Raw genomic sequence first — 52,352 nt, forward strand, 5'->3', positions numbered from 1 at the left:
AGGTGCTGCTCGTAGTCGTGGGTCTTGGTGAATCCGGTCGCCGGGCTGGCGGCGTCCGCTCGCCCGATGTAGCCGATCTTCACCGGCCCGCTGGCGCGCGAAGATGCCACGTCATGCAGGCGGGGGAACATGAAATACCACGCGCCAGCGTTGCGCGGCTCCTCCTGCACCCAGAAGAGCTCGGTCAGCTTCGGCATGCTCTGCACCAGGCTGGCCAGCGTGTCGTAGGGGAACGGGTAGAGCTGCTCCACGCGGACGATGGAGATGTTCCACGCCTTCTGCTCGTCCCGGGCCTTGACGAGATCGTAGTAGACCTTGCCCGAGCACAAGAGCAGCCGCGTCACGCCCGCGGGCTCCACTTCCTTCCGGTCGTGGATGATCTCCTGGAAGCGGCCCGCGGCCAGCTCGTCCAGCTTGCTGAACGCCTCGGGGCGGCGCAGCAGGCTCTTGGGCGACATGATGACCAGCGGCTTGCGGTAGGGGCGCACCGCCTGGCGGCGCAGCAGGTGGAAGATCTGCGCGGGCGTGGTGGGGTAGCACACCTGCATGTTGTCCTCGGCCGACAGGCTGAGGAAGCGCTCGAGGCGGGCGCTGGAGTGCTCCGGGCCCTGGCCCTCGTAGCCGTGCGGCAGCAGCAGGGTGAGGCCGGACAGCCGCTTCCACTTGCTCTCACCGGCGGCGATGAACTGGTCGATGATGATCTGCCCGCCGTTGGCGAAGTCGCCGAACTGGGCCTCCCAGATGGTGAGGCCGTCCGGCACGTCCAGGCTGTAGCCGTACTCGAAGCCCAGCACGCCCATCTCGGACAGGGGGCTGTTGAAGACCTGGTAGGTGGCCTTGCTGGTGGAGAACTGCTTGAGCGGCACGAACCTCTCGCCCGTCTTCACGTCGTGCAGCACCGAGTGGCGGTGGCTGAAGGTGCCGCGCTCGCTGTCCTGGCCGGACAGGCGCACCCCGTAGCCCTCGCTGATCAGCGTGGCGTAGGCCAGCGCCTCGCCCTCGGACCAGAGCAGCTCCTCGCTCTCCAGCATGGACTGGCGCTTCTTGAGCACCGTGCGCTCCACCACCGGGTGCACGTTGAAGCCCGCGGGCACCTCGGCCAGCTTCTTCAGGGCCTCGCGCAGCCGGCCCTTGTCCACCGCGGTGGGCACCTCGGGCGCGTTCTTCTGCGAGCCGCCTTTATAAGGCTTCCACAGGCCCTCCAGGGCGCTGGGCTCCTTGAACTGGCGCTCGGCCTTGATGCGGGTGAGCGCCTCGTCGAACTCCTTGAGGCAGCGCTGCTTGACGGCCTCGGACTCGTCGGCGGAGATGGTGCCCTGCTCGGCCAGCTTCTGCGCGTACAGCGTCCGCACCGTGGGCTGCTTGCGGATCAGCTCGTACATGGCCGGCTGGGTGAAGGAGGGATCGTCCCCCTCGTTATGGCCGTAGCGCCGGTAGCAGATGAGATCGATGACCACGTCGCTCTTGAAGGTCTGCCGGAACTCGGCGGCCAGGCGCGCCACGTGGACGCAGGCCTCCGGATCATCCCCGTTCACGTGGAACACGGGCACGTCCAGCATCTGCGCGATGGCGGTGGCGTAGATGGAGGAGCGCGAGTCGTTGGGATCCGTGGTGAAGCCCACCTGGTTGTTGATGACCAGGTGCAGCGTGCCGCCCGTCTCGTAGCCCTTGAGCCGCGAGAGGTTGAGCGTCTCGGCCACCACGCCCTGGCCCATGAAGGCCGCGTCCCCGTGGATGAGCAGGGGCATGACGCGGGTGCGCTCGGTGTCGCTGCTGCGGTCCTGCTTGGCGCGCACGCGGCCCTCCACCACCGGGTTCACCGCCTCCAGGTGGCTGGGGTTGAAGGCCAGCGACAGGTGGATCTTCGCCCCGCCGCGCGTGGTGTGATCCGACGAGAAGCCCATGTGGTACTTCACGTCGCCGCGGCCGATATAGGCCTTGGGGTCCGCCGGGCCCTCGAACTCGCTGAAGATCTGATCCGGGCTCTTGTGGAGGATGTTCGTCAGCACGTTGAGGCGGCCGCGGTGGGCCATGCCGATGACGACCTCCTTGAGGTTCATGCCGCCGCCCACCTCGAGGATGGCGTCCAGCATGGGGATCAGGCTCTCACCGCCGTCCAGGCTGAAGCGCTTCACGCCCACGTACTTGGTGTGCAGGAAGTTCTCGAACCCTTCCGCGTAGGAGAGCTTGGTGAGCAGGTGGCGCTGCTCCTCCACCGGGAACGGCAGGCGGTTCTCGGCGTGCTCCATGCGCCGCATGAGCCAGCGCCGGCGCTCGCTGTCGAGCATGTGCATGAACTCGACGCCGATGGAGCCGGCATACGTGCGGCGCAGCCGGGCCAGCAGGTCCGCCAGCTTCACCCGGGGCTCGGGGAAGACGCTGCCCGTCTCGACGATCTGCTCGCGCTCGGCGGAGGAGAAGTGCTTCTCGTCCACCATGGGCAGGTCCGCCACGTGCTCCAGGGGCGGGCGCGGGCGGCCGAGCGGATCCAGCGTGGCGCGCAGGTGGCCGCGCAGCCGGAAGGCGGTGATGGTCTGGTCCACGCGGGCCTGCAGCTTCACGTCCTGCGCGGGAGCCGCGGCAGCGGGGGCCAGCGCCTGCACGACGGCTCCGGCCGCCTTGCCGTTGCCACCCTTGGCCGGGGCGGCGGCCGGGGCGGGGGCCTCCAGCAGCGTCTTGTTGAAGATGGGGCGCCCAGCGCCATTGTTCCGCTCGAAGATCTCCCGCCAGCTCGGATCCACGCTGGAGGGATCCTGGAGGTAGCGGGCGTACAGCCCTTCGATGAAGTCGATGTTGGCGCCAGAGAGATACGAGTCCTGAAAATTCGCCATGGCGGGAGTCTTTTACTGGATGGGGAACCCGTTGGGGGGTTTTCGCCACAAATTGTTGGGGTCTTTCGGGACTTCTAGCGGCGCCGGAGGGGGGGAGCCAACAGCAAGAGTCATGCGCTATGTGAGCGGAACTTCAGGGCCCGGCGGCAGCCCGCGGAAGGCAGGTGCCGGGATTACGCACCGCGGCGTTGCGTAGTTTCACCCCCCACCTGCGGCCACAGGAGTGCTAAACCGCCCGATCTCCCCGTCTTCTTCTCTCGAAAGGGCCCCCATGTTGTTGCAGGGCAAGAAGATCCTCATCACCGGAGTGCTCACGCCCCAGTCGCTGGCCTTCGGCATCGCCGAGCACGCGCTGGCCCAGGGGGCGGAGATCATCCTCACGGGCTTTGGCCGGGCCCGCTCCCTCACCGAGCGCAGCGCCAAGCGCCTCAAGCCCGGCACCGAGGTGCTGGAGCTGGACGTCACCCAGCCGGCGCACTTCACCGCGCTCACCGAGGCGCTGCGCCAGAAGTGGGGACGGGTGGACGGAGCGCTGCACTCGGTGGCCTACGCTCCGGAGGACGCGCTGGGCGGTAACTTCCTCAACACCCCGTGGGAGAGTGTGCAGACGGCGTTCCGCATCTCCACGTTCTCCTTGAAGGAGCTGGCCGTGGCGGTGGCTCCTCTGATGACGGGCGGCGGATCCATCGTCACGCTGGACTTCGACAACCGGATCGCCTGGCCCATCTATGACTGGATGGGGGTATGCAAAGCGGCGCTCGAGGCGACGGTGCGCTACCTGGCACGGGATCTCGGCCCCAAGGGCATCCGCGTCAATTCGCTGGCCGCTGGCCCCCTGGCCACGGTGGCGGCCAAGGGAATCCCTGGCTTCAAGGCCCTGGAGCAGGGGTGGGGCAAGCAGGCGCCGCTAGGCTGGAGCGCCAAGGACAGCCACGACAGTGTAGCCCGGACAGCATGTGCCCTGCTGTCCGACTGGTTGCCCTCGACCACGGGGGAGCAAGTCCACGTGGACGGGGGCTACCATGCCATTGGCGCCCCTCCGGTAGACCTGGGCGCCGAGAAGCCAGCGGGAGAAGCCCCGCCCGCTGGGGAGTAGTCCATGAGAGCGCGAGCCTGCCCGCCAACCGCCCGAACGCGGAAGAACGAACCGGCCCCGCTTTCTCCAGAGGAATCAGACACGCTAAAGTCTAAGCGTTTGCGGCGGGGGCCATGACAGGCCCCTGCGTGAGGAGCCGTGGGTGTGAGCGACAACATCCTGGTGGTGGATGACAGCCCGACAGTACGCAACATCATCAAGATCTACTTGATGAATCTCCGGCTCAGCATCCTGGAGGCGGAGGATGCGACGCGGGCCTTGCAGCTCTTGCGGTTGGTGCCCGTGAGTGTGGTCATCGCGGACATCAACATGCCGGGCATGGACGGCATCACCTTCGTCAAGGAGCTCCGGGCCAGCAAGGAGACCCATTTGCGGGGGATCCCCGTCATCCTTCTCACGGCTGAGAAGGGTGGGGACTTGCGGCAGCGGGGCGCGGAGGCGGGAGCCAACGCCTTCATTCAAAAACCCGTGTCCCATGCTGACCTGACCGAGACCGTTCGGCAGTTCCTGCCCCTCGCCGCCCCGTGAGCCTCCCGTCCCTCCTCCTCGTCGACGACAGCGACGCCATCCTTGCGCTCGAGAAGGCGATCCTCTCGGGCCATTACTCGCTGCACACCGCGAGCAATGGCCGTGAGGCGCTCGAGCGTCTGGCGAAGCTGCAGCCAGCGGCCGTGCTGCTGGATCTGTCGATGCCGGAGATGGACGGGGACGAGGTGCTCCAGCGGATGAAGGCCAACCCGGCCACCAGCGACATCCCCGTCATCATCATCTCCTCGGAGAAGTCCCGCGCCGAGGCGTGTCTGGGGATGGGGGCCGAGGCCTTCCTGGCCAAGCCCTTCCGGGCCGAGGATCTGCTGTCCAAGGTGGCCAGCGCGCTGGAGAACGCCCGGAAGCGGGCGCGCGCCGGGGCGATGCTGGTGCTGCGGATGAGCGTGGGGGAGCAGGAGTTCGCCCTGCCGCTGGAGTCGGTGCGCGAGGTGCTGCTGCAGCCCGCGCTCCGGCCGTTGCCCGGCGGGCCCGCCTACCTGGCGGAGTACGTGGAGCTGCGCGGCGCGGCGATCTGCGTGCTGGATGTGGCACGCCGGTTGGGCCAGGAGCACCACGTCTCGCTGCGCGAGCGGATGCTGGTCATCATCCACGTGGAGGGCATGCCGCTGGCGCTCTGCGTGGACCGCGTGCAGGACCCCGAGGAGTTCTCCTCCACGGAGATTGACCGGAACGTGGGCGGGGCCGAGCACGGGCTTCTCCAGGAGGGGCTCGTCGGCATGGTGCGTATCTTCGGTGGCAGTGCCTTACCCCTGCTCGATCCCAAGGTCTTCATCTCCCGAGGGCTTCTGCGCGAGCTGCCTGAGCTGTTGAAGCAGGGGGGGGTGAGGCTGGGCGCATGACGGGGGGAGTCGATCCGCTGCTGTACGCCCGCGCGCGGCAGCTGATCTCCGAGCGCACGGGCTTCCGCGATGACGCCATCGCTCCAGAGTCCCTGGAGCGCGTGGTGCGCTCGGAGCTTGCGCGAGGCCGCAACCCGGACGAGCTGCGCTCGGAGCTGGATCGCCCCGACAGCGAGTTCTCCCTGGTGATGGTGCGCGCGGCGCTGGTGGGCGAGACGTACTTCTTCCGCCACCCGGAGCACTTCCGCTTCATCGCTCGCGAGGGGGCGCCGCGCGTGCTGAGCCACGGCGTGACGATCCTGCGAGGCTGGAGCGCCGGGTGTGCCACCGGAGAGGAGGCCTACTCGCTGGCGGCCTGTCTGCTGGCCTGCGTGAATCCAGGGGTCTCCGTCGAGGTGGTGGGGACGGATCTGAACGAGGGCAGCCTGGTGACGGCACGGCGCGCCACCTACGGCGCCTGGTCCCGGCGGGAGTCCGGGCCGCACCTGTTTCCCCTCTACCGCCCGCTCGAGGATCGGCAGGTGTCCATCTTCGAGAGCGTGCGCCACGCCACCCGCTTCATGGTGGCCAACCTGCTGTCGCCCGTGGACGCGCTGCTGGGCCAGTTCCACTTCATCCTCTGCCGCAACGTGCTCACGTACTTCACCGCGCAGTCGCGGGAGCAGGCGATCGCCAACATCCTGCGCGCGCTCGCGCCGGGCGGCTACCTGTTCCTGGGCACGGTGGAGGTGGACGGGCCTCCCGCGGGGCTGGTGCGCGTGGGGCCGCCCGAGCTGCAGGCCTTCCATCGCCCGCTGGTCCCCGAGAGCCCGGCCGCTGGTGCCTCGAGGCCTGCTTCCCGCACGGGCCTGCCTGCCATCACGCCCATTCCCATGCCGTCGGCGGCGGGCTCACCCCCGAGGCCGGCCTCGCGGACAGGGCTGCCCGCGATCACTCCCATTCCCATGCCGCCTGGAGCCCTGGCGTCGCAGAGGCCACCCTCGTCCTCTGGGATGCCCACCGTGGCCCCCGCCGCGCTCCGGCCTCCCGCGGCCCGCCCGCGCTCCGCTTCGGAGCTTCACCTCGAGGCCCTGGAGCGCATCGAGAAGGGAGACGTGAGCCGCGCCACCTCCATGCTGGAGGCCCTGGTGAGGCAGTTCCCGGACTACCTCCCGGGCCTGCTGGAGCTGGCCCTGCTGCGCGAGCGCAACGGCTCTCGCGCGGCGGCCTATCCGCTGATGCGGGCCGTTCACGCCCGGGCCGCGGAGCTGCCGCCGGATCAGATCGTCGAAGGGCCCGAGGCCCTGCCGGCCCGCTTCTACAAGGCGTCCGCGGACGCCTACCTCAACCTGGGAGCTTCTGAATGAAACTCACGCCTAGGATCCCCGACCTGGGGCAAGAGGAAGAGATCCGCGATCTGCTGGAGGAGCGCGCCAAGCGGCTGCGCGATCTCGAGCAGAACGAATCCAAGAACGAAGAGGCGGTGCACCTGGTGGCGGAGTTCCCCCTGGGCGAGGAGCGCTATGCGCTGCCGCTCGAGGCGCTGCGGGCCGCGCTCCCGCTGCGCATGGTGACGCCGGTGCCCCTCTCCGCGCCCCATGTCATTGGCGTGCTGCGCTTCCAGGGGCAGGTGCTGGCGGCGCTCAGCCTCGCCTCGCTGCTGGGCGGCCACGGCTGGCGGCAGGATCCCGCCGTGCTGCTGGTGCTGGATCGCGGCGACAAGGAGCTGTGCGCGGTGGACTGCGAGGCCATTCCCCGTCCCATCGGCCTGCCGGTAGGCGCCGTGGAGGCAGCGCGCGCTCGCGCCGAGGGCCCCATCATCGAGGTGCTCTTCAGCCCTGTACCGGGACAGCAACAGCTCGTCCACCTCATTGATCCGCCGCGGCTCTTCGCTCGGGCTGGGACGGGAGTGCGCAATGGCCGTTGATCCGCTCCTGCAAGGGCTCGTCACCGGCTTTGCCGCCGAGGCCCAGGAGGTCTGCCAGAAGGTCACCATCGACCTGCTCGACCTGGAGCGGGGGGTCCTGGACGCCGATGGCCTGAACAAGGCCTACGTGCGCCTGGGGCGGCACCTGCACACGCTCAAGGGCAGCGCCGCGAGCCTCGGGCTCCAGGACCTGAGCGAGATCGCCCACAAGCTGGAGGACGCGCTGGCTCCCCTGCGGGCCACCGTCCAGCAGATGCCGCGGCCGGTGGTGGACGTGCTGCTGCACGGCCTGGACATCTTCATGCTGCGCGTCCACGCGCACGCGGACGGGCGAGGCGACTCGCTGCCGGACTACACCGCCGCGCTCGCCCAGCTCGTCATCGAGGCGCCTCCGCCGGGCCAGGCCGCCGCTGCCTCCGCGCCCGCAGCCTCCGCTCCGGCGGCCTCCGCTCCGGCTCCCGCGCCGGCCGCGCACGCCGCTCCCGCAGCCCCTGCCGCTCCTCCGGCCCCCGTCCCCGTCCCGGCCATGATGGCCGAGGCTCCCCGGGAGGAGAACTCGGACAACGAGGGCGCGGGCTGGCGCGTGGGCGCGCGGCAGGTGACCACGCTCATGCGCGAGGTGGAGCGCCTGCGCGAGGTCCGCCTGCGCCAGGAAGAGCGCTCGCGCGAGCTGGAGCGCGTGGTGGCGCTGCTGGCCCGCCAGGGGCTGCTGGCCGAGACGGCCGAGGCGCGCACCCTGCTGGCCGGCGTGGGCCGCGCGATGCGCTCCGACGGAGAGGAGACCTCCGACATCGTCGACGCGCTGGAGGATGGCCTCAAGGCCATCACCACGCGCCCGGTGCGCACCATCCTCGAGCCCCTGCAGCGCATGGTGCGAGACTTGTCGCGCAACCTCGGCAAGGAGGCCCGGCTGTCCGTGGTGGGCGCCGAGGTGTCGCTGGACCGGCGCCTGCTGGAGAAGCTCAACGGCGCGCTGGTGCACCTGCTGCGCAACGCGGTGGACCATGGCTTGGAGACGCCCGTGGAGCGCGAGCGCGCGGGCAAGCACCACGAGGGCGCGCTCACCTTGCGGATCGAACAGCAGGGCAACCTGCTCTTCCTCGAGTCCAGCGATGACGGGCGCGGCATCGACGTGAAGAAGGTGCGTCAGGTGGCCGAGTTGCGCGGCCTGGCTCCTCCCGAGGAGCTGGCGCGGATGAATGACAACCAGATCCGCGATCTCATCTTCCGCCCGGGCTTCAGCACCCGCTCGGACGTGACGGACACCTCCGGGCGCGGCGTGGGGCTGGACGCGGTGCGCGCCGTGGCCGAGCAGCTCCAGGGCCGCATCGAGGTGGCCAGCACGCTGGGGCAGGGCACGCGCTTCATGCTCACGCTGCCGGTGGAGCTGGGCAGCTCGCCCGTGCTGGTGGTGCGCGTGTTCGATCAGATGATGGGCCTGCCCATGCTGGCGGTGGAGGCCACCCAGCTCACGAAGATGAGCGCCCTGCGCGTCACGCGCCGCCGCGCCCAGCTGGAGCACCAGGGACAGATCCTGCCCGTGGTGGATCTGGGCTCGCGCCTGGGCCTGCGCGCCGCGCACATGCCCTCCGAGGGCCAGCCGCTCATGGTCATCAGCGCCGGCGGCAAGCGGGTGGCGCTCGCGGTGGACGCGGTGGTGGGCGACAGGGATCTCGTCATCCGCCCGCTGCCGGCCGAGGTGCGCGACGTGCCCGCCTACCAGGGCGCCGCCACGCTCAGCCGCGGCGAGCTGATGCTCATCCTCCGCCCGAGCTGGCTGGTGTCCGAGCCCGCTCCCGCGGCCGTCTCCTCGCCGCAGAGCCGCCGGGCGTTGGTGGTGGATGACTCGCTCACCGCGCGTGCGCTGCACCGGGCCATGCTCGAGGCGGGCGGCTTCACCGTGCACCTGGCCTCCAGCGGCCGCAGCGCCCTGGAGCGCCTGCAGGCGGACACCTACGACGTCGTCATCGCCGATCTGGAGATGGAGGAGATGGACGGCGAGGAGCTCATCCGCAAGCTGCGCGAGCGCCCGGAGACGCGAGAGCTGCCCGTCATCCTCGTCTCCACGCACGAGTCCGGGCGGGAGCGTGGACGCGCCGCGGGCGCGGATGGCTTCCTCAGCAAGCGTGACTGCGCCTCGGGCCGGCTGCTGGCCGAGGTGCTCGATGTCATGAGTCGTCGGGGAGGAGGGCGCTCATGAATCAGGCCAAGCGCATCAAAGTGCTGGTGGTGGATGACTCGCCCACCATGGTCAATACGATGGCGACGCTCCTGACCCAGGACGCCCGCATCGAGGTGGTGGGGCGCGCGGGCGATGGGAACCGGGCCGTGTCCCTGGCCCGGCTGCTGCGGCCGGACGTCATCACCATGGACCTGCTGCTGCCGGGCCTGGATGGGCCGGCCGCCATCGCCGCCATCATGGCGGATGCGCCCGCTCGCATCCTCGTGGTGAGCGCCGTGGCGGACCGGGGCGCGGACCTGGGCTTCCAGGCCATCCGCGCCGGTGCGCTGGAGCTCATCGCCAAGCCCAACGTCACCTCGGGCGAGGAGCTGCGCCGGTGGGGCCGGGAGCTGGTCAACTCCGTCTGCCTCATGGCGGAGGTGCCCGTCATCTCCCGGAGATCCCGCCGCGAGTTCATTCCGCCGCCGCCCTCCACCGGCGGCCGGGTGGACATCTTCGGGCTCGTCGCCTCCACGGGAGGGCCTCCGGCGCTGGCGGAGATCTTCTCGCGGCTGCCCAAGGATCTGCCCGTGCCCATCGTCGTGGCCCAGCACATCACCGAGGGCTTCACTCCCGGCATGGTGCGGTGGCTCAGCCAGGTGACGCCGCTCGGGGTGACGATCGCCCGCGAGGGAGAGCGGCTGGAGCCCGGCAAGGTGTACTTCCCGCTGGATGGGCATGATCTCTTCATCGAGCGGGGGATCGCCCGGCTCAGCCGCACGCGCGGGGGCCCGTGCCCCTCGGGGGACCTGCTGCTGACCTCCCTGGCGCGCATGTACAGCTCGCGTGCGGGGGGCGGCGTGCTCACCGGCATGGGGGATGATGGGGCGCGCGGCCTGCTCGACATCCGCCGGGCCGGAGGCCTCACCTGCGCGCAGGATGAGCTCACCTCCGTCGTCTTCGGCATGCCCAAGGCGGCGCTGGACATTGGCGCCACCGAGCAGCCCATGCCCCTGTCGGCCCTGCCGGAGTTCATCCGCCAGTGCTGCACCAAGCCCTTCGACAGGGCTCGGGGGGATGGGTCATGAGCGCCCTGGGGCCATGCTCGCTCCCTCCTCGTCCTGGCGGCTCTTCCGGTGGGCGCTGCCCGGCGCTCCCGTTGCCCACGGGCCCCCGTGGGTGAGACTCTGAACGCGTGACTTCGGTGCTCTCGTGAAACTGTCCTTCCGGTTTCGGCCCTCGCTGGGCCTCTCAGTCAAGTTCATCCTGGTAACCGGAGGCATCAGCGCCCTGCTGGCGTTGATCCTCACGACGGCGGCCACGCACCGCCTTCGCGACAGCCTCCTCAGCGCCCATGCGGGCGAAGGGGCCGCGCTCGCGCTCGGGTTCACGCGCGCCGCCGAGCACCTGGCGGGCAACAACGAGCTGTCCTTCCAGCAGCTCGTGGAGGCCTTCCGCGTGCAGGACGGCGTTCGCTACATCTACGTGGAGGACGCCTCCAACCGCGTCGTCGCCCACACGTTCCAGGGGGTGCCTCCCACCGCGCTGCTCAACACGGTGCGCATCTCCGCGGCCGATCTGGCCAATGAGCCCGACGGACGGAAGATCGTCCCGGTGGATGTGGTGACGGTGCAGGGGCAGACGCACGCCATCGACGTCGCGGTGCCCCTGGTCGGCGGGCGCGGCGTGGTGCACGTGGGCATCTCGCGGGAGCACATCGATAAGAAGGCCGCGGAGCTGCCGCAGGCCATGCTGCTGCTGGCGGTGCTGCTGGTGGCGGGCAGCGTGGTGGTGGCGGCGGTGTTCGTGCGCACCATCGTCCGTCCGCTGCGCGAGCTCACCGACGTGGCGGCCCACATCGTCGAGTCCGGAGATCTGACGCGCCCCATCCACGTGACGAGCGGCGACGAGGTGGGGAGGCTTGCCCGCAGCTTCAGCCAGGTGGTGGAGAAGCTGCGCGAGGTGACGATCAACCTCCAGCAGGCGGCCGAGGCGCTCAAGCAGTCCACCGAGCACCTCAACTCGTCCTCCGCCGAGCAGGCGCAGACGGTGTCCCGGCAGGCCGCCGCGCTGCAGCAGACGCAGGTGACGGCCCAGGAGATCAAGCAGACGTCGCTCTTGGCCTCGCAGAAGGCGGCCACGGTGCTGTCGGTGGCCGAGCGCGCGGACGAGCTGGCCCGCTCCGGCGAGACGGCCATCGAGATGACCATGGCGGGGCTGAACGACATCCGCCAGCAGGTGGGGGAGATCGCCCAGAAGATCGTCGAGCTGGGCGAGCGCACCCAGCAGATCGGCGGGATTACGCAGACGGTGAAGGACTTGGCGGACCAGTCCAACATGCTGGCGCTCAACGCCGCCATCGAGTCGGTGCGCAGCGGCGAGCACGGCAAGGGCTTCGGCGTGGTGGCCCGCGAGATCCGCGCGCTGGCGGATCAGTCCATCCAGGCCACCAGCCGCGTGCGAGAGCTGCTCGATGACATCGGCTCGTCGGTGGCCGCGGCGGTGCGGATTACCGAGCGCGGCGCCGAGCGCATGGAGTCAGGGCTGGCGCAGGTGCGCACCTCGGGGCAGAACCTGAAGGAGCTGTCCAACATCGTCCAGGACAACGCCTCGGCGGTGCGGCAGATCGCCGCCGCGGTGAACCAGCAGAACGTGGGCATCAGCCAGATCACCCAGGCCGTCAACGAGCTGTCCAAGATGATGGACGAGACGGTGGCGCGCATCGGCTCCACGGGCGAGGCGGCCACCACGCTGCAGATCATCTCCGAGCAGCTCAGCAGCGCGGTGAAGAGCTACCGGGTGGAGTAGGGCTCAGCGCGGAGAGCGCGTGCGCCCGGGCTGCTTGCGCACGTGCTCCACGATGAACTCCTTGAAGGCCCGGGCCGCCGCGGTGAGGTAGCCCTCGCCCCGGTGCACCAGCGCCACCTGCCGGCGCGGTCCTCCGGGGGCCACCTGCACCACGTCGAAGCCTCGGGCCTGGTGGTCTCGCGTCATCAGCTCCGGCACCAGCGCCACTCCCAGCCCGCGCTCCACCATGCGGCGCATGGCCTCCGAGTTGTCCGTCTCCAGCGCCACCTTGGGCGTCACGCCTCGCGCCTCGCAGGCCGCCTCCAGCGCGCGGGTGCCCGTCATCCCCGGGATGACCACCCACAGCTCCTCCACCACCTCGGTGAGCGCCACGGGACGGCCCAGCCTGGTCAGCGGATGGCCTCGCGGCACGGCCAGCACGAGGGGCTCCTCCCACAGCTTCTGCGCCACGAGGTCCGCTCGGCGCACCGGCAGGGACAGGATGGCCAGATCCAGCGCGCCTCGCGACACTCCCTCTTCCAGCGCCGCGGCATGGCTCTCGCTCAGCCGGAGCCGCACCTCCGGGTAGCCGCGGGCGAACGTCGCGATCAGATCCGGCAGCAGGTATGCCCCCACGGTGTACAGGGTGCCGAGCGCCAGCGGGCCTCGCGGCGTTCCCGACAGCTGCTCGAGCTCGGCGGTGCCCGCGGAGAGGGCCTCGAGGGCCCTTCGCGCATGGGGCAGGAAGCGCTCCCCGGCGTCCGTGAGCACCGCTCCGGCGGGGGTGCGGACCAGCAAGCGCACTCCCAGCTCGGTCTCCAGGGACTGGAGCTGCCGCGACAGCCCTGACTGGGACAGGCCCAGCCCTCTTGCGGCGGTGGAGAAGCGGCCTTCCTGGGCCACCTGGAGGAAGGCTCGGAGTTGCTCGGTGGTCATGCGGTTCTCGCAATCAGTCTATGCGGAAGATGCGATTTTCGCATGGCCGCCGCTCGCTTATATGGAGGTCATGGATGGAAGCGGGATGACGGTAGAGAGCGAGGTTCGGATGCACACGGGCGCGGCGCGGCGGGTCGCCACCGGCGCGGTGCTGCTGGCCCTGGTGGTCAGCGCCTTCGAGGGCACGGTCGTCACGAGCGCCATGCCCGTCATCACCCGCGAGCTGGGCGGCCAGGAGCTCTACTCCTGGGTGTTCTCCGCCTTCCTCTTCGCCTCCACCGTGGGGGTGCTCGTGTCCGGCAAGCTGGCGGACCGGCTGGGACGCAAGCCCGTGTTCCTCACGGGCATGGGACTGTTCCTGGCGGGCTCGGCGCTGTGCGGACTGTCGACGTCGGTGCCCGCGCTCATCGCCTTCCGAGTGGCGCAGGGCCTGGGAGCCGGAGCGCTCCAGCCCACGACGCTGACCATCAGCTCAGATCTCTACACCCTGCGCGAGCGCGCGGCGATCCAGGGGATCTTCACGGGAGCGTGGGGCGCGGCGAATGCGCTCGGGCCGCTCATCGGTGGCTGGCTGGTGATGCATACCTCGTGGCGATGGGTGTTCCTGGTGAACCTGCCGGTAGGGTTGCTCTCGGCGGGGTTGCTGTACCTGTCCTATCGGGATCCGCCGAGACGCGCTCAAGGAGCGATGGGCGCATGGGGGCCGCTGCTGGTGGGCACCTGCGTGGCGCTGCTCCTGTTCGCGTTGGAGCCGGGCTCCGCGAGCGTCCGGTGGCTGTGCGCGCTGGGGGCGGTGGTGGTGGGCGTGGGGCTGGTGTTCCAGCAGCGGGTGACGGCCTCGCCCGTGATTCCGCCGGAGCTGCTGCGGGACCGCACCGTGCTCAGTGGGATTGCCGGAGGGCTGTTCGCCGGCGCGCTGCTCTACACCATGTCCACGTGGGTGCCGTTGTGGATGACGGAGCAGGGCGGGCACACGCCGATTGGGGCGGGCCTGGCGCTGGTGCCCATGCTGCTGGGGTGGTCGGTGGGCTCTACCTTCGGGGTGAAGATGCTGGTGCGTGGGGGCATGCGACTCAGCGCGGGCACGGGGTTCGTGGTGGCGGCGTGTGGCGCTGGGTTGCTGGCGCTGGCTGCGGCACAGGGGTGGGGAGTGGGTGCCGCCTTCGCCTCGCTGGGAGTGCTGGGAATGGGGCTGGGGCCCGCGGCGAGCACGTCAATCATCGGCCCGCAGTCGCGGGCGCCGTGGCACTACCGAGGCATCATCACCAGCAGCCTCTACGCGACACGGTTGCTGGGAGGCGCGCTGGCGGTGGCGGCGATGGCGCTGGCTCGGGGGCACTTTGCCACACAGTTCGCGATAGCGGCGCTGCTCACCGCCACGGCGGCCCTGGGCATGGTGCTGACGGCGCCGGGCCGGGAAGGCAACGCCGTTCGCGAGGCCTGATGGGCAGGTGTCAATGAAAACAGCTATTTATGAATTGGGCGCCGGTGGAGACTCAGAGGGCGAAACGTTTCGCCCTCTGCCCAGCCCATCGAGAGAGCGAAACGTTTCGCTCTCTGCCGCAACCGCCTCGGGCTTGCGTACTACCGGTTCACCGGGCTGGCGCCGTGCACGTCGGGATTGTGCTCGTGTTCCCAGCGTACGTGCTCCGCACGCTCCCGGCGCTCGCGCTCCGCACGCTCCCGGCGCTCGCGCTCCTCGCGTTCCCGACGCACCTGCTCCTCGCGCTCCCGGCGCTCTCGCTCCGCGCGCTCCCGACGCTCCCTTACCTCCCGCTCCCGACGCTCGCGCTCCTCGCGCTCCCGACGCTCGCGCTCCTCACGATCCCGGCGCGCCTGCTCCTCGCGTTCCCGACGCTCCCGCTCCGCACGCTCCCGATTTCCCTCGTGAGCCCGGCGATCCGGGGGAATCGGGCCCGGGTTTTGATTGACGGGCGTGGCGTAGTGCTGCTGGGCCAGCGCGGGGAAACTCGTGGACAGTGTGAGGGCGATGGACAACCACGTGAGCTTGGACTTCATGACGGTTCCTCCCGGTGGGACCTGGGCGAATTCCCGAGTGGAATCCCGGGGTTGAGCGACCAGTCCGTTCACTTCGTGTTGTGCAGATAGGACGGGGGGACCTATTTCCTATTTGATGACGAAAGATTTCGGCTTGGCCTCGATGAAGCCCGGGAGGGACGACGTGGGGACGGTGTAGGTCAAATCCGTACGACGTAGGAAACTTCCGCCAGGATTCTTGGAGAATAAGGGTGTTCGTTGTTCCTAACCCTGATCGCTCTCTGCTGGTCCCGCCGAGGTGTCCCATGTCCGGTCCGAACGTGTCCCGCCCCACGACGACTCCGCGCCCCCTGACCCCGGCCGCGCCGCCGCCGGCCCAAGACAGCCGCGTCACCACCTCGACGAACGTCTCCCCCACGAAGGCGAACGCGAGCTTCGGCTACGACTCGGGCTCCGCGTTCGAGGCGAGCACCTCCGGAACGCTGCCCGGCGGTGTCCAGGCCGAGGCGCACGCCAGCGGCCCCAGCCTGAAGGTGGACGGTAACGCCAACGCCAAGGTGGGCCCCGGCGGCATCGACGTGAACGTGTCGGTGGACATCGACGCCACCGCGGTCAAGGCGGGCGCCAGCGCCACCAAGACGTTCCAGGTGGACGTGGCCGGCAAGAAGCTCGACGTGACCGTGGACCTGAGCGCCGCGGGCGCGGTGGGCGCGGACGGCAAGCTGAACCTCAACCTCCACATCGGCACCGACGGCAACGTCACCATCAACGCAGGCGCTCAGGGCTTCGCGGGGGCGCGCGGCGCGCTCACCGGCGGGGTCACCGTATCGCACGACGGCAAGGAGCTGGCCAAGGGCAGCGTGGAGCTGAGCGCCACCGCGGGCGTGGGCTTCAACGCGCACGCCAACCTCGAGCTCAAGGACGGGGGCCTGAACTTCGACGTGGGCGCGGAGGCCACGGCGACGGCGGGCTTCGGCGTGGACGTCAAGGGCAACGTCAACGGCGCCAACACGGTGAAGTTCCTCGGCGAGGTGCTGGGCGGGCTGGCCGGCCAGGGCGTGAAGTGGGCCGGCGACGAGCTGAAGAACGTGTCCCACTGGGCGGGCGACCGCTTCCAGGACGTGAAGAGCTTCATCGACCACATGATCCCGGACATCCACCTCCCGGACATCCACCTCCCGCACTTCTAAAACCCTTCCATGGCCGGACGGCACAGCGCGAAAGAGGGCTTCAACCTGATGGGGATGGGGCTGCTGAAGGAGGCAGCCCGCGAGTTCGAGGGAGCGCTGGAGCAGGACCCGAAGGACGTGACGGCCCTGGTGGGGCTGGCGAGGCTGCACCTGGCGCGCCACCAACCGGACGAGGCCCGGCAGCTGCTGGAGCGCGTGCTATCGCTGCACCCGAACCACCCGGAGGCGCGAGGCTTCCTGGCGCGGCTGCGTGCCGAGCAGGACAAGGACGAGGGCGCGCTCGACGAGCTTCGCGCCCTGGCGGCGGACCCACAGGCCGGCTTCACCGAGTTCTACAACCTGGGCCACGCCCTCCTGTCCATGCCGGGCCAGGAGGAAGAGGCGGCGCAGGCCTTCGTGCAGGCGCTGAAGGTGGAGCCGAAGAACCCGCACGCGACGACGTACCTGGGCGTGGCGGTGTGGCGGCAGGGGCAGCTCCCGCAGGCGCTCAAGTGCTTCAAGTACGCGGCGACGCTGGCCCCGCGCGAGTCGCTGCCGCTACAGCTCGCGGCGAAGGTGCTGGTGCAGCAGGGCCAGCCGGACCAGGCGCAGCAGGTGCTGGCGCTGGCCCTCCAGCGCGCGCCGCGCAAGCCGGAGCTGCACGAGGAGTTCATCAAGCTCTGCCTGTTCTCCAACAACGGGAAGGCGGCGCTGCAGTCGGTGCTCGAGCTGCGGCAGCTCGATCCGCGGAGCCCCACGGGGCCGTACCTGCACGGGCTGGTGATGCTGACGAGCGGGAAGGTGGAGGACGCGCGGCGCACCTTCCGCGAGGCGCTGGCGCTGGCGCCGGACTCGTGGGAGGCGCGGCTGGGGCTGGCTCGGGCGCTGCAACTCGGTGAGAAGAAGGACCTCACGGAGGCGGTGCGGCTGCTGGAGGAGGCGGTGGCCCAGGCTCCCACGGAGCCGGGCCCGGTGAATGAGCTCGCGGTGCACTACCTGGCGAAGCCGGAGACGGCGGGCCGGGCGAAGGCGCTGCTGGAGAAGGTGCTCGAGGCGCACCCGGACGAGCCGGGCGCGAACCTGAACATGGCGCTGGCGCTGGTGAAGACAGACAAGGCTGCCGCGGCGCGGCATGCGCGCAAGGCGCTCGAGAGCTCGGAGCCGAGTGTGCGGGAGCAAGCGGAGCGGCTCCTGAAGCAGGTGGCTTGAGGACTGGTTGACTTCACTCCCCAGGGGGCCCGGTACTTTTCGCCGCGAAGCGTCAACATGAAAACGTTTACATCCGAGTGAGAAAACGTTTCCATAACGCAAGGCAATGACCGGAATCGCGCGAGGCGGCTCGGAGGCGAGCATCAAGGACGTGGCTCGCAAGGCCCGCGTCTCGATCGCGTCGGTGTCGCGAGTCATGAATGGCCATGACAACGTGGGCGAGGAGACACGGGCCCGCGTGCTGGCGGCGGTGCACTCCCTTCATTATGTGCCTCACAGCGGTGCGCGCAGCCTGATCACCCAACGGACGAACGTCGTAGGCGTCCTGCTCCCCGATCTGCACGGCGAGTTCTTCTCTGAGATCATCCGCGGCATCGATGCCGTGGCGCGCCTCCGGCGCCTGCAACTCTTGCTGTCGAGCACGCACGGAGATGCGGCGGAGCTCGCCGTCGCGATCCGCACCATGCGCGGCAGGGTGGATGGGCTGCTCGTCATGTCGCCGCACGCCGACGCCGCGCTCCTGGACAAGAACCTGCCCAGTGCCCTGCCGATCGTGCTCATCAACACCCCGCTGAAAGACACCCGGCACTCGACGCTGACCATCGACAGCTACCACGGCGCACGCGCCATGGTCAGCCATCTGATCGCACGTGGCCACCGGCGTATCGCGCACGTGGCGGGACCAGGGCTCAACTCCGACGCCCTGGAGCGGCTGCGCGGCTATCGCGACGAGATGGCGCGCTCTCTGCCGCGGGTAGCGCCACAGGTGCTGCCGGGAGACTTCAGCGAGAAGTCGGGTTACCTCGCCGGGCGACACCTGGCCGCCCAGCATGACCGCCCCGACGCGGTCTTTGCCGCCAACGACGTGATCGCGGTCGGCTGCGTGGTCGCCTTCCGGGAGGCTGGCTTGCGCGTCCCCAGCGACATCGCAGTGGCAGGGTTTGATGACATCCCGCTCGCCTCGCTGGTCAGCCCCGCCCTCACGACGGTGCGCGTGCAGATCGCCGAGCTCGGCCGGTCCGCGCTAGAGCAGCTCCTGCTCAGCATCGAGAGCCCTGCGCGCACGCGGCCGGTCTCGCGCGCCCTGGTGCCCGAAGTCGTGGTTCGTGAATCTTGCGGCGCCGAGCAGGCGCCCAAACGACGCTCCCACCGTCGAGCCGAGAGGTCGCCATGAAATCAACGAGGAAGCCGAGCAGCAAGATCGACCAGATGTGGAGTGTGCTGGGGTTGGTGGTGTTGCTCATGGCCATGCCCGCGCTCGCGCAGAAGACGACGGCGACCGTGCGGGTCAAGCTGAGCGCTCCTTCCGGGACGACCACCGGCGTGAGCGTGCTCGCCGTGAACACCAACAGCGGCTTCTCGACGAAAGGGACCGCACGCGCGGACGGCACTCACCTCCTGACCGGCCTGGAGCCCGGCGAGTATGTGATCACCGCGACCCAGCCGGGTGGCAAGGAGGTGTACCGGATGGTCAACGTTCAGGTCGGCCAGACGGTAGACCTGGACCTCAACCTCGCGGAGGAGATGCCCATCGATCTCGGCCAGGGCGAGACCATCGTCATCCAAGGAAAGACGAGCGAGAGCTCGACGGCGGAGATCGCCACCAACGTCAGCCGCGAAGAGATCGAGAACCTGCCTCAGGGCAACCGCAACTTCCTCAACTTCGCGGCGCTGGCGCCCGGCGTCCGCCTCTCCAACGACCAGTTCAACAAGAACTTCTCGTCTGGCGCGCTCGAGGCGCGCAACACCAACGTGTTCGTGGATGGCGTCAGCCTCAAGAACAACGTCATTGAGGGCGGGTTGGTCGGTCAAGACTCCAGCCGCGGAAACCCCTTCCCCCAGCTCGCGGTCAGCGGGTTCCGGGTGATCAGCCAGAACTACAAGGCCGAGTACGAGCAGGCCGGTGGCGCGATCATCTCCGCGATCACGCGCTCGGGCGGCAACGAGCTCCACAGCGATCTCTTCCTCACCTTCCAGAACCAAGCCCTGGTGGCCCGCAATTACTTCGACGTGCAGCGGGGCGTGCTGGAGCGGCCCGATCTGTTGAGCTCTCAGTTCGGTGCGTCGGTCGGTGGCCCCGTGGTGAAGGACAAGCTGCACTTCTTCGTGACCTATGAGGGCAACCTCCAGAATCGCGCGAACCAGGTGACGCTGGGCAATGCGTTGCCGGAGAACATGAGCAGGTTCGGCGATTTCCAAGGCAGCTTCGGGAGCCCCTTCCGCGAGCACCTCGGCTTCGCAAAGCTGACCTGGCGGATGGCCGACAACCAGACCGTGGATCTCAGCGCCAGCCTCCGGTCCGAGACCGATATCCGCAGCTTCGGCGGCGCGGTGAGCGTCGAGAGCGCCGAGAACGTGCGGAACAATGTGATCACCGCCTCGGCCAGGCATCAGCTGCGGCTGGGCTCGTTGACGAACGAAGCCACGCTTCAGTTCCTCCGCTCGGAGTTCAACCCGACTGCCGCGAACCCCGGGCTGATTGGCCAGGACTACGAGGGCGTCATCCGGATCGGCGGCCGCGACACCAGCCAGGACATCGGCCAGCAGGCGCTCACGTTGCGCGATGACGTGACGTTCACGAACTTCGAGTTGGCTGGCCAGCACGTGGTGAAGACTGGCGCCAAGGTCTCCCTCCAGAATTACAAAGTCGAGCGCACGCTCTACGGCAACCCCGTATTCCGCTTCCGTCAGGACTCCGCCAACAACCTCAGCTACGACTTCCCGGCCGAAGCCTCCTATGGCGTCGGCGACCCGAAGGCGGCGGCCGCCAATACGCAGTTCGGTGTGTACGTCCAGGACGATTGGGAGATCGCCCGGAGGCTGACCTTGAACGTGGGCGTCCGGTGGGATGTCGAGAGCAACCCGCTGAACAACGATTACGTCACCCCTCCGGATGTCCGCGCGGCGGTGGAGGAGCTCGCGCGCATGGTCGAGCCGACGAACGGGCCCGACTTCTTCCCCGTCGACAAGTACCTCACCGACGGGACCCAGCGCCCCGTGTTCCTGGGCGCAATCCAGCCGCGGCTCGGCGTGGCGTTCGACGTGAAGGACAACGGAAACACCGTCCTCTTCGCTGGCGCTGGGCGCTACTATGACCGCACGTTGTTCAACACCGGGGTGGACGAGCGGCTCCGCCTTCAGTACCAGGTCCGCACCTTCCGGTTCTCGCAGGACGGCTCCCCCCGCGGTGGCCAGCCGACCATCGCCTGGCGGCCCGAGTACTTGAGCAAGGCGGGGCTCGACTCGCTGATCGACAGCGGCGTGGCTCCCGCCCCGGAGATCTACCTCCTCGAGAACGACACCAAGCCACAGTTCAGCGACCAGTTCAGCGGCGGCGTCCGGCAACGGGTCGGACCGGTCAACACCTCGGCCACGCTCACGTACATTCGCAGCCAGAACGGCGTCGGCTTCTACCCCGCCAACCGCAGGTCGACGGGGAACCGCGACTTCATCCCCACACCGGGCGGCTTCGGCAATGTCTTGATCTCGGTCGACGACCGGACCTCCACCTATCGCAGCCTGCAGATCTCGGCGGAGAAGCCCTACTCGAGCGAGCTCTCGAAGGGAGGCTTTCAGTGGGGCGCGTCCCTGGCCTACACCTACGGCATCGCCAGGGAGCGCGGAACGCTCTTCAACTTCGACTACCCGACCGTCAAGGACAGCCCCATCACTCCCACCGATACCGATGAGCGCCATCGCCTCGTGCTCTCGGGCATCGTGGGGCTGCCGCTGGAGGTCAGGCTGTCCACGCTGATCACGCTCGGCTCCGGCCAGCCCTTCACCATCGCCGATGCGTCCCAGGGCTACGGCCCCGACCAGTTCGTGCTCCGCCGCAATGGAGGCCGGGCGGATGGCCTCATCCAGTTCAGCCAGGTGGATGTCCGGCTGGCGAAGGACTTCATGGTCTCCGACCACCGCCGGATCAGCGCCTTCGCGGAGTGCTTCAACCTCTTCAACGCCAAGAACTTCGGAGGCTACAACGGGTCCATTTCGCCCGCCTCGGATCCTCCGAACCCGAACTTCGGCATGCCCTCGGTCCTGGTCGGTCCGCCGCGCAGCTTCCAGTTCGGCATGGGCTACAGCTTCTGAAGAGGCGCTTCCACGTGATGGCACGCCAAGGGAGCCACCCGCTGCTCTCCGCCGTGGCGGCTGTGTCACTGCTCTCGAGCGCGATCGCGGGCTGCACCGACAGCCACCCGAATCTGCGCTCGTCCCCGGGGGCCGAGGGAAGCTCGGCGCAAGAGGTGCTGGACGATCTGGAGGAGCGGACCTTCCGCTACTTCTGGGAGACGGCGAACCCAGAGAACGGCCTGGTCCCGGATCGGTATCCAAGCCCGTCCTTCAGCAGCATCGCCGCGGTTGGCTTCGGGCTGACGGCTTACGGCATCGGCGTCGAGCGCGGCTATGTCAGCCGCGAAGCCGCCCGCGAGCGCGTGCTCACCACGCTGCGCTTCCTCCGCTCCGCGCCGCAGGGCCCCGAGGCCCGCGGCGTGAGCGGCCACCAGGGGTTCTTCTACCACTTCCTGGACATGAAGTCGGGGCGCCGCTTCGAGTCGACCGAGCTCTCCACCGTCGACACCACCTGGCTCCTCGGGGGAGTGCTGTTCGCGCAGTCCTACTTCGACGGTGCCGATCCGCGGGAGGCAGAGATCCGGACGCTGGCCGACGAGCTCTATCGCCGGGTCGACTGGCGCTGGGCGCAGGCGCGCTCGCCCGCCATCGCGCACGGCTGGTCGCCGGAGTCCGGCTTCATCGCCTATGACTGGATTGGCTACAACGAGGCGATGTTGGTGGTGCTCCTCGCGCTGGGCTCGCCGACCTTTCCCGCCGAGCCGGAGGCCTGGCAGGCCTGGACCTCCGGCTACGAGAAGGACTGGGGCACCTTCTTCGGCCAGGAGCATCTGGCCTTTCCTCCGCTCTTCGGCCACCAGTACAGCCAGGTGTGGGTGGACTTCCGCGGCATCCGGGACGGCTACATGCGGGGTCGCGGGATCGACTATTTCGAGAACAGCCGCCGGGCCACGTATGCGCAGCGCGCGTATGCGATGGCCAATCCCCAAGGCTGGAAGGGCTACGGCCAGGACATCTGGGGACTGACCGCCTGCGACGGGCCGGCCGAAGCGGAGCTCGACTATCAGGGGAGGCGCCGGATGTTTCGCGGCTACTCCGCCCGCGGCCCGGGCTTCAATGACGACGGCACGCTGGCGCCCACCGCGGCCGCCTCCTCCATCCCGTTCGCGCCCGAGATCGCCATCCCGGCGATCATGGAATTGCGCCGCCGCTACGGCGAGCACATCTATTCCACCTACGGTTTTCTGGACTCCTTCAATCCCAGCTTCGAATACGACGTTCCGCTCCAGGAGGGCCGCCGAGTGCCGGGCCTCGGTTGGGTGGCCGACGACTATCTCGGCATCGACCAGGGGCCGATCCTCGCCATGATCGAAAACTACCGGAGCCAGCTCATCTGGCGGGTGATGCGCAAGAACCCCTATCTCCGCGCAGGCCTCGAGCGCGCGGGGTTCCAAGGTGGCTGGCTCGAGGAGGAGAAGTGACGATGGCGGGCGCGCGGTCAACGCGGCTGGGAGCACGCTGGCTCGCCGTCGCCGCGCTCGTCTGTTGCGGGGCCTCCTGTTCCAGGCCGGCGTCAGGCGAGATCGTCCTCCAGTTCTGGGCGATGGGCCGGGAAGGTGAGGTGGTGGCCGAGCTGACACGCGCCTTCGAGGCCAGCCATCCCGGGATCCGCGTCAAGGTGCAGCAGATTCCCTGGCAGGGGGCGCATGAGAAGCTCTTGACCGCGTTCGTGGGCGACGCGACGCCCGATCTGGCGCAGCTGGGGAACACCTGGATCCCGGAGTTCGCCTCGCTCGGCGCGCTCTCCGCGCTGGATCCGGCCGTGGCGGCATCGACCGTCATCGAACCGAAGGACTACTTTCCCGGCATCTGGGACACCAACGTCATCGAGGGCCGGCTCTTCGGAGTGCCCTGGTATGTCGACACGCGGGTGCTCTTCTACCGGCGCGACCTCTTGGCCCAGGCGGGATTTTCCCACCCACCCAAGAGCTGGGGCGAATGGATGGAGATGCTCGTCGCCATCAAGCGGCTGCCTGGCGCGGAGCACTATTCGATCCTGGTGCCGCTCAACGAGTTCGAGCCGCTGCTCCTCCTCGGGCTGCAGCAGGAAGAGCCGCTCCTGCGCGAGGGCGGCCGCTGGGGCAACTTCCGCAGCCCGGGCTTTCGGCGTGCCCTGGGCTTCTACCTGGAGCTGTTCGACAGGGAACTGGCGCCACGCGCGACCAACACCCAGATCGCCAATGTGTGGAACGAGTTTGGCCGCGGCTATTTCGCCTTCTACATCACCGGTCCCTGGAACATCGGTGAGTTCAAGCGCCGGCTGCCCCCGGAGCTTCAAGGCAGCTGGATGACGGCCCCACTGCCCGGGCCCGAGGGCGCCGGCCTGTCGAATGCCGGAGGCTCGAGCCTGGTGGTGTTCGCGGGCTCGCCGCGCAAGGAGGCGGCCTGGAAGCTCATCGAGTACCTGTCGCGGCCGGAGGTTCAGCGTCGCTTCTACGAGCTGTCCGGCAACCTGCCGCCCCGGCGGTCGAGCTGGGATGACCCGGTGCTCGGCGGCGACATCCATGCCGCCGCGTTCCGCGAGCAGCTCGAGCGGGTCGAGCCCACCCCCAAGGTGCCGGAGTGGGAGCGCATCGCGACCGAGATGAGAATCGTCGCCGAGCAGGCGGCGCATGGAGGCTTGTCCGTCGACGCCGCGGCCGCGGAGCTGGATGCGCGCGCCGATCGCATCCTGGAGAAGCGGCGGTGGATCCTGGCGCGGGAGGCGGGAGAGTGAGGGCCGCTCGCGCCGGGTGGTTGTTCGTGACGCCCGCCCTGCTGATGATCGCTGTCTTCTTCTTCCTCCCGGTCCTGGCCGCGCTCGGCCTCAGTCTGACGGACTTCGACATCTATGCCCTGGCCCGCCTCGACAATCTCCGCTTCGTCGGGGGGGGCAACTACCTGCACCTGCTCCAGGCTCCACTCTTCTGGAAGGCGCTGGGAAACACGCTCCTCTTCGTCATCGCCGGGGTTCCGCTCTCCATCGCGGTCTCCCTCGGCACGGCGCTGCTCCTCCACTCGGCGGTGGCGCGCGGCAAGGCGATCTTCCGCACCGCGCTCTTCGCGCCAGTTGTCACCACCCTGGTCGCGGTCGCGGTGATCTGGAACTACCTGCTCCACACCCGCTACGGCCTCATCAACTACCTCATGGGACGGGCTGGCCTCCATCCGATCGACTGGCTCGGCGATCCCCACTGGGCAATGCCGGCGATCATCCTGTTCGCGGTGTGGAAGAACTTTGGCTTCAACATGGTGATCTTCCTGGCCGCGCTGCAGAGCATCCCGGAGGAACTGTACGAGGCCGCGCGCATCGAAGGTGCCACCGCCACCCAGCAGCTGCGCTTCGTGACTCTGCCCGCGCTGGCTCCCACGCTGGTCCTGGTCAGCACCCTGACGATGGCCGGCTACTTCCAGCTCTTCGCCGAGCCCTACGTCATGACCCAGGGCGGCCCGCTGCAGAGCACGACCAGCGTCCTCTATTTCATGTACGAAGAGGGCTTCAAGTGGTGGAACCTCGGCTCTGCCTCGGCGGTCGCCTTCCTCCTCTTCCTGCTGATATTCGCCGTGACGATGGCGCAGTCCTTCGCCCTGCGTCGCTGGAGTGAGCCATGACGCCGCGGGCGCGCGCCATCCTGGTGAATGCGTCATTGTTCGCGGCCGCGGTGGTCAGCCTGGGTCCCCTCTTGTGGATGGTGTCGGTGTCCTTCATGGCCCCGGGGGAGGCGAGCAACACTCCACCTCCGCTGCTCCCGCACGAGGCCACGCTCGTGAACTACCGCCAGCTCTTCGAGCAGACCGGCATGGGCCGCAGCTTCGCTAACAGCCTGTTCCTGGCCACGGCGACCACCCTGCTGGCGCTCGTCTTCAACGTCAGCGCGGGGTATGCGTTCGCCAAGCTGCGCTTCGCTGGCCGCGAGCGCATCTTCCGGACCCTGCTGGGCGCCCTCATCCTCCCGGCACAGGTCGCCATGATCCCCCTGTTCCTGCTGCTCAAGCACATGGGGCTCGTCAACACCTACCTGGGCGTGCTGCTCCCGTCCGTGGCGAACGTCTTCGGCATCTTCCTGGTGCGCCAGTACGCGCTCTCCATTCCGGACGAGATGCTGGAGGCGGCTCGCATCGACGGGGCAGGGGAGCTCCGCCTCTTCTGGTCGATCGTACTCCCGACGCTGGGGCCGATCCTGGTCACCCTGGCGATATTCACCTTCCTCGGCTCGTGGAATGACTTTCTCTGGCCGCTCATCGTGCTCACCAGCGATGATCTTCACACGCTGCCAGTCGCGCTGGCTTCGCTGACACGCGAGCACGTGCAAGACAGCGAGTTGATGATGGCCGGCGGCGTCATCACCGTGCTACCGGTCCTGGCGCTGTTCCTGGTGCTGCAGCGCTACTACATCCAGGGTCTCCTGGCAGGAAGCGTCAAGGGATGAATATGACAAAGACCATTGAGTTTCCGCGCGGCTTCCTCTGGGGCAGCGCCACCTCGGCCTATCAGATCGAGGGCTCGCCGCTCGCGGACGGAGCCGGCCCCAACATCTGGCAACGCTTCATGCACACGCCCGGTCTGGTGCCCAGCGGCGATACCGGAGATGTGGCCAGCGATCACTACCGGCGCTACGCGAGCGATGTGGCGCTCATGCGCGAGCTGGGCATGCAGGCGTATCGCTTCAGCATCGCCTGGAGCCGCATCCTGCCCAACGGCAAGGGCGCCGTGAACCAGGCGGGCCTCGACTTCTACGATCGGCTCGTCGACGCGCTGCTGAAGAATGGTATCGAGCCGCTCATCACGCTCTTTCACTGGGACCTGCCGGCCGCGCTGGATGATCTCGGTGGCTGGCTCAATCCAGATATCGCGAACTGGTTCGCCGACTATGGGACTGCGGTGTTCCGCCGGCTCGACGACCGGGTGAAGAAGTGGTTCACCCTGAACGAGCCGTGGGTCGTGTCCGACGGCGGCTACCTGCACGGCGCGCTGGCCCCCGGCCACAAGAATCGGTTCGAGGCGCCGATCGCCTCGCGAAACCTCATGCGGGCGCATGGCGCGGCGGTGCAGGCTTATCGCGCCACGGGCAAGCACCAGATAGGCCTGGTGGTGAACCTCGAGCCCAAGTATCCCGCCTCTGACAGCGCGGAGGACCAGGCGGCAACGGTGCGCGCGGATGCGTACATGAACCGGCAGTACCTCGATCCCGCGCTGCTCGGGAGTTGTCCGGACACCGAGCTGGCCGAGATCTTCGGCGAGGCGTGGCAGCCCTGGGCAGCGGAGGCGCTGAGGCTGACCCGGCAGCCGATCGACTTTCTCGGGATCAACTACTACACGCGCAGCGTGACGCGCTTTGACGAGCGCTCCTGGCCGCTGCGGGCCGCGCCGGTGCGGCAGAAGCAGGCCACGTACACCGAGACGGGATGGGAGGTGTTCGAGCAGGGCCTCATCGACACGCTGGTTCAGGTGAAGAAGCGCTACGGAGATATTCCGCTCTACATCACCGAGAATGGCGCCGCCTTCTTCGATCCTCCGGTCGCCGAGGGCGATCGCATCCGGGATCCGCTGCGAGTCGATTACCTGCGCAAGCACCTCACGGCCGTCCACACCGCCATTCAGCAGGGCATCGATGTCCGGGGCTACATGGTCTGGTCCCTGCTCGACAACCTCGAGTGGTCACTCGGCTTCGCCAAGCGGTTCGGCATCGTCCACGTCGACTTCGAGAGCCAGAAGCGAACTCCCAAGGACAGCGCACGCTTCTACTCGCGCGTGATCGCCACCCATGGCGCCGCCTTGAGCGAGCCGCCAGACGAAGCCGGTGCTCGCTGAGCCGTTTCCCGCCTCAGGCCTGACTGCGTCATCCAGCAGCCCGTGCCTCACGCATCGATCCGGCGGAGGCGCTGCGCCGGCCGTGGAGTGAGCCGTCCGTCCGATGTCCAGGTGCATTACCTGCCCGCCCAGAAGGTCCAGATCGTGGCGGCGTACCGGGCCCAGTCGCCTTCCCGGGTGTCGAGGTGGAGGAACGGCAGCACGCTCTTGCGCAGCCCGTCCCAGCGGCGGCGCTGGGACTGGATGACCGCGTCCAGAGCCGCCTCGCGCCCGCCGTACCACGCATCCATGCCTTGGGCCCACTGCTCCTCCTGGCGATCCACCCGCTCGATGGCGCGCCGCTCGGCATGCGGCTCCGGATAGCTCAGCAGCAGATGGGCCGTCCCGAGCCGCCCGAGCCATTCGTCGAACCGCACCAGCCGGTCCCACTCCGGAAACAGCGCGTAGGTGGTGAGGTGGAACCGCTCGACGATGAAGGAGCGGGCCGGGGAGGCGGCCAACTCCCGCTCCATCCGCTGCAGGGTACCTTCGAGCGCCTCGAAGGTCGGCCGGGCCCGCCAGGCCGGATCCTTCACCTGGTCCATGATCTGGCCCAGCGTGTCGTCCTCATAGATGAAGTGCGTGTCCGCACCTTCCGGCAGTGCCTCGATACGAGCGCGCAGCTCCTTGAGGACGGAGCTCTTCCCCGCGCCGGTGATGCCGTCAATGATCAGGATCCGCTTCATGCTCATGCTTGGCTGCCTCGGAGGTTTATTCTGGATCCAAGGCCCAGGTTCCTTCCTCCCACCGCTGCAAGGCCTGCTGCGCCTCGAATGGTACCAACCCCTCACCCTTGGCGGCCTCTTCTAAAACCGCCTTGGCCTCCGCCGTGCGATGGCGGAGCAGGCGGGCCGCTGTGGTGACCCTTACATCTAGGCGCGGGTGCTTTAGAAGAACAGCCAGTGCATCTCGCCCGGCATTGCCATGGGCCCGGAGCTTGTCAAACGCGGCGTTATACCTCCGGGCATGTTTGTTCCCTGTCTTGGCGTCTCCCCTCCAGATCGCATCGGTCTGCGCGGCAACGTCCTCGGCGAACTGCTCGACGAGTTCCTCCAGATCCATTACCAGATCCCCTTCTTGACGTTCTCAATCGCCAGAAGCCCAAACTTGCGCTGGGCCTCGTATGACTGAGTGCTCAACCACTGCCGCACGGTCAGGCTGTTCGAGCCTGTGATATTGCCTCGAATGGAGGAGTAGAGCGCGCTGATACGCGTGTGCAGCCCCTTTTCCAGAGGGATGACGTTCTCGGTGTTGTGGAGGGCATGAGGCCCGAACCGCTCCACGTTGCCTGGTGTCTGCTCGACGATGTGGTGCCACTGCTGGCCCTCTCCCGCCGAGCCCAAGGCATTCTTGAGGCCGCTGAACGAGCCCCAGGATCTGAAGCCGGTGGGATTGACCCCAACTGCGGATCCGCCTCCGCCCATGCTCTGGGCCACCATGGCGACCGCCGTGGCTGGCAGGGAGATGACGATGGTGGTTCCTACAACGGCCACCGTGCTCACCTGTCCCACGTTCCCCAGGTTGATACCCACCTGGGAGGCCCCCAGTGCCGCCGCCTCCGAGAAGCTGGGCAGCATCGCCAACCGCGAGGCCAGCCACGCCGAGCCCCCCGCCATGCCATGGCTCACCACGGCCGTCACCGCGAGCACGAAGACGCGCGCCACCTCCGGTCCCACACGGTCCGCGAAGTGCTGGCTGGCTTGCTCCAACTCCTCGAGGGTCGTGGCTTTGTCAGGAGGGTTTCAGTCTACGGGAACGTTATCCCACCCTGTGAAGGGCTCGGAGCTCTGACTGAGGACGTCTCTGGCTTGGAGCCCCACCTATTCGGTAGGGTTGCACCTGCAAGCGTGCTCGCTTTGCTCCTGGAGCGTCCCCGTGTCTCACCCCCCGTCCACAGACCCGCGCACCTTCGTCCACGGCTCGTTGGTAGGCCCCTGGCGCATCCTGGAGCTGCATGATTTCGGTTCCTTCGGCGCCATCTACCGAGTCGAGCGCGCCGGTTCCCCCGAAGCGGGCCCCTTCGCGCTGAAGATCGCCCTACAGCCCGAGGACCCGCGCTTCTCCCGGGAAGTGGAGTTGCTCCAGCGCGGAGTGCACCCCTCGATTCCGCGCTACGAGGACAGTGGCGGGTGGGCTGGACCCGATGGCCGAACCTTCCCCTATGTCGTGATGGAGTGGGTGCAGGGCCGGCTGTTGTACGAGTGGGCGCGAGTGCACAAGCCCACCTCGGGCGAGGTGCTGTGGGTGCTAGCGCAGGTGGCCTCGGCGCTGGCGCTCGTGCATGCGGACGGGGGAGTGCACCGGGACGTGAAGGGGGACAACATTCTGGTGACTGCTGGGGGCCGTGCGGTGTTGCTGGACTGGGGAGGAGGCACCTACGCGGGAGCCAAGGCCTTGACGGATACGCTGCTGCCGCCGGGCACCTCGAACTACCGGGCACCCGAGGCGGTGCGCTGGGCGTGGGCTCACCGGAGGACGAAAGGAGAGTCCTACCAGGCGGGCCCCGTTGATGACGTGTATGCGCTTGGGGTGACGGCGTATCGACTGTGTACAGGCATCTATCCGCCAGCGCCCGAAGAGGGCAGTGGGCCGCCGCGTCGGCTGCTGGCGCCGAGCGATCTGGCCACGGTGAGCGTGGGATTGGAGCGTCTGGTTCTAGCCTGTCTCTTGGAGGACCCCAGGGCTCGCCCGCTCGCTGCGGCGCTGGCCATCGGCCTGTCCGCCGCTGCCAAGGAGCAGGAGGCCGCCCAGCCCATTGCTCCCACCTCTGCTGCGGCGGACACGGAGCAGACCTCGCACCCGGGGCACCGGCGTCGGTGGGCGGTACCTGCATGGCTCTCGCTGGGGGCGGCGGCTGTCGCGGGAGTCCTGCTGGGGGTCGCCTTGTCGGAACTCCTGCGCCCTAGGCCGAACTCCCCGGCAGCGCCAGAGCGTTCTCCTGACATCGCCGCGCATGTACTCAAGACGCCTTCTCCCGAGGCGCCAGATGGAGGCGTGGGGGATGAGGCTTTGGCCAGTGTGGTAGATGCCCCGCGTCCCGGAAGTCCGTCCTACGCGCTTGCCCTGCCCATGCGGCGCCAGCCTTTCCCCGGGCAGACGAAACCGCCGTGCGACCCCGAGATGCAGCAGAAGGCCATCAACGGAGGATGCTGGGTGGGACCCCTCGGTACGAAGAAGCCCCCCTGCGGCCCGAAAGCGTTCGACTACGAAGACGGCTGCTATATGCCCGTACTCGATGCGCCACGCGCACCCACCAGCGAGGACCCGAGATGACGCTGCACAGGCTCGCCCGCCCTGTGCAATCCTGGCTCGAGATTGCTGGCCTCAAGGGGCCGAGCGCCCGCCGATCTCCGGGAAACGTTCGTAGACGTGCAGGAGCGCCGCGAGGTGCGCGGGGTTGTCGAGATCGAGAGGCGCATCCGTGAGCCGGACCACCCACCCTCCCATTGCGGTGCGCCGCGCCCGTGAGAGCAGCTCCGCGTCGCGGGTGGGGTCCGGGAAACCGATGGCCCGTGCGGCATCGGCCGACCAGTAGTTCAGCCACCCGAGGCGATGCGGAATCTCAGGCGAGCGCATGTCCCTCGGGGGTTTGATCGAGGGAAGCCCCCGGGGTGGTGCCGCCATGTCAGTTGGCACATTTTTCGTCTGGCGCACGATGTCCAACCCCGCGCTGAAGGGCGTTGCATGCCCCCAGAACGCGCACGCGGCCTCCGCCACGGCCTCCAGCACCTCCGGTGCCGCCGCGGTGCCAGTCGCGGCGAGTGGCAGCTTGGCATGGACTTCCAACTGGGCCTGACCGCCTGGAGAACTGCTCGCTGGGCTTTCCCACCCCGTCACGGTCACTCGGAAGGTGTCATCGCCGTTGCGCAGGAGCGGAAATCCCCCATCCATCCTTGTTCGGGCGACAAAGGCATCGCGATCTGGAAGGGGGATGAGCTGCCCCTCTTCGGAAATCATCCACCCCAGGTGCATGCCGGGGAGTGCGCGTTCCATGGCATGAACAACGGCCACGGGGCGGTCATCATCGCGCGCGAGAGCGGGCGCGTAGATGATCATGCCCAGGTGATTTCGTTGCGTGGCAGGCATTTCAGCACCACCCCATGACGACGATGAGGCCCCTGAGTTCTGGCTCCGCGTACTCCAGTGCGGCTTTGTGTGAGGCGCTGAGCACGCCGATCCGGAAGCCAAAGCCGCAGGCCCTGGCAAGGTCGCGCTCAATCCGCAACTTCGGCACCTGGCTTCTGACCACAATCTGCTGAAGCTCGTCCGTGTACGTGTCGAAGTTGTCGGTTTTGACCTCCCACAGCGTGCGCGTGGCCGATTGCAGCGCGTCGAAGTTCTTCCCATTCACGAACACATCCCAGCCGGGGAAGCTGTTGTTCGGGATTTTGTCGGCGCATTTGTTGTGCGGGTCATTACCGCCCAAGTGTGGCACCGGGACAGGCTTGCACTCCGGGCGGCGCTCCCGGTCCGTGGCCTCGGGGGGCAGCGGGGGCGGCCAGTCTGGCCCTATGGGCCCCGGCTTGGGCCTTCGTTTCGCCAAGGGTTCCAGAGGGGCGGGCTTTGTTTCAGGCACCGGCCTGACTTTCTCGGGACGGACCCCTTTCAGTTCATTCGAATCCAGTTCTTCTTTGATGGCGATGGCCACTACCACTACGCCGACGATGACCACCGCTCCCACGACAAGCTCCGGCTGCGTCAACAGGCAGATGCCGACCATCGTTTCCAGGGTGGCCGCATCCGCCGACGCCACGGGGCATCGTCGCTCGGTATCGCGAAAGCGAATCCTCCGGGTGTCGAGCGCGTGAAAGCACCGCTCCACCACCACGGGCCAGGGATGGGAAGCCTCCTGGACGACGCACCGCCCCTCGTCCTTCCAGGGCAACGCCGCTGCTCTCTGGAGGTTGGTTCGCCTCGCGGTTCGGGCCGCTGGCTCTTTCGGGCTCGGCTCCGTCGTCGCGCAGGCCGAGAGAAGGAGCACAAGTGCGATGCAAGCTCGGAAACGCATGATCACGTCCTTCAATCAAATAAGTGCACCGTGGGCTTTCAGCTTCATGCTCTTTCCTTCCACGTCGAAGGAAGACGACGCTGTTCGTTAGGACAGTGTATGGACGGGAAGCGCTGTTTGGGTGGAATAGAGAAATCAGAGCATTACTGCTTGTTGCCAAGCGCTGAAGACAAGTTTGGCGAACTCTCCACTCCGGACGGCTGAACGAATCTGCTTGCCTTCTAAGGGAACGATTAGCAGCCGTTCTCGGGTGCCCCGTAACATTTCACTGGTCACCGTTTCGGTAAAACCGTTCCACGAGACAAGAAATCCTAGCGAGCAGCGCTCGCTACGATTGGAGAGTTTGCTCCGAAATATGACGAACTCATCTTTTCCGCATTTGCCAGACCAGTTCTTGCACTCGACCTCGGCAGTAGATGCCACGTCGACCTGTTCGATGAGCTTGTCTAGGGGCAAGTTGCCCCAATCTTCAATACGAGAAGCGGCTTCGGCGGCGCGACGACCGACTTCATTGGATACTTGCTCGGCAAACTCCTCAAGCTCTTCGGTGGTTTTCAGAGCTGCCTTGTAAGAGTCCGCCAGGGTCTTGCAAGGAAGGTTTCTAATCTCATAGACAAGCTGAACGTGGGCTCCGTCGTCGTCGTAGCTCACTAACTTGACGTCGCCGCGAATGCGCTCGCGCTTTTCAACGGCACGCCGAACCAGATCCATGTAGTGCTCAAGATTTAAAGGCCGGTACCAATATTTTCGAGACCATGTAAGGTCGACTTCCGCATGGAGGCTGTTCTTGGAGCGAATCAACACGCCGATCCAGTCAATATGTGTGACGCCTTCCTTAAGTTCGCCGATCCCCAGGCGCACGTTTTCAGGCAGATCCTTTAGGGCGAGGTCATCCAAAACTGCTGCAGGAAGATAGACATCTTCATCGTCGCCACAAGCCTTTTCAAGGAGACTACAGGCATTTTCGGGCTTCATTGATGATGCATTCCGGGCAGTTTGGGAGTTTGACTCGGCTCATAAGGGAAGACAGATGCTGAAGGCATCTTGGTGCGATATTTCACTCGCGCTTGAGGATCACGCCGTCGTCACTGACCGCGTAACTGATGCCAGCATCCACAAGGGTGGGTTTGAGTCCGCAGCGTTCATCCTCCTTGGGCATGAAGTGGATGAAGGTCATTCCTTCTCCACTGCGAACCCAAGCGTCATAGGTCTCGAGCTTGAGAAGACAGCGCGTATAAGGGTCATCCGTCGTCGAGGGCTCCGTTCCGATCGCTCGGAAGTCATCCATGGCGATCTGGAGCGCCTTGAGCTGGGGCCCTGTGAGGGTTGTTGTTGCGTCCTTGCTCCATTCCGGAAACTGAATCTTCTCGGCCACCTGTTCTGGCGCGAGCTGCGGCTTCCGATGGATATGGAAGCACCCTGTGCTCGTCAAGAGCAGCACTCCCAGGCCAAGCTTCTTCATCCAGGCACCTTCCACGAACAGGAGTCTCCGTTACTCGCCGCGTATGTCGTCAGCCACATGCTTGATGGGTTCAAACTTCCCGTCCTTCAGTTGAAATACCGTCCGATCTTGAAAGTCGTACAGATAGACTTCGCAAATCGGGTTGAACATCACGCGGAAGTAGAAATGTTGCCGCTGCGCTTGGAGATCCTCGGGAGAGAAGCGCGTGATGGCCGGATGGCCGTGGTAGTCCGCGTAGATGGTTGCATCCGGCGCGGCGGGGTCGCTCACCGCATCTGGGATGAAGCACTTTTTTCGTCCACCTGAGGCTTCCAATGGCGGCCCGAGCGGAGAGGGGTAGCTTGCATAGAACCGCGCATCCCCAGGCCGTTGGTAGATCAGGCCGCAGTACTCCTGCCCACCACGGCGATTGCCCGCCATTGCACCCGGTTTCTCGCGGATGACTTTGCAGAGCTCGGGCACAAGCACTTCCAACTCGTCAGCGGGACCCAGCAGTGGCCCGGCAACAACGAGGTGGTTTTGCGAGTCGTACCAGAACTTCGGGGGCTCGCCCGTAGCGCAAGCGCCGAGGAACCCTACGCATATGAATATGAGCGAGCACGCTGGAATGGCTATCTCACGGTTCTTCGGGCAGCGCATTCCAGCGAGTCTACCAGCCCACCGCCAGAAAACCCCAGCACCCAGGAGGAGAGGAGTGCTCTCCTCAAGAGCGCTGGGACAGGACTACGCGGTGGCCACCGCTTCCGGTTCCACCTTCAGCTTCAGGCTCTCGCCTTCCACGTCGAACCTCGCGACGCCGCCGTTCTTCAGCTCGCCGAACAGCAGCGCTTCGGCCAGTGGCTTCTTCAGGCTGTTGTCCACCAGCCGCGCCATGGGCCGCGCGCCGAAGGCCGGATCGTAGCCGTGCTCCGCCAGCCAGGCCTTCGCTCGAGTCGTCAGCTCCAGCTTCACCTTCTTCTCCACCAGCATCTTCTGGAGCAGCCCCACTTCCTTGTCCACCACCTTGAGGATCACCTCCGGCGACAGACCGCTGAACAGGATCCACCCGTCCAGCCGGTTGCGGAACTCCGGCGTGAACGTCCGCTCGATCGTCTTCTTCGCCTTCGACGCGTCCGCCGGCGCCTGGATGTCTCCGAAGCCGATGGACTTCGTGCTCATCTCCCGGGCTCCCGCGTTCGTCGTCAGGATGAGGATGATGTTGCGGAAGTCCGCCTTCCGGCCGTTGTTGTCCGTCAGCGTCGCGTGGTCCATCACCTGCAACAGGATGTTGAACAGGTCCGGGTGCGCCTTCTCGATCTCGTCCAGCACCAGCACCGCGTACGGGTGCTTGCGGATGGAGTCCGTCAGCAGGCCGCCCTGATCGAACCCCACGTACCCTGGAGGCGCGCCGATCAGCCGGCTCACCGTGTGCTTCTCCGAGTACTCGCTCATGTCGAAGCGCAGGAACTCCACCCCCAGCACCGCCGCCAGCTGCTTCGCCAGCTCCGTCTTTCCCACGCCCGTCGGGCCCGAGAACAGGAAGCTGCCGATCGGCTTCTCCGGCGAGCGCAGCCCGGACCGCGCCAGCTTGATGGTGCTCGTGAGGTTCCGGATGGCCTCGTCCTGGCCGAAGATGACTCCCTGCAGCTCCTTCTCCAGGTTCTGCAGCTGCACGCCCTCCTGCGCCGACACGCTCTTGGCGGGAATGCGCGCCATCTTCGCCACCACGTTCTCCACGTCCGCCATCGTCACCTTGCCGGTGCGCACGGCCTCGGGCTTCAGCTTCTCCGCCGCGCCCGTCTCGTCAATCACATCGATCGCCTTGTCCGGCAGGAACCGATCATTGATGTGCTTGGCCGACAGCTCCGCCGCCGCTCGGATGGCGTCCTCGTCGTACTTCACGCCGTGGTGCTCCTCGTAGCGGCTCTTGAGCCCCTCGAGGATCTTGATCGTGTCCTCCACCGACGGCTCCGGCACCTCAATCTTCTGGAAGCGCCGCGACAGCGCCCGGTCCCGCTCGAACGAGGCCTTGAACTCCTGGTAGGTGGTGGAGCCGATGCAGCGCAGCCGCCCGTTGGCCAGCGCCGGCTTCAGGATGTTGGACGCATCCATCGAGCCGCCGCTCGTGGCCCCCGCGCCGACGATGGTGTGGATCTCGTCGATGAAGAGGATGGCGTTGGGGTGCTCCTGCAGCTCCTTCAGCACGCCCTTGAGCCGCTCCTCGAACTGGCCGCGGAACTTCGTGCCCGCAAGCAGCGCGCCCATGTCCAGCGAGTACACCGTGGCGCCCTTGAGCACGTCCGGCACGCGGCCCTCGGTGATGTGCAGCGCCAGGCCCTCGGCGATGGCCGTCTTGCCCACCCCCGTCTCGCCCACGTACAGCGGGTTGTTCTTCCGCCGGCGGCACAGCACCTGGATGGTGCGCTCCAGCTCCTTCTCGCGGCCAATCAGCGGATCAATCCGCCCCGCCTTGGCCTCCTTGTTCAGCTCCGTGGTGTACGCCTCCAGCGGGCTCTTGCGCGGAGACTCCCCGTCCTCATCGTCCCCGGCCGGCACGCCGCGAGGCTCGCCCCCTCCCTCGGAGGAGGACTCGTCCTTGCTGATGCCGTGGGAGATGTAGTTGAGGAGATCCAACCGGGTGACGCCCTCCTGCTGCAGCAGGTAGAGCGCGTGGCTCTCCTCCTCGCGGAAGATGGCCACCAGCACGTCCCCGCCATCAATCTGCTTCTGCTCGGCGGACAGCGCGTGCATGGCGGCGCGGTGGAGCACCCGCTCCACGCCGATGGTCTGCTGCGGATCGGCCTCCGCGTCCTCGGGCAGGCGCTCGACCGTCTCCTCCAGGAAGGTCTCCAACCGTTCCTGCAGGCGCTTGACGTTGGCGCCGCACGCCTTGAGCACCTCGCGCGTGCGCGCGTCCTTCGTCAGCGCGAGCAGCAGGTGCTCGAGCGTGAGGTACTCGTGCCTCATCTTCCGCGCCTCCTCGAGGGCATTGCGGAAGCTCGTCTGCAACTCCTTGGCAATCAGCGGTCCAGCCACGATTCAACCTTCCTCTGGTTCCATCGAGAGGCGCAGCGGGAACCCATTGTCCTTCGCTGCCGCCTCCACAATCTTGATCTTCGTCTCGGCGACTTCATACGTATAAACGCCGGCCACGCCGATGCCGTTGTAATGAACGTGGAGCATGATCTGCACGGCATCCGTCTCGGATTTGTGGAAGACCTCCTTGAGGACGGCGACCACGAACTCCCGAGTCGTGTAGTTGTCGTTGTGCAGCAGCACCTTGTAGAGCGTGGGCTTCTTGAGCTTCTTCTCGGGCTTGGTTTGTGTGACGACGTTCTCGTCGTTTTCGAACTTCTGGGCCATGGGCTCTCTCTAAGACGCTCGAACAGGCCGAGCGCTTCAGCTCTCCTCTTTGAAACCCGTTTCCGCCTGCCACCGGGGCAGGCCAGCGCGGACGGCCGCCTGCTCCTGGAGGAGGAAGGCACGCACGGCCCGGTCCAGTCCAGGGTGAAGGAGCAGGTGCGCGCTGTAGGTGATGTGGGGCTCGAAGCCCCGGGTCAATTTGTGCTCGCCCCCTGCCCCGGGCTCGAAGCGCTCAAGGCCCCGGAGGATGGCCTCCTGGAGGGGGTGGTAGAGGCAGACGTTGAAGTGCAGGAAGGGGTGCTCCTCGAGACAGCCCCAGTAGCGCCCATAGAGGACATGCGGGCCGGCGAAGTTCAACGCTCCGGCGATGCGTTGTCCTCCCCGCCGGGCCTCGATGAACTCGCAGCGGTGGCGGAAGGTGGCGAGCATGCGAGCGAAGAAGTCCGGGGTGAGGAAGCGCCGCCCCCACGGGTACTTGTCCACCGTGGAGACGTAGAGGCGGTAGAGCTCCTCCGCGCTCAGCTCCGTCAGCTCCTCGCCGCGCAGCGTGCGCACGGTGATGCCCTGGCTGGCCGGCGTGCGCAGCTCCCGGCGGAGCTGGTTGCGCCGCTTGGAGTGGAAGCGGCCGAGGAAGTCCTCCAGCGTGCGGTAGCCCGTGTTGCTCCACTGGTACTGGACTCCCAGCCGCAGCGCGAAGCCCGCGGCCTCCAGGCCCGCCGCCTCGGCCTCGGTGTGGAAGAGCACGTGGATGCCCGAGGCGCCCTCGGCGCGGGCGTACTCCAGCGCTCCGGAGTACAGCTCCGCCTCCCGAGCGGCCCGATCCTCTCCCGGCGCCACCAGCACGCGGCGGCCCGTGGCCGGGGTGAAGGGCACGGCCAGCACCAGCTTCGGGTAGTAGCGCAGCCCCACGCGCCCGGCGGCCGTGGCCCACGAGCCGTCGAAGACGAACTCGCCGTCGCTATCATCCCTCAGGTACGCGGGCGCGGCGGCCACCAGGCGCGAGCCTCGCCACAGCGTCAGGTGGCGCGGGTGCCAGCCCCGCTCGGGCACGGCGCTCCCGCTCTCCTCCAGCGCCGCCAGGAAGGCCCACTCCAAAAAGGGCACCGCCGCGTCATCGAGCAGCCCATCCCACGCCCCACGAGGGAGCTCGGTGATGGAGCGATGGACGCGCAGCGTCAGGGGCAAGGGGCTGGACATCGGGCGGGCAGGGGGACTCGGTGAACCCGAGCCTATAACGACCCCGGTGGGTGCTCGCCAGGGAGCGGACCGGGCAGCGGCTACCAGCGGAGGAAGAGCCGGTAGCCTTCCGTGGTCCGCTCTTCCACCGAGACGATGGGTTTGACGTGCGCGCGCTCCAGGCCGACCTCGAGCGCCCCCGCCAGGAACTCCGGGCGGTTGTAGATGTCGCCGAAGTAGATGCGCCGCGCCGTCTCGCCCGCCGGCATGATGCGCACCTCCATCTCCCCGCGGCCCATCATCGCGCAGTAGCGCGGCAGGCGCTCCACCACGCGGGCCGGGCCAATCATGGGCATGGCCACCGCCACCACCTTGCCCACCAGCGTCTCCAGGAAGCCGTCCACCAGCTTGCGGCCCAGCAGCCGGTACGCCTCCTCGTCGCTCAGGTGGGTGAAGATCTCCTGGCGGGCGGCGTTGACGCAGCGCTGGTAGGTGAGCACCGAGTAGCTCACCTCGGGCTTCTTGATGTCGTAGCCGTAGGACAGGAGACGCTCCGCCAGCTTGCCCTCGGCCTTGAGGCCGCGAACGAAGAGGCCCTCCATGACGCTGACCGGAATGCGCGGCAGCGCTCGGGGCTCGATGGGGGGGCGGGTCGGAAACTTCGTCTCCATAGCGTGGAAGTCCTTGGGACGCAGTGTCATACACCGATCCGCGCGTCAGGCACTACATCCTGTCCGATAGGATGTAGCCCACTGGACCCACACAGAGGGGAAGAGGGGCGGCCGGGGACGGCTCGGTTGCCTCCCAGGGCTCCGTGTTGCTATGGGGCCGCCGGCGCCTTAGAGGAAAGCAGCACAGGAGATTTCTGAATGTCGGTGAACATCCAGCTCGAGTGGACCCCCAACCCCAGCACCCTGAAGTACGTGGTGGACCGTCGTCTGATCTCCAGCGGTGCGGTGAACTTCACCAACCGGGAGGAGGCGGAGAAGAAGTCCCCCCTGGCCAAGAAGCTGATGGACGTCAAGGGCGTGACGGCGGTGATGGTGGGGCTCAACTTCGTCACCGTCACCAAGGGCGACGAGGGCGAGTGGGACGAGCTCAATGACGCGGTGATGGCCGCGCTGGACTCGCACCTGGGCGCCAACGAGCCCGTGGTGGACGAGGAGGCGGTGGCGGCCTCCCGCGCGGCGGCGGCGGGCACGGGCGGCGGCGGCTCGGTGGAGCAGCGCATCCGGGACATCCTCGATGCGGAGATCCGCCCCGCGGTGGCCCAGGACGGTGGGGACATCACCCTGGACCGCGTGGAGGACGGCATCGTCTACCTGCACATGCAGGGCTCGTGCGCCGGGTGCCCGTCGTCCACGGCCACGCTGAAGATGGGGATTGAAGGCCGCCTGCGGGAGCTCATCCCCGAGGTGACCGAGGTGGTGTCCGTCTGAGGCGCAACGTCAAGGCCCCGCAGGTCCGGCGCGAGCTGCTGCCGGACCAGTCCCCGGCGCTCCTGCGCGAGCTGCACCTGCTCACGCGCGAGGGGCACCTCAACGCGGATGCCTTGCGCAAGCTCAAGCAGGTCAACCACCTGGTGGGCCTGCTCAAGCCCGCCATGGAGGACCTCCTGGCGCGCCACCCCTCGCCCGTGGTGGTGGATGCGGGCAGCGGCAACGCGTACCTGGGCTTCATCCTCTATGAGCTGTTCCTCAAGGACGCGGAGGCCGGGACGCTGCTCTCCATCGAGGGCCGCCCGGAGCTGACCGAGCGCGCGAAGGAGCGGGCCCAGCGCCTGGGCTTCACGCGCATGCAGTTCCAGACGGCGCACCTGGAGCAGGCCACCTGGCCCGAGCGCATCCACCTGCTCACCGCGCTGCACGCCTGTGACACGGCGACGGATGATGCGCTGGCCGCCGCCATCCAGCACGGCGCGGACCACGTGGCCGTGGTGCCGTGCTGCCAGGCCGAGGTGGCCGCCCAGCTCAAGGGCAAGCGCCCGGAGGTGGACACCTCGCTGGGCATGCTCTTCCAGCACCCGTGGCACCGGCGCGAGTTCGGCTCGCACCTCACCAACGTCATCCGAGCTATGGCGCTGGAGGCCTTCGGCTACCAGGTGACGGTGACGGAGCTGACCGGGTGGGAGCACTCGCTGAAGAACGAGCTCATCCTCGGGCGGCGCGTGCACAAGGAGAACCGCCCGGCCCGGGCCAAGCTGGAGGCCCTGCTGGCCTCCTTTGGCGTGCAGCCGAAGCTGACGCGGATGCTGGGCGTGCAGCCCGCCTCCGCTACCCGTACGTCTCCCGCTTGATGCGCTTGTCCTCCACGCCCAGCGTGTGGAGGTGGCCCAGCACCGCCTCGATGAACCGGGGCGTGGCCGGGGTGCGCGTCTCCATGGCCTTGCGCCGGTCCCACGCGGTAATGGCCGGGCCGCACGCGTAGACAAGGCACGTCTGCCGGTCCGGGATGAGCTCCTCGAGCAGGGCCTGGCTGATGCGGCCCTTGCGGACCTTGGGGCCGAACCGCGACTCGTCCGTCTCCCGGGTGAGCGTGTGAAGCACGCGGACCGTGTCCGGGTGGGCCGCCTCCAGCTTGTCCAGCTCCGCGCCGAACAGCATGTCCGCCGCCGTCTTGTTCGAGCAGAGCACGGTGTGGCGCAGCTTCAGCCCTCGGTGCAGCGCGTCCTTGAGGATGGCGAAGTTGGGCACCGCGCCCGAGCCCGCCACGATGTGGACGATGTGGTCGGTGCGCTCCTGGACGTCGTCCGGCAGCGTGTAGGGGCCCATGAAGCCCTGCACCTTGATGCGCGCCCCCTTGAGCCGCCCGTGGATGAGGTAGGGCGCCAGCAGCGCCGGGTACTTGGTGATGCCGGGGGTGTACTCCTCGTCCTTCACCGTGATGGCCACCTGCGGCTCGTGCGGCGCGGAGGACATCGAGTAGGAGCGGAACAGCTCGCGCCGGCCCTTCTGCTCCTGCAGGAACGCGGCGAGCGTGCGCAGGGCCGGGAACTGGTGCGGATCGATGTTGATGAACTGGCCGGCCTTGTACTCCACCGGCGCCCCCCCGAAGTCCAGGTACAGCGTGGCCGTGTCGTGCGTCTCCATCCGCACGTCGGTGACGGTGACCTCGTAGTCCAGGGGCTTCTTGCGCACGGTGACGGCGGGGGCTTCGGCGGGGCTCATGGGCTCTCCCCTTAACGCAAATGAGGGGGCTTCGCCGATAGGGATTGCGGCTGGCGCCCCAGCGCCCACAATGGCCCGCCCGTGACCAGCTTCCCACCCCCAGAGCAGGTCTTCGCCGTGGCCCCTCCAGGCCTGGAGCCCGCTTTGGAGGCGGAGGCGGCGGCGCTGGGCCTCTTGCCCCGGCGCGTGGAGGGTGGCGTGGAGCTGGGGGGCGTGGTCGGCCTCCACCAGGAGCTCAACCTCCGCCTGCGCACCGCCAGCCGGGTGCTGCTGCGCCTGGGCCGCTTCCAGGCTTCGAACGTGGCAGCGCTGACTCGTGGGCTCGCGGAGCTGGACCTGGCTCGGGTGTGGAATGGGAAGGACACGCCCAAGCTGTCCGTGACGGCGCATGGCTCGCGGGTGCCCGCGAACGCGGTGCCTTCGGCCGCGGCGCGGGCCTGGGGGCTCTCCAGCGTTGGACACGCGGGGGCGCTGGACGAGGAGGGGAGCGAGGGCCTCACGCTCCTGGTCCGCCTGGACGGCCCCGAGTGCACCGTCAGCGCGGACACCAGCGGCGAGCCGCTCCACCGGCGGGGCTACCGGCAGGAGATCGGCCGGGCCCCTCTGCGCGAGACGCTCGCGGCGGGGATCCTGCTGCTCGCGGGCTACGACGGGGTGGAGCCGCTGGTGGATCCGATGTGCGGCTCGGGCACGTTCCTCATCGAGGGCGCGTGGATGTCCCTGCGCCGCGCTCCCGGCCTGGAGCGCCCCTTCGCCTTCGAGCAGTTCCCCCGCTTCGAGCCCGCCGCGTGGGCCCAGCGGCAGGCGCGGGCTCGGGCGGAGCTGCTGCCGGCGCCCCGCTCGGCGCTGCACGGCTTCGACATCAACGCGGGGGCGCTCGGCACGGCGAGGCGCAACGCCCGGCGAGCCGGGTTGACGCTGGCGCTGGAGCGCCGGGACGTGAAGACGCTCCAAGCGCCTGGGGCGGGACCGGGGCTGGTGGTGGCCAACCCCCCCTATGGCAAGCGCGTGGGGGAGAGCGGTGAGCTGCCGGAGCTGTACCGCGCCCTGGGAGCCACCCTGCGGCGCTCTTTCCCCGGGTGGCGCGCGGCGCTGCTCGTCCCCGACGAGGCTGGGCTGATCCGCGAGCTGGGCCTGCGGGACGCAAAAAGCCTGAAGGTTCTCAACGGGGGCCTGCGGTGCCGGCTGCTGCTGTCCGCGCCGCTGTCCCCGTAAGCCCCCGAACTTCCAGCGAGAATCCTCCCCCACTCTCGAAACTCAAGAGCGCCACGCAACTCTTGCGCACACGGGACGAGAATGTAGGTGCAACCCCCATCACTTCCGACAAGGTGGTCGGAGAGGAGCTGCCCCCCATGCTGTCGCCCGTTTCCCGAAGCTTCACCTCGAACCCGCTTCAGTCGCTGGCCCAGAGTGTTCAAGCCCCCAAGGGAGACGCGAAGTCCAACGCGCTTTCGTCGCTGGATCCGAAGCAGGCGCAGTCGCTGGAGCAGGTGCTGTCCTCGCTGGAGCAGCTCCTCGAGCAGCTGGTGCAGAAGCTGAGCGGCGGCAACGTCACCTCCCTGGGCTCGGACTCGGGCGGCTCGTCCGCTCCTCGCGTCGCCGGCTCCTCGCCGCGCTCGGGTGGGGACAGCTTCTCGCCTGGTGGCTCCTCGCGAGCGGCCCCGCGCGGGCTGCCCTCGCTGGACGGCTCCAACGCTCCTGCCCGCGCCACTCCCTCCGCGGCGAACAGCGGGGAGCTGCTCTCGGGCATCCAGGTCTCGGATCCGCGCGTGCGCCAGGCCCTGGAGCAGATCGCCACCCACCCGGATGGCGCGAAGCTGATCGCCGCGGCCAAGGCCAACGGCCTGTCCTCCATCTCCGTCAACCCCGGCCTCAACCCGGATGGCGGCGCCGGCACCCAGGGCGAGACGTACTACGGCGGCGGCAACACCCGCATCGAGCTCGCCGACCCCAACAGCCCGGATCTCATCCAGACGCTGGCGCACGAGCTGGGCCACGCGGCCACCACGCAGGACGGCGACTCTCAGCTGGAGGAGAACACCGTGGATCGCCTGGGCGATCGCATCCAGGAGGATCTGATCGGCCGCCCGTCGCGCTTCACCCTCGACCAGGGCGCCTACAGCGGCCTGTCCCAGGACAACGGCGTCCTCAACAGCCTGCGCTCGCTCGGCATCCGGGTGTAGCTGGCCGCCGCGCGCTCAGCCCTTGGGGGCCAGGGGCAGGCGGAGCTCGAAGCGCGCTCCGCCGCCGCGCCTGTCCCTCACGTCCACCGAGCCCCCGTGCGCGAGCGCCACGCGCCGCACCACGGCCAGCCCCAGCCCGGCCCCCGTGGCCCGGCTGGTGAAGAAGGGCTCGAAGACCCGCTGCGAGTCCACGCCGGACAGGCCCGCGCCCTGGTCCTCCACCACCACGGCCAGCCCGCTGGGCCCGCGCGTGAGCGCCATCCGCACCTTGCCTCCCACGGGAGAGGAGCGCAGCGCGTAGCGCAGCAGGTTGGACAGCGCCAGCTGCAGCAGCGTCTCGTCGCCCTGCATCAGCGGCAGCTCCGGCTCCTCCACCAGCTCCACCTGGGCCTCGGTGGCCACCGAGACGGCGTGCACGCTCTCCACCGAGTACCGGGCCAGCTCCCCCAGGTGCAGCGGCTTGAGGCGCAGCTCGAAGGGGCGCACCACGTCCAGCAAGTCTCTGACCAGATCCTCCAGCCGAGTCACCTCCTCCTCCAGCATGACCACGGCGGTGGCGCCGATGGGGCTCAGCTGCGGCTCGCGCTTGAGCACCGTGGCCACATTGAGGATGGCGCCCAGGGGGTTGCGCACCTCGTGGGCCACCACGCCCGCGGCCTCGCCCAGCACCGTGAGCCGCTCCTGCTCCACCAGATCTCCCTGCAGCCGGGACACCTCGGCCAGGCGGCTGGCGGCCTCGTGGTGGTGGCGCACGTTCTCCAGCGCGCTGCCCACCATGCCGGCGAACAGCTCCAGCGTGCTGGCGCTGGCGGGGCTGAGCGTCTGGCCTTGCACCGCGAGGATGCCGTAGGGCGTGCCGCCGATGAAGATGGGCGCATCCAGCGCGCGCGCGTTGGGGAACGCCTGCTTGAGGAAGGCGGCCAGCTCGGGGGTGTGCAGCCGCTCCAGCGTGAGGTGGATGTCCTGGGTGTAGGCCGCCTTGCGCTCGGTGAGCACCGACTCGATGTGGGGCATGCTGGAGCGGGGAAAGCGCACCTGGGCAATGGGGACGCCGTAGAGCTTCTCGCCTAAGGCGAGCGCCGCGGGATCCTGCCGCAGGGGGCCGTGGATGAAGGCGTCTCCATCCAGGCGCAGCACCGAGACGTGGAAGCCCTGCTGGTGGATGGCCTCCACCGCCAGCTCGAGCACGGCCTGCTCCTCCCGGCAGTGCATCATCTTCACCGCGGTGGCCACCAGCGCCTCGGTGAGCCGGCGCACGGTGTCCTCCTGCTCCAGGGCCAGCACCACCACCAGCTTCTCGTCCGGCAGGGAGCCGGCCGTGGTCTGGATGTGGCACAGCCGCTCCCGCCCGTCCGCGCCTCGCAGGTGCAGCCAGAGCGCCGAGCCCTGAGGCAGCTCGCCTCGGACGCGCGACTCGTAGAGCGGCTCCACCCACGTGCGCTCCTTGGGGGTGAAGCGCGCGAGGAGCTCCGCCATGGAGAGCCGGGACAGCTCCTCCGTGGTGGCGCCCAGCAGCGCCGTCAGCGCCGGGTTGGCGTACACCACTCGCTCAGCGCGCAGGACGGCGACAGGGACGGGAAGACCCTCGAGCGGCCGGTACTCGGAGGAGTCAGGCACGGGCTCATCCTGGAACGCGCTGGAGCCGTGTGCAAGCAGACTCAGGAGCAGGTCCGCGGGCAGGAAGCCGGGAGGCCCCACTCCCTGCCCGGAGCCCCAGCGGCTCAGGGAGCGGGCTTGGGCGCGTGGACGCGGATGAACTCCAGGAGGAAGTTCTTCTCCTCCGGCCGCAGGCCCGCCAGTCCCAGCCCATAGCCCTGGGGCTGCCTCCCATCGTCCAGCGCGTGCTCCCAGATGACGGCGCTCTTCAGCTCGATGGAGCGCGCTGGCTGCGCGAAGTGCAGCCGCAGGTTCACCTTCGTCCCCAGCCGCAGCGGACGGTGGGTCTGGATGAAGATTCCGCCGGAGCTCAGGTTGATCAGCCGGTGGTCGGTGAACATGCCCACGTTCTTCTCGGACACCTGGATGTCCGCGTGCACCTGATCATTGTGGTGGCGCAGCGTGAGGCCGACGAACTCCTCGCTGGAGTAGGTGGGCGCCGCCACCTGCTTGCGCACCGGCGTCGCCATGGGCGCGGCCGGGTGGAAGGGCGCCGTGGAGCCGGGCGGAACAGCCCGGACCCCCGCCACCGGCGCCGGAGTGCTCCTGCCCACCACCGGGGTGCCCCTCACCGGAGTGCCCACGGGGTGGGACTCGGCCTCGCGCATCTTCTGCGAGAGGAAGTCGAACATCTCCTGCGAGGCCCGGCGCAGCTCCTGCGCGGCGTCCGGAGCCAGGTGCTCCGGCGAGAAGCGCTTGGCCATCCGGAAGAACGCCAGGCGCAGCTCGTCCAGGCTGGTGCCCGGCTTCACCCCGAAGACTTCATTCGGCGTCTTGAGCGCTTGCAGCTCCCGCATCCGGGCGCGGAGCTGCTCCGCCTGCTGCTTGTCCGCGGCGGGCGAGGGCTTCGCGGCGCCGAGGAGATCCTTCACCTCGTCGAATTCCTGGATGGGCGTCCAGGTGTTGCCATCCCGCGAGGCGCGGCTGACGGCCCGCAGGCGCCCCGAGCCGATCAGCTCTCGGAGCGCCTGGAGCGTCAAAGGGCCGAGCACGCGCCCGGCGGTATCGCCAATCCAGTAGTTCGCCATATGGAGCGGCTCTCCTACTGTGCGAGGGCCTGACGGACGGCCGAGGCGATCTCCAGCGGATGGAACGGCTTGCCCACGAAGCCCACGGCGCCGGCGGCCAGGGCCTGCTCCACCACGGGCTCCGCGTCCATGCTGCTGATGACGAGCACCCGCGTGCGGGGCGAGGTCTTCTTCATCGCCGCGAGCACCTCCAGCCCGCTGCGCCGAGGCATGAACAAGTCCAGGAACATCAGCGCCGGCTGCTCGCGCGCGGCGATGGCCAGGCCCTCCTCCCCATCCGAGGCCTCGAGCAGCCTCAGCTCGATGCCGGTTTCCGCCAAAGTGTCTTTGAGGATGCGCCGCACGAAATTGTCATCATCCACGAGGAGAAGAGTCGGAGCGTCGGACATGGGCCCATGATACCCAGGAAAACCGTGCCTTCGCCCAGCGCGCCGAGCGCGCGCCCCCGGGCCTTTGCGATATGGAACGTTCCATGCCCATCGACCAAGCCCTCGCCCGTTTCGAATCCCAGAAGAACGCCTACTTGGAGGATCTCAAGACCCTGGTGCGCATCCCCAGCGTCTCCTTCCAGGGCTTTGAGCCGGCCCAGGTGCGCAGGAGTGCCGAAGCCACCGCGAAGCTCCTCAAGGACCGTGGCTTTGAAAATGTGCAGCTGCTCGAAATCGAGGGGGCGCACCCGTACGTGTACGGGGAGATCCTCAAGGCGCCGGGCAAGCCCACGCTGCTGCTGTACGCGCACCATGACGTGCAGCCGCCGGGGGACACGAGCGCGTGGAAGAGCAACCCCTTCGAGCCGGAGCTGCGAGACGGGCGGCTCTACGGGCGCGGGGCCGCGGACGACAAGGCGGGCATCGTCGTCCACACCTCCGCGGTGGACGCGTGGCTGAAGGGCGGCGGGGCGCTGCCGCTCAACGTGAAGGTGATCATCGAGGGCGAGGAGGAGGTGGGCAGCGATCACCTCGAGCCGTTCCTGCAGAAGCACAAGGAGCTGATGAAGGCGGACGCGATTGTGCTCACGGACACGTCCAACTTCGACGTGGGGCTGCCCTCCATCACCACGGCGCTGCGCGGGCTGGTGACGATTGAAGTCGAGGTGCGGGCGCTGAAGCAGGCGGTGCACTCGGGGATGTGGGGCGGGCCGATTCCGGATCCGGTGATGGGGCTGTGCCGGATGCTGGCGACGCTGACGAACCCAGATGGGTCCATCGCGGTGCCGGGCATCATGGACAAGGTGAAGCCGCTGACGGCGGCGGAGCAGCAGAGCATCCAGGCGCTGCCGGGAGACAACGCGTACTTCCGCCAGCAGGTGGGGCTGCTGCCGGGGGTGGAGATGCTGGGCGGGGGCAAGCACCCGTGGGAGATGAACTGGCGGCAGCCGTCGATCGCGATCAACGCGATTCAGGCCAGCAGCCGGAAGGACGCGCGCAATATTGTCTGTGAAGCGGCCTGGGCGCGGGTGGGGATCCGCGTGGTGCCGGACCTGGACGCGGCGGACGTGCAGCGGCGGCTGGTGGAGCACCTGAAGAAGGTGACGCCGTGGGGGCTGGAGCTGCACATCCGGCAGGATGCGCCCTCGGGGTGGTGGTACACGGACTCGACGCACCCGGCGTTCCAGGCGGCATTCCGAGCGCTGAAGAAGGGCTACGGGCGGGACGGCGTGGCGATTGGGTGCGGCGGCTCGATTCCGTTCGTCGAGCCGTTCGCGAAGGCCCTGGGCGGGGTGCCCGCGCTGTTGATTGGCGTGGAGGATCCGTACACGTACGCGCACTCGGAGAACGAGAGCCTCCACGTGGGGGACTGGGAGAAGGCCATCCGCGCGGCGATCTACCTGTACGAGGAGCTGGCGCAGACGCTGGGCAAGCGCTGAGCGGTTCTCTGGGGCAGACCCATTCTCAGAGGGTGTTGAGCGGGAGCAGTGCGACAGGCGTCCTGCCCCATGGAAACCGCCTGCCGCGGCACCCGGAGTTGACCCGCGTGCATGACTGTTCGGAAATGTCGGGACTTTTGTGGCTCAAACCCCCCGACATTTCCGAACAGTGAGCCACCTGTCCGGGCCGGCCGGGGCCATTCGAGCTCGAGATGTCTCGGTTGCTCGCTTCGGCTCAACACCCCCTAAGGGAAGAATATGGAGGTGGCTATTTTTTTCTGGGCTTGCTCCGACTGACCTTTCGCGACTTCTCCAAGGGGGATGCGGCCTTGGCCGTGTTCTTTTCACGTCGACGTGCCGTATCTGGCCTCTTCCGGCGGATTACTTTCGGCTTGGCTCCCGGGACGACGGAGAAGTTCTGCTCGAAGAAGGTTCTGACCACGGCCATCGCGTTCATCAGAGCATCCACGGGACCCTGGCCAAACACCGTATCCACCAGCGGGCTGGAGCCCTCGATCAGGATGGGGCAGTACCAGGCTCGCGCTTCCGGGTAGTGGACGGGCCGGCCTACGGTGAGCCGCGAGATGCGTCGCTGGCCCTGGGGAGTGAGGTACTCCCAGAAGTCGTCAGCAATGGGATCTTCAATGCGGGTCAGCTTCGGACGCCAGTCATCATTCGGCACGGGTCTTCACCTCAATGATTGCTTGGAGGGCTATAATAGGCCCGGCAGAACATGACGCACGCCGCCCTTCCGCCTCGGCGCACTCCCCTGCAGATGGCTCTGTAAGATTGCCCCGATTCAGTGGAACTGGGGCGGCCTCAGGTATGCACGCGGGCAGTTGTGCAGTCTTCACGCACTAAGAGCAATTCTTGGTTGTCTTCAGCTCCCTCCCCTCTGGGAGCATACGTTCAGGTATTCTGAAGTGGCTCGCTAGCAAGCTTTGTTGCGAACAGGGGCATCAACAAAATCAGAAGCTGCTCGACCTGCTCATCAGTCAACCACCATAGACGAAATCGGGCCTTGGCCATTGTATCATCATGGTTTCGTTGGGCCAGGGCAAAGAACTCTGCCAGCGAAGCTAGATCCTGTAGATCGACTTCGTGGAGTGCTGAATTTACGAACGCATCTGGAGCAAAACCGAGTTGTAGCCCTGCTAGAGGAGCCAGTTCCGCGAATCGGCGGGCTACTTCCTGGGGGGATCGCCTCAGATTGCTCGCTCTCCGAAGAACATCCCAGATATAGACTGTGCCGTCCCGCCATGAGGCATGTTTGCCTGATCCGGGCGATAGTATTTGCTCATCTCCTTGTGTGAGCTTTATGCGCCCCAAATTCTCGGGCTTGAAATCGAGTTGCAGGTTCGCGAGTGAAGCCAACTCCGAGAGCCGATGTGCAGCCTTCTGGAGCGAGAGCCGCAGTAAGCTGGATGCTCTGATTGCATGCCAAAGACTCACTGATCTTTGCAGCCACGGTGGCTTTCCATCCAGGTCCCGCGACAACAATTTCAAGTCTATTTCTTGTAGCTCAAGTTTTTCCAGGGCTTGGACTTTGGAGTCGATCTGGAAGCCTGCTAGTGGAGCCAACTCCGAGAGCCGACGCACCACGTCTTGATGTGAGCGGTTTAATTTGCTAGCTGCGCGGAGAACATCTTGCAGATGCACTGTGCCCTCCAGCCATGGTGCGACTCCATCCACGTCCCTCGATAGCAATTGCCAATCCGCTTCCTTGAGTTCCAATCCCGCCAGAAGCTCTGGCCTGAAATCAAGTTGTAAGCCTGTTAGCGAGGCCAACTCCAACAGTCGACGCGCTACGTCCTGTGGCAACCGCTCCAGGGTTTGTGCTGCTCGGAGCACGTGCGTCATATGCACCATACCCTCCAGCCATGGTGCGCGCCCGTTCAGATTCCATGACAGGAGTTGCAAATCTCCTGCTTGGAATTCAACCTGCTCGAACACTTCAGGAGCGAACGCAAGATGGAGTTCTGCTGCCGGAGCCAGTTCCGAGAGCCGACGCGCTACCTCATGAGGAAGGCGTCCCAGTCTTTGTGCTAGTTGGAGAACATCCATGGCAAGCACAGTGCCGTTCAACCAAAATTCGTTCTCCTCATGTTGGGATGGTAGGAGTTGCAGATCTCCTTCCTTCAACTGGACCTTCTCCAAGGCTTCTGGCTTGAATTGAAGTTGGAGGTTGGCCACTGGAGCCAGTTCCGAGAGCCGACGAGCGACTTCTTGGATAGAGCGTTTCAGTAAGCTCGCCGTTCTAAGCACATCCCAGGCGTGAACTGATCTTCCCTGTCTGTCGTGTTGTTTTAAGCTTGTTGCTAAAATCTGCCAATCTTCCGCCTGAATATTTGTTAATGAATGGCGGGTATGATTACTGAGCAGAGTGGGCGACGCCTGCACTCCTAGAGGCTTGTAGTGCTCAAGGTGATCAAGCAGAAATTTAAGCTCGTATCCATAAGAAAAAGCTACCTCGCAGAGTGTAGTGAATTCAATTGTTTCGTCGAGAAAACCGAGGTCTTTTTCCACTTGTTCGCTAAATGGATCTCTGCTCACTCGTAGTTTGTACAGCAGTAGAGCATCCCCAGGCTGGGCTAGTAGGTGCTTGAGTTCGCTTTTTCTTGCAAGCGGCTTGAGTTTATTTGGTTGAATCAGGCCTGCTTCTTCAAGGAGTTCGATGCGCCAGCGTTCGACAGCGTTCAGCGCTCGCGGCCCAGGGTTGCGTTCTTTCCAGTAATCTAAGCCTACAAGTGCGTCCCATAGGAAACATCCTATGTGACCCGGCTCAACCTTTGCTTTGACGTGAGGCCGTGGAGGGATTGCTGCGTGTGAGTCGACTAAAATGCTAAACAATTGCGAGGTAGTCTTGGGGTAATGTTCTTCCATTTCCCAAAGCAACTGCATGCTCATGCCTTGCCACTTGGCCATGCGGCCAATCCCCCATTCCAGGGCTTGTCTGGGTAAGTCGATTTCCCAACCTTCTATAATGTCTCGGCGGTCCACGCTGAGGTGTGGATAGTGTTTACCGTGAAGATTGACGGTTACTAGGGGATGTCTTTCACTCGTCACGATCCCGTCGGCTAGAACAGAACCCTCTGGCTTATCTGCATTCAGCCATATATATCCGTCGTCTACCAGCAGATAGTCCGCCTCTGTGCCCAGGATGCCAGCCTGCCAAATGAGTGGAGGGCCCTTGCCGTCATGTACCTCGGTTCTGAACTCGGCTACACAGAGGAGTTCACCAAGGATCTCTCGAGCCGAAGAATTACGGCTTTCCCCAAGATAGAGGCGGACGCGTGTGCCTCCCTCAGGCAAATCAGTTCCCTCCTGCTCAGTTAGCCGGAAGAGACCGCTTGCGCTGGAAATCCGAGCATCAAGGAGTTGCCCGAACCTACCATCCTGTCGAAAGCGACGGGTCGTGACCTGCAACTCATCAGCGAGCATGAAATAGCTCAGGACCCCAATCCCGAATTGACTGTTCGGATACAACTCAATTCCCAACTTGCTCCATGCGGCGCGCTCCTCGATGTACTCGGGTGTATGCACGAAGCGCCTGCCTGCCACCGCAAAGACCCTTTCCAGGTCGTATTCGGTCATTCCGACACCATTATCAGTACACTCGATAAATGGTCGGTTACCTTCAACTCCCTGCCGGAAGGTGATCAGTCCCACATACTGGGTTGCATCACCTTCTTTACGGCGGAGATACTCCTGGCGGGCCCGGCGGTAACGACAGGCGTCCAGAGCATTCTGATATAATTCTCGTAGCGCTAAGCCAGGGAAGGTAATTCCGTTCAGGGGGTAGTCCGGAGCGCCAAGGGACCTATCCTTCCCGAGCGACGCAACCTTCGGAGGAGGCGGATAGCGTCTGGATAGAACGCTTCACGCTCCTCGGTCAGCATCCGGCTGAAGTAGGCCACCTTGAGGTGGCTCCAGAAATTCTCAATCCAGTTGAGGGTCTCGGAGGTGTAGTGCGGCAGCCGGAAGGGCCGCACGTAGGGGCTGGCCGCCTCAAGGGCAGTCC

The 52,352-nt window shown here is 67.1% G+C and carries 45 protein-coding genes and 1 pseudogene (1 of these 46 only partly in view); 24 read left to right on the forward strand and 22 right to left on the reverse strand.

The genetic code is table 11. The features are described from left to right. Positions 1–2,831 carry the 5' portion of a 2-oxoglutarate dehydrogenase E1 component gene (locus ACJ8AT_RS29165; protein WP_407741180.1) on the reverse strand. Its footprint begins 46 nt before the window's first position, so the window shows 2,831 of its 2,877 coding nt (coding positions 1–2,831); its start codon is at positions 2,829–2,831; the stop codon falls past the left edge of the window. Positions 2,832–3,102: 271 nt separating this feature from the next. Here ACJ8AT_RS29165 and fabI point away from each other — a divergent pair, with 271 nt between their 5' ends. The 8 genes from fabI (at position 3,103) to ACJ8AT_RS29205 (ending at position 12,190) form a co-directional block, all read left to right on the forward strand. Continuing rightward, entirely contained in the window at positions 3,103–3,927 is an 825-nt protein-coding gene (gene fabI, locus ACJ8AT_RS29170; RefSeq protein WP_407741181.1) for an enoyl-ACP reductase FabI, read from the forward strand. A 144-nt stretch (positions 3,928–4,071) separates the two neighbouring features. Beyond that, on the forward strand, positions 4,072–4,455 hold the full coding sequence (locus ACJ8AT_RS29175; protein WP_407741182.1) for a response regulator: 384 nt from the start codon (positions 4,072–4,074) through the stop codon (positions 4,453–4,455). Continuing rightward, on the forward strand, positions 4,452–5,315 hold the full coding sequence (locus tag ACJ8AT_RS29180) for a response regulator (protein ID WP_407741184.1): 864 nt from the start codon (positions 4,452–4,454) through the stop codon (positions 5,313–5,315). Before ACJ8AT_RS29175 ends, ACJ8AT_RS29180 begins: the two co-directional genes overlap by 4 nt. After that, positions 5,312–6,661, forward strand: coding sequence for a CheR family methyltransferase (locus tag ACJ8AT_RS29185; RefSeq protein ID WP_407741185.1), 1,350 nt, complete (start codon positions 5,312–5,314; stop codon positions 6,659–6,661). The genes ACJ8AT_RS29180 and ACJ8AT_RS29185 overlap by 4 nt, the downstream gene beginning before the upstream one ends. Then, positions 6,658–7,221, forward strand: a complete 564-nt coding sequence (locus ACJ8AT_RS29190) for a chemotaxis protein CheW (RefSeq protein WP_407741186.1) — start codon at positions 6,658–6,660, stop codon at positions 7,219–7,221. Before ACJ8AT_RS29185 ends, ACJ8AT_RS29190 begins: the two co-directional genes overlap by 4 nt. Continuing rightward, positions 7,211–9,421 carry a response regulator gene (locus tag ACJ8AT_RS29195; protein ID WP_407741187.1) on the forward strand — a complete coding sequence of 737 codons (2,211 nt, stop codon included), beginning with the start codon at positions 7,211–7,213 and terminating at the stop codon, positions 9,419–9,421. Before ACJ8AT_RS29190 ends, ACJ8AT_RS29195 begins: the two co-directional genes overlap by 11 nt. Continuing rightward, positions 9,418–10,470, forward strand: coding sequence for a chemotaxis protein CheB (locus ACJ8AT_RS29200; protein ID WP_407741188.1), 1,053 nt, complete (start codon positions 9,418–9,420; stop codon positions 10,468–10,470). The genes ACJ8AT_RS29195 and ACJ8AT_RS29200 overlap by 4 nt, the downstream gene beginning before the upstream one ends. A 124-nt stretch (positions 10,471–10,594) precedes the next feature. After that, positions 10,595–12,190, forward strand: a complete 1,596-nt coding sequence (locus ACJ8AT_RS29205; RefSeq protein WP_407741189.1) for a methyl-accepting chemotaxis protein — start codon at positions 10,595–10,597, stop codon at positions 12,188–12,190. A 3-nt stretch (positions 12,191–12,193) separates the two neighbouring features. Here the strand turns inward: ACJ8AT_RS29205 and ACJ8AT_RS29210 are convergent, their stop codons facing one another. After that, entirely contained in the window at positions 12,194–13,105 is a 912-nt protein-coding gene (locus tag ACJ8AT_RS29210; protein WP_407741190.1) for a LysR family transcriptional regulator, read from the reverse strand. 85 nt (positions 13,106–13,190) lie between these two features. On the opposite strand from ACJ8AT_RS29210, the gene ACJ8AT_RS29215 reads away from it, so the two are divergent. Further along, the gene (locus ACJ8AT_RS29215; RefSeq protein ID WP_407741192.1) at positions 13,191–14,549 is read left to right on the forward strand and encodes an MFS transporter; all 1,359 of its coding nucleotides are present in this window, start codon (positions 13,191–13,193) and stop codon (positions 14,547–14,549) included. 140 nt (positions 14,550–14,689) lie between these two features. On the opposite strand, the gene ACJ8AT_RS29220 is transcribed toward ACJ8AT_RS29215, so the two are convergent. Further along, positions 14,690–15,124, reverse strand: coding sequence for a hypothetical protein (locus tag ACJ8AT_RS29220; protein ID WP_407741193.1), 435 nt, complete (start codon positions 15,122–15,124; stop codon positions 14,690–14,692). Positions 15,125–15,408: 284 nt separating this feature from the next. Between ACJ8AT_RS29220 and ACJ8AT_RS29225 the strand changes: the two genes are divergently transcribed. The 9 genes from ACJ8AT_RS29225 (at position 15,409) to ACJ8AT_RS29265 (ending at position 27,403) form a co-directional block, all read left to right on the forward strand. Next, a complete protein-coding gene (locus ACJ8AT_RS29225) occupies positions 15,409–16,293 on the forward strand; it encodes a transporter (protein WP_407741194.1) in 885 nt (294 codons plus the stop codon). A 9-nt stretch (positions 16,294–16,302) separates the two neighbouring features. Next, the gene (locus tag ACJ8AT_RS29230; RefSeq protein ID WP_407741195.1) at positions 16,303–17,481 is read left to right on the forward strand and encodes a tetratricopeptide repeat protein; all 1,179 of its coding nucleotides are present in this window, start codon (positions 16,303–16,305) and stop codon (positions 17,479–17,481) included. A 106-nt stretch (positions 17,482–17,587) separates the two neighbouring features. Further along, positions 17,588–18,655: a LacI family DNA-binding transcriptional regulator gene (locus ACJ8AT_RS29235; RefSeq protein ID WP_407741197.1), complete on the forward strand. Its 1,068-nt coding sequence runs from the start codon at positions 17,588–17,590 to the stop codon at positions 18,653–18,655. After that, positions 18,652–21,570 (forward strand): TonB-dependent receptor domain-containing protein, encoded by a 2,919-nt coding sequence (locus tag ACJ8AT_RS29240; RefSeq protein WP_407741198.1) that lies wholly within the window; start codon positions 18,652–18,654, stop codon positions 21,568–21,570. The genes ACJ8AT_RS29235 and ACJ8AT_RS29240 overlap by 4 nt, the downstream gene beginning before the upstream one ends. Positions 21,571–21,632: 62 nt before the next feature. After that, positions 21,633–23,033, forward strand: a complete 1,401-nt coding sequence (locus tag ACJ8AT_RS29245) for a glucoamylase family protein (protein WP_407741199.1) — start codon at positions 21,633–21,635, stop codon at positions 23,031–23,033. Between the two features lie 2 nt (positions 23,034–23,035). Further along, entirely contained in the window at positions 23,036–24,328 is a 1,293-nt protein-coding gene (locus ACJ8AT_RS29250) for a sugar ABC transporter substrate-binding protein (protein WP_407741200.1), read from the forward strand. Beyond that, positions 24,325–25,203, forward strand: coding sequence for a carbohydrate ABC transporter permease (locus tag ACJ8AT_RS29255; protein ID WP_407741201.1), 879 nt, complete (start codon positions 24,325–24,327; stop codon positions 25,201–25,203). Before ACJ8AT_RS29250 ends, ACJ8AT_RS29255 begins: the two co-directional genes overlap by 4 nt. Continuing rightward, positions 25,200–26,021, forward strand: a complete 822-nt coding sequence (locus tag ACJ8AT_RS29260) for a carbohydrate ABC transporter permease (RefSeq protein WP_407741203.1) — start codon at positions 25,200–25,202, stop codon at positions 26,019–26,021. The genes ACJ8AT_RS29255 and ACJ8AT_RS29260 overlap by 4 nt, the downstream gene beginning before the upstream one ends. Positions 26,022–26,023: 2 nt before the next feature. After that, a complete protein-coding gene (locus ACJ8AT_RS29265; protein ID WP_407741204.1) occupies positions 26,024–27,403 on the forward strand; it encodes a GH1 family beta-glucosidase in 1,380 nt (459 codons plus the stop codon). A 116-nt stretch (positions 27,404–27,519) separates the two neighbouring features. Here the strand turns inward: ACJ8AT_RS29265 and ACJ8AT_RS29270 are convergent, their stop codons facing one another. Genes ACJ8AT_RS29270 through ACJ8AT_RS29280 form a run of 3 tightly spaced genes read right to left on the reverse strand, consistent with a single transcriptional unit; the run spans position 27,520 to position 29,151 of the window. After that, positions 27,520–28,134 (reverse strand): hypothetical protein, encoded by a 615-nt coding sequence (locus ACJ8AT_RS29270; RefSeq protein ID WP_407741205.1) that lies wholly within the window; start codon positions 28,132–28,134, stop codon positions 27,520–27,522. A 19-nt stretch (positions 28,135–28,153) separates the two neighbouring features. Continuing rightward, positions 28,154–28,504, reverse strand: a complete 351-nt coding sequence (locus tag ACJ8AT_RS29275) for a DUF2019 domain-containing protein (protein WP_407741207.1) — start codon at positions 28,502–28,504, stop codon at positions 28,154–28,156. After that, on the reverse strand, positions 28,504–29,151 hold the full coding sequence (locus ACJ8AT_RS29280; RefSeq protein ID WP_407741208.1) for a hypothetical protein: 648 nt from the start codon (positions 29,149–29,151) through the stop codon (positions 28,504–28,506). Before ACJ8AT_RS29280 ends, ACJ8AT_RS29275 begins: the two co-directional genes overlap by 1 nt. A 166-nt stretch (positions 29,152–29,317) precedes the next feature. Between ACJ8AT_RS29280 and ACJ8AT_RS29285 the strand changes: the two genes are divergently transcribed. Further along, the gene (locus tag ACJ8AT_RS29285) at positions 29,318–30,715 is read left to right on the forward strand and encodes a serine/threonine protein kinase (RefSeq protein WP_407741209.1); all 1,398 of its coding nucleotides are present in this window, start codon (positions 29,318–29,320) and stop codon (positions 30,713–30,715) included. Positions 30,716–30,766: 51 nt separating this feature from the next. On the opposite strand, the gene ACJ8AT_RS29290 is transcribed toward ACJ8AT_RS29285, so the two are convergent. The 9 genes from ACJ8AT_RS29290 to ACJ8AT_RS29330 all read right to left on the reverse strand — a co-directional run bounded on the left by ACJ8AT_RS29290 (position 30,767) and on the right by ACJ8AT_RS29330 (position 39,131). After that, a complete protein-coding gene (locus ACJ8AT_RS29290; protein ID WP_407741210.1) occupies positions 30,767–31,498 on the reverse strand; it encodes a DUF5953 family protein in 732 nt (243 codons plus the stop codon). Positions 31,499–31,529: 31 nt separating this feature from the next. Beyond that, entirely contained in the window at positions 31,530–32,456 is a 927-nt protein-coding gene (locus ACJ8AT_RS29295; protein ID WP_407741239.1) for a DUF6310 domain-containing protein, read from the reverse strand. Positions 32,457–32,585: 129 nt separating this feature from the next. Continuing rightward, positions 32,586–33,425, reverse strand: coding sequence for a hypothetical protein (locus ACJ8AT_RS29300; RefSeq protein WP_407741211.1), 840 nt, complete (start codon positions 33,423–33,425; stop codon positions 32,586–32,588). An 82-nt stretch (positions 33,426–33,507) separates the two neighbouring features. Beyond that, entirely contained in the window at positions 33,508–33,912 is a 405-nt protein-coding gene (locus ACJ8AT_RS29305; RefSeq protein WP_407741212.1) for a hypothetical protein, read from the reverse strand. 30 nt (positions 33,913–33,942) lie between these two features. Beyond that, positions 33,943–34,374, reverse strand: coding sequence for a hypothetical protein (locus ACJ8AT_RS29310; RefSeq protein ID WP_407741214.1), 432 nt, complete (start codon positions 34,372–34,374; stop codon positions 33,943–33,945). 261 nt (positions 34,375–34,635) lie between these two features. After that, positions 34,636–36,927 carry an ATP-dependent Clp protease ATP-binding subunit ClpA gene (clpA, locus tag ACJ8AT_RS29315; RefSeq protein WP_407741215.1) on the reverse strand — a complete coding sequence of 764 codons (2,292 nt, stop codon included), beginning with the start codon at positions 36,925–36,927 and terminating at the stop codon, positions 34,636–34,638. Positions 36,928–36,930: 3 nt separating this feature from the next. Then, a complete protein-coding gene (locus ACJ8AT_RS29320) occupies positions 36,931–37,254 on the reverse strand; it encodes an ATP-dependent Clp protease adaptor ClpS (RefSeq protein WP_407741216.1) in 324 nt (107 codons plus the stop codon). Between the two features lie 36 nt (positions 37,255–37,290). Next, positions 37,291–38,451: a GNAT family N-acetyltransferase gene (locus ACJ8AT_RS29325; RefSeq protein WP_407741217.1), complete on the reverse strand. Its 1,161-nt coding sequence runs from the start codon at positions 38,449–38,451 to the stop codon at positions 37,291–37,293. An 80-nt stretch (positions 38,452–38,531) separates the two neighbouring features. Beyond that, positions 38,532–39,131 carry a DUF2378 family protein gene (locus ACJ8AT_RS29330; protein WP_407741218.1) on the reverse strand — a complete coding sequence of 200 codons (600 nt, stop codon included), beginning with the start codon at positions 39,129–39,131 and terminating at the stop codon, positions 38,532–38,534. 168 nt (positions 39,132–39,299) lie between these two features. On the opposite strand from ACJ8AT_RS29330, the gene ACJ8AT_RS29335 reads away from it, so the two are divergent. Together ACJ8AT_RS29335 and ACJ8AT_RS29340 are read left to right on the forward strand one after the other, a co-directional pair. Next, a complete protein-coding gene (locus tag ACJ8AT_RS29335; protein WP_407741219.1) occupies positions 39,300–39,869 on the forward strand; it encodes a NifU family protein in 570 nt (189 codons plus the stop codon). 113 nt (positions 39,870–39,982) lie between these two features. Then, positions 39,983–40,726 carry a class I SAM-dependent methyltransferase gene (locus ACJ8AT_RS29340; protein ID WP_407741221.1) on the forward strand — a complete coding sequence of 248 codons (744 nt, stop codon included), beginning with the start codon at positions 39,983–39,985 and terminating at the stop codon, positions 40,724–40,726. On the opposite strand, the gene ACJ8AT_RS29345 is transcribed toward ACJ8AT_RS29340, so the two are convergent. Continuing rightward, positions 40,704–41,597, reverse strand: a complete 894-nt coding sequence (locus tag ACJ8AT_RS29345) for an oxidoreductase (RefSeq protein ID WP_407741222.1) — start codon at positions 41,595–41,597, stop codon at positions 40,704–40,706. The genes ACJ8AT_RS29340 and ACJ8AT_RS29345 overlap by 23 nt on opposite strands. A gap of 81 nt (positions 41,598–41,678) precedes the next feature. On the opposite strand from ACJ8AT_RS29345, the gene ACJ8AT_RS29350 reads away from it, so the two are divergent. Then, positions 41,679–42,812: a class I SAM-dependent RNA methyltransferase gene (locus ACJ8AT_RS29350; protein ID WP_407741223.1), complete on the forward strand. Its 1,134-nt coding sequence runs from the start codon at positions 41,679–41,681 to the stop codon at positions 42,810–42,812. A gap of 137 nt (positions 42,813–42,949) precedes the next feature. Continuing rightward, the gene (locus ACJ8AT_RS29355; protein ID WP_407741225.1) at positions 42,950–43,780 is read left to right on the forward strand and encodes a hypothetical protein; all 831 of its coding nucleotides are present in this window, start codon (positions 42,950–42,952) and stop codon (positions 43,778–43,780) included. A gap of 15 nt (positions 43,781–43,795) precedes the next feature. On the opposite strand, the gene ACJ8AT_RS29360 is transcribed toward ACJ8AT_RS29355, so the two are convergent. From ACJ8AT_RS29360 to ACJ8AT_RS29370, 3 genes are all read right to left on the reverse strand, one after another. Beyond that, positions 43,796–45,397, reverse strand: a complete 1,602-nt coding sequence (locus ACJ8AT_RS29360; RefSeq protein WP_407741226.1) for an ATP-binding protein — start codon at positions 45,395–45,397, stop codon at positions 43,796–43,798. A gap of 104 nt (positions 45,398–45,501) precedes the next feature. Beyond that, complete coding sequence (locus ACJ8AT_RS29365; RefSeq protein WP_407741228.1) at positions 45,502–46,464, reverse strand: TIGR02266 family protein; 963 nt, start codon at positions 46,462–46,464, stop codon at positions 45,502–45,504. Positions 46,465–46,478: 14 nt separating this feature from the next. Beyond that, positions 46,479–46,853, reverse strand: a complete 375-nt coding sequence (locus ACJ8AT_RS29370; RefSeq protein WP_407741229.1) for a response regulator transcription factor — start codon at positions 46,851–46,853, stop codon at positions 46,479–46,481. An 83-nt stretch (positions 46,854–46,936) separates the two neighbouring features. Between ACJ8AT_RS29370 and ACJ8AT_RS29375 the strand changes: the two genes are divergently transcribed. After that, a complete protein-coding gene (locus ACJ8AT_RS29375; RefSeq protein WP_407741231.1) occupies positions 46,937–48,331 on the forward strand; it encodes a M20/M25/M40 family metallo-hydrolase in 1,395 nt (464 codons plus the stop codon). Between the two features lie 268 nt (positions 48,332–48,599). On the opposite strand, the gene ACJ8AT_RS29380 is transcribed toward ACJ8AT_RS29375, so the two are convergent. The 3 genes and pseudogenes from ACJ8AT_RS29380 to ACJ8AT_RS29390 form a co-directional block, all read right to left on the reverse strand. Beyond that, on the reverse strand, positions 48,600–49,013 hold the full coding sequence (locus ACJ8AT_RS29380; protein WP_407741233.1) for a hypothetical protein: 414 nt from the start codon (positions 49,011–49,013) through the stop codon (positions 48,600–48,602). 227 nt (positions 49,014–49,240) lie between these two features. Then, the gene (locus tag ACJ8AT_RS29385) at positions 49,241–52,000 is read right to left on the reverse strand and encodes a hypothetical protein (RefSeq protein WP_407741234.1); all 2,760 of its coding nucleotides are present in this window, start codon (positions 51,998–52,000) and stop codon (positions 49,241–49,243) included. Between the two features lie 122 nt (positions 52,001–52,122). Next, a pseudogene (locus ACJ8AT_RS29390) lies at positions 52,123–52,352 on the reverse strand (hypothetical protein); the annotation flags it as partial.

The sequence above is a fragment of the Hyalangium sp. genome, from assembly GCF_045802625.1.
Classification (GTDB): Bacteria; Myxococcota; Myxococcia; order Myxococcales; family Myxococcaceae; genus Hyalangium.

What these genes read in the sequence shown, in the direction of transcription:
- ACJ8AT_RS29320 (WP_407741216.1), bottom strand. Translation starts at nt 37,254, where the DNA reads ATGGCCCAGAAGTTCGAAAACGACGAGAACGTCGTCACACAAACCAAG.
- fabI (WP_407741181.1), top strand. Translation starts at nt 3,103, where the DNA reads ATGTTGTTGCAGGGCAAGAAGATCCTCATCACCGGAGTGCTCACGCCC.
- ACJ8AT_RS29275 (WP_407741207.1), bottom strand. Translation starts at nt 28,504, where the DNA reads ATGGATCTGGAGGAACTCGTCGAGCAGTTCGCCGAGGACGTTGCCGCG.
- ACJ8AT_RS29345 (WP_407741222.1), bottom strand. Translation starts at nt 41,597, where the DNA reads ATGAGCCCCGCCGAAGCCCCCGCCGTCACCGTGCGCAAGAAGCCCCTG.
- ACJ8AT_RS29225 (WP_407741194.1), top strand. Translation starts at nt 15,409, where the DNA reads ATGTCCGGTCCGAACGTGTCCCGCCCCACGACGACTCCGCGCCCCCTG.
- ACJ8AT_RS29370 (WP_407741229.1), bottom strand. Translation starts at nt 46,853, where the DNA reads ATGTCCGACGCTCCGACTCTTCTCCTCGTGGATGATGACAATTTCGTG.
- ACJ8AT_RS29335 (WP_407741219.1), top strand. Translation starts at nt 39,300, where the DNA reads ATGTCGGTGAACATCCAGCTCGAGTGGACCCCCAACCCCAGCACCCTG.
- ACJ8AT_RS29190 (WP_407741186.1), top strand. Translation starts at nt 6,658, where the DNA reads ATGAAACTCACGCCTAGGATCCCCGACCTGGGGCAAGAGGAAGAGATC.
- ACJ8AT_RS29375 (WP_407741231.1), top strand. Translation starts at nt 46,937, where the DNA reads ATGCCCATCGACCAAGCCCTCGCCCGTTTCGAATCCCAGAAGAACGCC.
- ACJ8AT_RS29220 (WP_407741193.1), bottom strand. Translation starts at nt 15,124, where the DNA reads ATGAAGTCCAAGCTCACGTGGTTGTCCATCGCCCTCACACTGTCCACG.
- ACJ8AT_RS29305 (WP_407741212.1), bottom strand. Translation starts at nt 33,912, where the DNA reads ATGAAGAAGCTTGGCCTGGGAGTGCTGCTCTTGACGAGCACAGGGTGC.
- ACJ8AT_RS29355 (WP_407741225.1), top strand. Translation starts at nt 42,950, where the DNA reads ATGCTGTCGCCCGTTTCCCGAAGCTTCACCTCGAACCCGCTTCAGTCG.
- ACJ8AT_RS29210 (WP_407741190.1), bottom strand. Translation starts at nt 13,105, where the DNA reads ATGACCACCGAGCAACTCCGAGCCTTCCTCCAGGTGGCCCAGGAAGGC.
- ACJ8AT_RS29260 (WP_407741203.1), top strand. Translation starts at nt 25,200, where the DNA reads ATGACGCCGCGGGCGCGCGCCATCCTGGTGAATGCGTCATTGTTCGCG.
- ACJ8AT_RS29265 (WP_407741204.1), top strand. Translation starts at nt 26,024, where the DNA reads ATGACAAAGACCATTGAGTTTCCGCGCGGCTTCCTCTGGGGCAGCGCC.
- ACJ8AT_RS29300 (WP_407741211.1), bottom strand. Translation starts at nt 33,425, where the DNA reads ATGAAGCCCGAAAATGCCTGTAGTCTCCTTGAAAAGGCTTGTGGCGAC.
- ACJ8AT_RS29270 (WP_407741205.1), bottom strand. Translation starts at nt 28,134, where the DNA reads ATGAGCATGAAGCGGATCCTGATCATTGACGGCATCACCGGCGCGGGG.
- ACJ8AT_RS29365 (WP_407741228.1), bottom strand. Translation starts at nt 46,464, where the DNA reads ATGGCGAACTACTGGATTGGCGATACCGCCGGGCGCGTGCTCGGCCCT.
- ACJ8AT_RS29230 (WP_407741195.1), top strand. Translation starts at nt 16,303, where the DNA reads ATGGCCGGACGGCACAGCGCGAAAGAGGGCTTCAACCTGATGGGGATG.
- ACJ8AT_RS29250 (WP_407741200.1), top strand. Translation starts at nt 23,036, where the DNA reads ATGGCGGGCGCGCGGTCAACGCGGCTGGGAGCACGCTGGCTCGCCGTC.
- ACJ8AT_RS29195 (WP_407741187.1), top strand. Translation starts at nt 7,211, where the DNA reads ATGGCCGTTGATCCGCTCCTGCAAGGGCTCGTCACCGGCTTTGCCGCC.
- ACJ8AT_RS29235 (WP_407741197.1), top strand. Translation starts at nt 17,588, where the DNA reads ATGACCGGAATCGCGCGAGGCGGCTCGGAGGCGAGCATCAAGGACGTG.
- ACJ8AT_RS29240 (WP_407741198.1), top strand. Translation starts at nt 18,652, where the DNA reads ATGAAATCAACGAGGAAGCCGAGCAGCAAGATCGACCAGATGTGGAGT.
- ACJ8AT_RS29330 (WP_407741218.1), bottom strand. Translation starts at nt 39,131, where the DNA reads ATGACACTGCGTCCCAAGGACTTCCACGCTATGGAGACGAAGTTTCCG.
- ACJ8AT_RS29290 (WP_407741210.1), bottom strand. Translation starts at nt 31,498, where the DNA reads ATGATCATCTACGCGCCCGCTCTCGCGCGCGATGATGACCGCCCCGTG.
- ACJ8AT_RS29325 (WP_407741217.1), bottom strand. Translation starts at nt 38,451, where the DNA reads ATGTCCAGCCCCTTGCCCCTGACGCTGCGCGTCCATCGCTCCATCACC.
- ACJ8AT_RS29215 (WP_407741192.1), top strand. Translation starts at nt 13,191, where the DNA reads ATGACGGTAGAGAGCGAGGTTCGGATGCACACGGGCGCGGCGCGGCGG.
- ACJ8AT_RS29185 (WP_407741185.1), top strand. Translation starts at nt 5,312, where the DNA reads ATGACGGGGGGAGTCGATCCGCTGCTGTACGCCCGCGCGCGGCAGCTG.
- ACJ8AT_RS29200 (WP_407741188.1), top strand. Translation starts at nt 9,418, where the DNA reads ATGAATCAGGCCAAGCGCATCAAAGTGCTGGTGGTGGATGACTCGCCC.